Here is a 57671-nt window from a genome sequence, read left to right on the forward strand (position 1 = left end):
TTCGGCGGTGACCTGGTTGTAGGCGCCATAACTGTAGGCGCGGGTGGCGCCCGTAGGAGAAGTCGTCTGGATCAGTCGGCCAATGGCGTCCCAATGCTGACGCGTGACCGCACCGTGTTCATCAGCAGTGGTAGTCCTGCGTCCCAGTGCATCGTAGGAAAAGTGCCGCACACCGCCATCGGGCAGGGTTTCTTCAACCAACTGACCGAGGGTGTTCCAGACAAACACATGCCGACTGGTGTCCGGATAGCGGATCGACAGCAACTGCCCGCGAGCGTCGTAGTGGTAATGCGTGACCTGACCATCGGGATCGACCGCCTCAGTGACATCGCCCTGGGCATTGCGCCGATACGTCCATACCGCATCGCCACGTGAGCGGCTGTGCAGGAAACCGTTGCGGTACTCGTAGGACGTTGGCACATCGTCCGGCGGAAGCAGCGCGATCAGCCGTCCGACATCGTCGTAGCGGTATTCGGTGACGGCGCCTAAGGGATCCTGCTCGGCCACCAAGCGGCCCGAACCGTCGTAGGCCTTGAGGTGTTCGCCGCCATCGGCCTCGACCTTGCGCACCAGTCGTGCGCGGTCATCGTGGACGTAGGTTTCTTCGGTGCCATCGACGTAATGCACGCCGACACTGCCGTCGTCATGCCAGGCATAACGCGTGTCCATCTGCGAGAACGACGCCCAGTGCCTGACGCAACGCGCCGATTTTCCTGAGCGTTCCCACTCCCAGAAGAAACTCGCGCCGCCCGTGAGTTGGCGCTGCAGGATGACGTGCTCATCGTCGTAGTCGTAACGCTCGCTGTCGCCGACCGCGTTACGCGCCTCGACCAGACGCTGATAGGCGTCGTAGCGGTAGCTGACGAGGGTATGCTCAGTCGTCCATTCAGCCTGCTGAAACGACTGATAGTCGACGGCCACCAAATGCTGGCGGTCATAACGCAACAACAGCGCCCGACCCGCGCCGTTGTCCAGACGCTGAACCCGATCCTGCCGATCCCGAACAATGCGCAGACGATTGCCATACGCATCACTAACCGCCGTCAGCCGCCCGGCCCGAAAGTGATAAAACCGTGCCGCATCCCCCGCCAGCGTGAGGATCAGTTCTTCCGGTTCATCCCCGAGAAAAATCGCCGCCCGCGACAGGCTGTTATGAATCGCCGGGCGCTCAACACTCGGCAACGGGAACCGCGTACGCCGGTTTTCATGGTCAACCCAAACAACACAGTCGCCATCGAACTCCAGCCGATGCGCCAGCGAATGGCTCCAGCCAAACCCCAGCCCTACATCGATTTCGGCGGCACTGGTGCGATACAGCCTTGTGAACTCGAATGGCAGCAGCCCATCGAGCACGCCATCGGTCAGGGTCAGCAGTTCCTCGCCGGTAACCATCGACACCGGGCAGCCGTCTCTGCAGGTGAGTGGTACACAATCGGCGCTGTTGCCGTTGGGGTTCTTTGCCTGGTCGGGCGCGTCATCGTGAGGCTCAAGACGCTGCATCCGACTCATGCCATGCGACTTGTCCCGTGCGAGTGGGGCCGGATTCGGCACTGTCAAAATCACGGAATCGGCCTGCCGAATGTTCACCGGAATCGACGGCGTCGGTTTCAGCTCAACATCACGCACATTGAGCACCAGCGGTTTCAAAACGCCGGCATGGCGAGTCAAATCAGGCGAGGAATTCAGTTCAGCCAGGCGCAAAGCAGAAGCTGCCAGCCATTCCCGCGCGCGCGGCGATTTGATTTTCGCCAGCACTTTGCTGCTCAACCGCAGCTGCACGCCCATGCCGCCAGAGACGCGCATCAACAGGAAACTGATCAACAACTCGACACGGATTTCTGCGACCACTTCCGCCAGGTATTGCGGCGGCAGCATCTTCAGCCAACCGGTGAACGCCGCCAGATGAATGAACAAAAGCGGCTCGTCGCTGAGCATCAACAAGCCGTTGGCAATCGCCTCGTGGGAAGCCTGCAGCAAAGCGTCCAGCTCAATGTCGCTCAGGTAATCCAGAAGCTTTTCGCTGTTGGCCTGCAAGTCGGCGAGCAGGGCGAATAGTTGTTTGATGTCATCCCAGACGCCGTGCAAGGCATTTTCGAAGCCGCGCCAATCGGCCTGTTGCAGTTGACCGAAACGCTCGAGAAATCCGGCGCTGGAAAACTCCGTCCAAAGCGGCCGAAATCCTGCCCATTCAACGCGTAACCAGTCTTCCAGGCCACTGATGACACTTTCATAAGAGGCATACAGCGCCCGGACATGCCGGGTGGAAACATCAGGAAAGAAGGTGATGCGATAACGCTGGCCCCGGTCGCAATCACTCACCTCCAGAATGCCGCTCGGGCCGATTTCATAATGTTGCGGTTCGCCGAAGGTCAAAACGCCGCCGACGTCGGCAATCACCGGCTCGAGTGTCAGCGGGGTGTTGCCGATCGGTACAAAACGAGCGGCTTCGAACATGTGCACCAGGGTCAAGGGGCCGCTGGCCGGGCACATGAACACTGAAGAGCTGATGGGTTTACGGCTGTTGACGGGCGCGCTGAGGTTGACGTCGTTGCCGACTTTGAACACCTGCTCGATATCCAGCGCCGAGCCCATCCAGAACTGTTCGGCCCAGGCTTCGTAGTTGTTCAGGCACAGGCGAAACTCCCGGATCAGGGTTTCGAAGTCCGGGTGCTCGGGATTAAGGGCGGCAACCACCAGCAGGCCGATGCTGTTGTTCAGGGGCAGAAGCCGATCGGGTGGAAGCATTCGCAGTCACTCGCGCATGTGAAAAAGGTGCGCGGACTTTGCGGGGGATCAAAAAGGAAAGAAGTCGGGAATGTAGGCAATATCTGTAGGGCGTTTCGCTATTTGCCTGCGATCAGTTCATCGCTTGAGCAGATATTGCCCGTTGCTCAATGTCGGCTGTGCTCGTTATGCTGCTGAACCCATTAATCAGATCCGAGCAGCGGCGCTACCCGCCGCCTGGGATGTCTTTGATAACGGATCCGATGATGAATGCACCGCTGAAGGCGTTCGGCCCGATCAAGGCCGTGATTTTCGATATGGATGGTTTGCTGCTGGACACCGAGGGTATTTACACCGAGGTCACCTCGATGATTGCCGAGCGTTACGGGCGCACCTTCGACTGGAGCGTCAAGCAGAACATCATTGGCCGCGGTGCCAACGATCTGGCGAACTATGTAGTGCAAGCGCTGGATCTGCCGATTACTGCCGAAGAGTTTCTGGTGATTCGCGAGCCTTTGATGCGCGAGCGTTTCCCCACCGCGCAGGCGATGCCGGGCGCCGAAGAGCTGATTCGTCACCTCAAGGCCCACAATATTCCAATTGCCGTGGGCACCAGTTCGTCACGACAGTCGTTCGGTCAGAAGACCACGTTGCACCGCGAGTGGTTTGCGCTGTTCGATTTCATTGTCACGGCGGACGATCCTGAAGTCGGCGCAGCCAAGCCCGCGCCGGATATTTTCCTCACCGCGGCGCGGCGTCTGGGTATCGCGCCTGAAGATTGTCTGGTGTTCGAGGATTCACCGTTTGGAGTGACTGCAGCGAAAGCGGCGGGCATGACGGCCATCGCCATTCCCGACGCGGCCATGGCCGATGAAAAATACGCACACGCCGACGGGATTCTCCGGTCGTTGAAAGGGTTTGTCCCGAGCGCCTGTGGCCTGCCGGCACTGGAATGGACCTGATCGAGCGATCACCCGATAAACAGAAACGCCGCCCCTCCGTTTAAGGAGGGGCGGCGTTTTTCGTACAGTCGATCGAGAGATATCAGGCGCCGAAACCACCGTCGATGGTCAGGCTGGCACCGGTGATGTAGCCGGCTTCCGGGCCCGCCAGGTAGGCGACGAAGCTGGCGATTTCTTCGGCTTTACCGTAGCGACCCACTGCCATCAGGGGGATCAGGCTATCAGCGAAGTCACCGTGCGCCGGGTTCATGTCGGTGTCGACCGGGCCGGGCTGCACGTTGTTGATGGTGATGCCGCGCGGGCCCAGGTCGCGTGCCAGGCCTTTGGTCAGGCCGACCAGTGCCGATTTGCTCATCGCATACACACCGCCACCGGCGAAGGGCATGCGATCGGCGTTGGTGCTGCCGATGTTGATGATGCGTGCGCCTTCGCCCATGTGTTTGGCCGCTTCCTGCGAGGCGATGAATACGCTGCGCACGTTGATGGCCAGAGTCTGGTCGAAATCTTCCAGGGTGAAGTCTTCCAGCGGGGCCACGGCCAGTACGCCGGCGTTGTTGACCAGAATGTCCAGACGTCCAAAGGCTTCGACGGTGCTGCTGACCGCATGGCGGATGGCTTCTGCGTCGGCACTGTCGGCCTTGATCGCGAGGGCTTTGCCACCGTTGGCGGTGATGCTGTTCTGCAGCTCTTCGGCTTTGGCGGTGGAGCTCACGTAAGTGAAGGCTACTGCAGCGCCTTCAGCGGCCAGGCGTTTGACGATGGCGGCACCGATGCCACGGGAACCGCCTTGAATCAGAGCGACTTTGCCGCCGAGGTGTTGAGTGGTCATGTTCGATCTCCAGACTATTCAAGGCGGGACTGCCTTGTTGTTGGAGCCGAGTATCGACCTCTGATCCACAACCGTGTAGCCCATGATTGCTATAATCTGTGTAAACCAGAAGTTTATAGTGGCGATCATGGAAACCTTCAGCAGTATTGAATGCTTTGTGCGCAGCGCCGAAGTCGGCAGCTTCGCCGAAGCGGCAAGGCGCTTGAGCCTGACGCCGGCGGCGGTCGGTAAAAGTGTCGCGAAACTTGAGACGAGGCTGGGCGTGCGGTTGTTCCAGCGCAGCACCCGCAGCTTGGCGCTGACCGAGGCGGGCCAGCTGTTTTTGAATCAGGTCAGTGCCAGTCTGACCACGATTCAGAACGCAGTGGCTAATCTGGCCAGTGTCGAAGGCCTGCCAGCGGGAACGTTGAAAGTCAGTATGGGCACCGTGTTCGGGCGTTTGTACGTCGTGCCGTTGCTGGAAGCGTTTTTACGTCGGTTTCCGGCGATCAACCCTGACTGGCATTTTGATAACCGTCAGGTCGATCTAATCGGGCAGGGGTTCGATGCAGCGATTGGCGGCGGATTTGAACTGCCCCAAGGCGTCGTCGCACGCAAATTGGCACCCGCGCATCGCGTGTTGGTGGCCTCTGCTGACTATCTGCAAAAGCACGAAGCGATCGTCGAACCGGACGACCTGCAATATCACGATGGCATTCTGATTCGGTCGCCGCAAACCGGTCGAGTGCGCTCTTGGCAATTGGTCAGTAGTGGCAGTCAGCTCTGTCGAGCATTGACCCTCAAGACGCGAATGACCATGAGCGATTCGGAGGCTGCCTGCGCCACGGCTGCGCAAGGCCTGGGGATTGCACTGGTGAGCATGCCGTTCGCGGTGGGGTATCTGGAGGCGGGCACATTGCAGCGGGTGTTGCCGGAATGGTTCGTCGATGACGGCAACATTTCCATCTACTATGCCGAGCATAAATTGTTGCCGGGCAAGACTCGGGCGTTTGTCGATTTTGTGATTGAGCAGTTTGTAGAGCAGGGCCTGGCTCGGCGGTTCAGTGCTTTTTGAGCAAGGCCTGGGGCCGGGTTGCCCCCTTCGCGAGCAGGCTCGCTCCCACAGATTTTGCATCGGACCACATATTTGTAACCAACACTGATCCTGTGGAAGCGAGCCTGCTCGCGAATAAGTCGACTCGGTTCTCAGCGTGCAAACCGCCCCGGCCAGCCAATAATCGTCTTCGGCCGCGGCGTTGCATACGTCCGCACCTTGGACGTCGACAACCGCAAACGCACCAGCGATTCCGCAATCATCACCGCCGCCGTCACCCCATCCACCACCGGCACGCCCGTGCGCCGGCGAATCTGCTCATCAAGCCCGGCCATACCGCCGCAACCCAGGCAGATCACCTCGGCCTTGTCCTGCGTCACCGCCAGTTCAGCCTGATGGACGATGGCTTCCAGCGCCCGTTGAGGTTCGTGTTCCAGCTCCAGAACGGCCAAGCCACTGGCCCGCACCGACGCGCAACGATCCCACAGCCCGGACAGTTTCAGCCGATCCTCGATCAACGGCACGGTGCGATCCAGCGTGGTCACCACCGAATAGGCATGGCCGAGAAACATCGCGGTGCTGGCCGCCGCATCGGTGATGTCCACCACGGGCACGTTGAGCAATTCCTGCAAGCCTTCGCGACCGTGTTCGCCGTAACCGGCCTGAATCACCGCGTCGAACGGTTGGTCGTAGGCCATCACCCGGTCCATCACGGCGATGGCCGCCAGATAGCTTTCGAAGTTGCCTTCAATCGAGTCGGCGCCGAAGTAGGGCGTCAGGCCGACGATTTCCGTACCGGGAGACGCGACAGCCTGCGCCGAGCGGGCGATGGCATCGGTGATGGATTCGGTGGTGTTGACGTTAACCACGAGAATGCGCATGGAGAGTCCTTATAGCGGGCAGTTTGCGGCCCGAAGTCCGGGCCGCGAGGGAATTAATGGCAGACGTTGTCGACAGCGATGCATTCGCCGCTGACGTCGGCGTAGTCCGGCTGGCGTTTGGCGATGATCAGATAGAGCATTCCGGCGATCCCGGCGCCAATCAGCCAGGAGAACGGCGAGACACTGTGGAAACCCGGCACCAGCGCCAGGACGATGGCAATCAGCGCGGCAGGAATAAACGCCGCCACTGCACGGAAATTGACGCCGTGGCTGTAGTAATAAGCGCCGTTGGGATCTTCGCTGTAGAGCTGCGGGACATTGATCCGGCCTTTGCGGATCAGCCAGTAGTCAACCATGATCACGCCGTACAACGGCCCGAGCAGGGCGCCGAGACCGGAGAGGAAATACACGATCACCAACGGACTGTTATAGAGATTCCACGGCAGGATCAACACGGCGATGGCCGCGCTGATCAGCCCGGCGCGGCGGAAGGTCAGGTACTTCGGCGCCAGGTTACTGAGCACGAACGCCGGGGCGACGAAGTTGGCCATGATGTTCACCGCCACCGTGACGATCAGGAAGGCCAGGCAACCGAGAACCAGAAAGAAGGTATTGGGAATCGAGGCGATGATTTCGGTCGGGCTTTCGATGATCCGGCCGTTGATCTGAAACTGCGCGCCACACAGCAGGACGGTAATCGCGGCGAATACCAGAATGTTTACCGGCAAACCCCAGAAATTTCCTACCTTGATGGTCTTCCGGCACGGCGAGGAGCGGGCGAAGTCGCAGAAATTGAGGATCAGCGTGCCGTAGATCGCCAGCCACAACGCGCCGCCGGCAAAGATGTTGCGCCACATCTCGCCACCGGTCAGCGGGTCGCGAGTCGACCAGGCAATGGTCGCGTTGGCCTGCGTGTACATCCAGGCGGCGAGGGCCGCGACGGTCACCAGAATCACCGGTCCGGCAAACGCTTCATAGCGGCGGACCATTTCCATGCCGTAGGCGAGAATCGCCAGTTGCACGAGCCAGATCACCACGAAACACACCCAGCCCAACGTCGATAGCCCGAGGATCGAGTTGTGGTCGTACTCGGCGAATCCGGGATGAACCGCCGTGAGCAAAACGCGAAACACCACCGACGCCAGATATGTCTGAATGCCGAACCAGGCTATGGCGATAACAGCCCGGATCAACGCAGGCATTTGCGCCCCGTGGATACCGAAACTGATCCGGCTGATGACCGGAAACGGCACACCGGTTTTCTGCCCCATGTAACCGGACAGGTTCATGAAGAAATACACCAGCGCTGCGCCGATCCCCAGCGACAACAGAATCTGCCAGCCACCCAGGCCCAAGGCATACAGGCCAATGGCGAACGAATAGTTGGCGATGTTGTGCACGTCATTGGTCCACAGGGCGAAGATGCTGTATTTGCCCCAGCGTCGACCCTCGGCCTTGGTCGGTGCCAGGTCGCTGTTGTGCAAGCGGGGGCTCAGTTGCAGCGGTTCGACCAGTGCGTCGTGGGGGGAGGGTTGATCGAGTGCAGAGGCGGGCAGATTCAGCGCGATGTTATTCGAGAGACTTGTACGCATTCCGGCAGGCTCCTGATGTTCAAGGCCGCGATGACTGTGCATAAGCCGTCAGGCTCGACAAATCTTCGTCGCGGCAGTGAAACCATCACAGGTTAGGGGCATCTGCAGCCTGTACGGGATAGGGCGCTTCAGGCTTGCGGATCGAAAGTGTGTTTATGTTTTGCACTTTTGTATACAAAACATGCATGCACCAAAGCCAGATTTGTGCCAGTTACCCATCTATGAAATGCGCGGCTCATTTCGAAAAGTTATCGAAGATCCATAAGTTGTTGAAAACAATTGGTTAAAAATTGACCGATTGAACAGGTATTTATTTTTTGCGAGGAATTTTGGCGGACGCCAGAGAGAAGGGAGTCGTTGAGCGCGTGTAACTTTTCAGGGCGCAGAAACAAAAAAGTGCACACATAAATGGCACCGATGGTGACATTCGTGTGTACACGTTTTGAGTGGGCGACTCGGGCGAGGGTGGGAGCTCGCCTGCGGAATCAAGCTTTGCTGATGATATTTCCCGCATGCAACCCGCATTCCTTCTGGGTTGCTTCTTCCCACCACCAGCGGCCTTCGCGCTCGTGCTGGTTCGGCAGGACAGGGCGGGTGCAAGGTTCGCAACCGATGCTGATAAAACCGCGTTCATGCAGGCTGTTGTACGGCAGCTCAAGCATGCGGATGTAGCCCCAAATCTCTTCGCTGGTCATCTGTGCCAGCGGGTTGAATTTGTACAGGGTACGTTCCGGTGTCGAGAATGCGCTGTCGATTTCCATCACCGCAACGGCACTGCGCGTGCCCGGACTCTGGTCGCGGCGCTGGCCGGTGGCCCAGGCTTTGACGTTGGAGAGTTTGCGTCGCAGCGGCTCGATCTTGCGGATGCCGCAGCATTCGCCATGGCCGTCCTTGTAGAAACTGAACAGGCCTTTTTCCTTCACGAACGGTTCCAGTTTCGTGTAATCCGGCGAGACGATTTCGATGTCGATCTTGTAGTGCTCGCGCACTTGCTCGATGAATCGATAGGTTTCCGGGTGCAGGCGGCCGGTGTCGAGGCTGAACACTTTGACGTTCTTGTTCAGCTTCCAGGCCATGTCCACCAGCACCACATCCTCGGCGCCGCTGAAAGATATCCACAACTCGTCGCCGAACTCGGCGAACGCGAGTTTCAGGATGTCCTGAGCGGATTTGTTGGCATAGGTCGTGGCGAGTTCCACGACATCGAACGTTGGGCTCATCAGGGCGGCTTCCTACAGGTCGGTGGCGCTGGGCGCTCTATATGGCGGCGATGGTAACAAAAAGCTGCGCCGGTTGGCGCGTGCTGTGCGTTGCACGGTCGTGGTGGAGCCGCTAGAGTTCGGCGTCGCTCGACTCAATAATCAATACAAACGGGAGTGTCTTGTGGAAATTGCTTGCCTGGATCTTGAAGGGGTGTTGGTGCCGGAAATCTGGATCGCTTTCGCCGAAAAAACCGGAATCGAATCCCTCAAGGCCACCACCCGGGACATTCCCGATTACGACGTGTTGATGAAGCAGCGTCTGCGCATCCTCGATGAACACGGCCTGAAGCTCTCGGACATTCAGGAAGTGATCGCCACGCTGAAGCCGCTGGACGGCGCGGTGGAATTCGTCAACTGGCTGCGCGAGCGCTTCCAGGTGGTGATTCTGTCGGACACCTTCTACGAGTTCTCCCAGCCTTTGATGCGCCAGTTGGGATTCCCGACGTTGCTTTGCCATCGCCTGATCACGGATGAAACCGGTCGGGTGACCAGCTATCAGTTGCGTCAGAAGGATCCCAAACGTCAGTCGGTGCTGGCCTTCAAGAGCCTGTATTACCGGGTGATTGCGGCGGGTGATTCGTACAACGACACGACGATGCTGGGCGAGGCGGATGCGGGGATTCTGTTCCATGCGCCGGACAATGTAATCCGCGAGTTTCCGCAGTTTCCGGCGGTGCACACGTTTGCTGAACTGAAACAGGAATTCCTCAAGGCCTCGAATCGGGACCTGAGTTTGTAGTCGTCTGGAAGGACGCTTTCGCGAGCAGGCTCGCTCCCACGTGTGCAATGCATTCCATTGTGGGAGCGAGCCTGCTCGCGAAGCCTTTAGAGATTTTGCAGGGTTTGAAGGAGGATTTTCACTTTGGTGATCGACTCCTGATATTCAGCCTGCCAGTTCGAATCGGCAACAATCCCGCCGCCACCCCAGCAGCACACCTGCCCATCCTTGACCAACAGACTGCGAATCGCGATGGAGCTGTCCATCTCGCCGCGCACGTCCAGATACAGCAACGAGCCGCAATACAAGCCGCGTCGCGTCGGCTCCAGTTCGTCGATGATCTGCATCGCGCGAATCTTCGGCGCGCCGGTGATCGAGCCGCCGGGGAAGCTGCCGGCGATAAGGTCTAACGCGTCGCGATCCTGCGCCAGCTCACCGGTCACGCTGCTGACCAGATGGTGGACGTTGGGATAGCTCTCCAGACTGAACAACTCCGGCACCCGCACCGAACCGATGCGACAGGTGCGCCCCAGATCGTTGCGCAGCAGGTCGACGATCATCAGGTTTTCCGCGCGATCCTTGGGGCTAGCCAGCAGTTCAGCAGCATTGGCGGCGTCTTCGGCCGGTGTCAGGCCGCGTGGGCGGGTGCCTTTGATCGGACGGGTTTCCACCTGACCCTGACTGACTTTGACGAAGCGTTCTGGCGACAGGCTTAACACCGCTCCACCGTCCGGCAAGCTCTGGAACCCGGAAAACGGTGTCGGGCAGGCTTCGCGCAGGGCGCAATAGGCCAGCCATGGATCGCCCTGGCAGGTAGCGCGGAAGCGCTGGGCGAAGTTGACCTGATAGCAGTCACCGGCCTGAATGTAATGCTGGATGCGTTCGAAGGCCTGGCGGTAATCGTCAGCCGAGAGGTCGGCGCTCATCGGATTGTTCAGTTTGAACGGGGCCAGTGAGTCAGCAGGCAGTTGAGTGAACAACGCAATCAGGCGCTGCTTTTCGCTGTCGACGATGGATGGGTGGAAAACCAATTGGCTGGTGGCGGTCTGGTGATCACTGATCAGCGCCCAGGCATACAGGCCAAATCGTGCGTCGGGCAATTGCAGATCATCCTGCGCCTGACTTGGCAGGTGTTCCAGATGTCGACCGAAGTCGTAGCTCAGGTAACCGATCAGGCCGCCCGCGAACGGTAACTCGAGGCCCGCTGGCAAATCAGCCTCACCCAAACGGCTCAGGTTATCGCGCAGACGTTGCAGGAAAAGACTGCCGCTTTCGTCCGGCATTACGGCCAGTTGTTCCAGCGGCCAGGCGCTGAGCAAGTCATACCGGCCACGCTCGGCACTCGGCCGACCACTGTCGAGCAGCACAGCGCCGGGGGCGTTGCGGATTGCCGCGAAGTAGTCGGCGGGATTGGCGCGGTAGGGCAGCGGGTGTACGGAACAGGTCAACATGGGCGGGGCAGATCGGCCGTTGAAGCGGGGTGGGGATTGTAGTCCTCTCGGCGGCCAGTTCAAAGTCAAAAGCCTACCCCTCACTCCAACCCTCTCCCCCAAAGGGGCGAGGGGGAAAAGGAGTAGATCTTCAAACTTTTCAAGGCCTGAGTTCGACTCGATAGATCAGGTCGATGTACTTCGAACATTCACCTCGGTCAGTCCCCTCTCCCTCTGGGAGAGGGTTAGGGTGAGGGGCTTTTCAGCTCTTAAGCGATTCAGCCCTCTACCGCAGGAATATGCCCAAACATTTCCTGAGTAAACGCCACCCGCTCTTCCACCGACTCAGTCACGCCACGTGCCTTGAGCTCTTCCAGTCGCGCTTCCACCGCATGGGTACGCAACGTCAGACCGCAATCATTGGCGATCTGGATATTCAGCCCCGGCCGCGCATTCAGCTCAAGAATCAGCGGGCCCTTTTCCTGATCCAGCACCATGTCCACGCCGATGTAACCCAGACCACACAACTCATAACACCCGGCAGCGAGCTTCATGAAACCGTCCCAGTAGGGCAGTTGCACGCCATCCACTGCGTTGGTGGTGTCCGGGTGTTTGGTGATGATGTTGTTCAGCCAGGTGCCGCGCAGGGTCAGGCCTGTCGCCAGATCCACGCCGACGCCAATGGCGCCCTGGTGCAGGTTGGCCTTGCCGCCGGATTGACGGGTCGGCAGGCGCAACATCGCCATTACCGGATACCCCATCAACACAATGATGCGGATGTCCGGCACGCCTTCATAACTGATGCTTTTGAAGATCTGGTCCGGGGTCACGCGGTATTCGATCAGCGCGCGATCACGGTGCCCGCCAAGGGAATACAGGCCGGTGAGGATGCTCGAGATGTGATGCTCAAGCTCTTCGTGGGCAATGATCTTGCCCGAGACCGTGCGGTAACGGCCCTCGAAGCGGTCGGCCACCACGATGATGCCGTCACCGCCAGCGCCTTGGGCCGGTTTGATCACGAAGTCGCTATGCCCGTCGATGATCTCGCCGAGCTTGTCGATTTCCTTCTCGGTGGAAATCACGCCATACAACTCCGGCACGTGAATGCCGGCCTTGATCGCGCGTTCCTTGGTGATGATCTTGTCATCGACGATCGGGTACAGACTGCGCTTGTTGTACTTGAGCACGTAATCGGCGTTACGCCGATTGATGCCCATGATGCCCCGGGCTTCCAGGGCCTTCCAGGTCTTCCAGAAACCGAACATCAGCTATCAGCCTTCTTCAGGAACGCCTTGAAACGCACCAGTTCGGTCAGGCGGTAACCGCGATAACGACCCATCGCCAGCATGAAGCCCACCAGAATCAGCAGGATCGCCGGGAAGGTGAACACGAAGTAGATCAGCTCGGGCACGGTCATGATCAGGTGCGCCAGGGTGGCCGCAAACAGCGTGCCGATGGCGACTTTCATCGCATGGCTGGCACCGCGTTCTTCCCAGGTAATCGACAGGCGTTCGATGGTCATGGTCAGAATCACCATCGGGAACAGCGCCACCGACAGACCCCGCTCCAGACCCAGTTTATGGCTGAACAGGCTGATTGCCGCGATCAACACCACGACAAACGTCAGCACCACCGACAGTCGCGGCAGCATTTGCAGCTTCAGGTGTTCCAGATACGACCTTAACGACAGGCCCAGCGCGGTAATCACGGTAAACAGCAGGATGCCGAAGCCCAATTGCGTTTCACGGAAGGCGAGGGCAATCAGCACCGGGGTAAACGTGCCGAGGGTCTGCAGGCCGATCAGGTTGCGCAGGATCAGGATCACCAGCACGCCGATCGGGATCATTACCATGATCATGAACGTCTGCTGGGTTTGCAGCGGCAGGCCGTAGAGCGAGTATTCGAGGAAGTTGGCGTCGGTGTTTTCGTCGGTCAGCTTGGCCAGACGAATCGCGTTCATCTCGCTGTTGTTCAGGCTGAAGGTCACGTTGGCTTTCTTGCCGCCGTCGATGGTGATCAGGTTTTCATCGCCGGTCCACCACAGCAGGCGGTCGGTCGGCAGGCCCTGTTCGCCGGTTTCCGGATTGAAGTACAGCCAGTCGGTGCCGTTGAAGCTGCGCAGCCACAGCTCAGGCGTTTGCGGCTGATCGGCGACGAGGCGGATGGTGTGGACCTTTTCCACCGGGACGTGGGCGATGGACAACAGCAGTTCGACGATTTTGGCTTTGTTCGGCGTCGATGGATCGCCGGCCAGGAGCAGTTTCACGTTGTCGTCGTTGACGTTGTTGACGCGCTTGATCGCTTCGCCGATGAAGGTTTCAACGTCGGCCGAGTGCTGGCGAATCGGTGCGAGCAGCGATTCGGCGGCGATTTTTTCCGGGCCTTCGATGACCATGCTGTCGCGGAAGGTCGGACCTTTGGTCTTGGTTTTTTCTGCGGTGTAGCGCTTGGTCAGCACCAGACGGTAATAAAGGGTCTGATTGCCCTTGGCGCGTCGCGCCGACCAGGTCACTTTGCGGTTGCCGTCGACGCGGTTCACCGCCACACCGTAGTTATTGGAGATGAAGCTCTCGTTGAGGCTGACGTAATCGCGGCTCAGCGGCGGCACGAACATCTGGATCTTCACCGGGTCTTTGGTGCTGGCGACGAACTCGACCTTGGCGTCGATGTTCCACAAGTCGTCGGTGGCGTCTTCGGTCACCGGGATGCCGAGTACGAAAATCTGATAGGCCGTAACCGAAACGCCCAGGAGCACCAGAATGGTGATCAGGATTTTCAGGTGGAAGGTTAGAGAACGCATGGAAATTACTCGGCGGTATGAGCGGCGATGGTGCAAGCGGGTTTGCCTGCAGCGTATTTAAGACTGGGATCGACCAGTGCGTCGAAGCGTTTCAGCGCTTCGGAACCGATCAAAAGCGGGTATTGGAACGCACTTCGGTCGGTCAGGTTCACTTCTATGCTGCGCATTGCCGAACCCATGCAGATATCCAGCTCGATCACCGGGCGTGCGGTGTACTTTTTGCCTTCTTCCGGATCGTAGTCGCCGGCGCGGCGCTTGATCTTGCTGACTCGGGCCAGCGGGCGCTCGATAGGATGCGAATGCGCGGTGTCGATCGCCAGGTAGAAGCGTACCCAGGATTCACCATTGCGCTTGAAGCGTTTGATATCGCGGGCACTCAGCGAGGCGGTTTTTGCGCCGGTGTCGAGTTTGGCCGCGACTTCCAGATTGATGCCGTCAAGCGAGGCGTATTCGTTGAGGCCGTACACAGTTTTTTCCCCCGCGGCGGCAAGGCCGGGCAGGCAAAACAGGGCGAAGAATGTGGGAAAGGGCTTGAGTCTCATAAATCCTGGTGCGCAGCGTTCCGTTTTCGGTTCAGGTGCCTGGCAAAACTTGCGCAGGTTCCTTCGTGTGCCTTTCAGCTTTTTATGACAAGCCGTACAAATGGCCAGCAAATGCGGGCGGCATTCTAGCACGGTGGTTTTATGGCGCCAGCGCCCGAAGGGGTCTATAACCCTTGGGCCTCTTGAGGGACGTTATTAGACGATTGTCGACAATATGTATTTTTCCTTTGACTGATGCGGCCGGATTGGCTAGTTTTTGCCGCATTGGATTTCAAGGTGTCGACAATCATGCTGGATCAACTCGATCCCCCGGTCATCAGCGGCGACGATTCCGAGACGCTCTCGGAAAACGTCTTTCGACGCATTCAGGCGGCTATCGTCAGAGGCGAGATTGCTCCGGGTAGCAAGATCTCCGAGCCTGAACTGGCACGCACCTATGGCATCAGCCGGGGGCCGCTGCGTGAGGCGATCCACCGACTGGAAGGTCAGCGCCTGCTGGTGCGTGTGCCGCACGTCGGCGCGCGAGTGGTATCGCTGAGCCATGCCGAATTGCTGGAACTCTACGAAATCCGTGAATCCCTCGAAGGCATGGCGTGCCGTCTGGCGGCTGAACGCATGAGCGTCGAAGAAATCGATGAGCTGCGTCGGGTGCTGGAAACCCACGAGCGCGACGCAGCGTTTCAGGCCGGGGTCGGCTATTACCAGCAGGAAGGCGATTTCGACTTCCACTACCGCATCATCCAGGGCAGCGGCAACCGCACGCTGACGCAGATGCTCTGCGGCGAGCTCTATCAACTGGTGCGCATGTACCGCATCCAGTTTTCGACCACGCCGAACCGCCCGCGCCAGGCCTTCGCCGAACACCACAGGATTCTCGATGCCATCGCCGACCGTGACGGCGAACTCGCGGAATTGTTGATGCGCCGTCACATCGGCGCCTCGAAACGCAACATCGCCCGTCATTACCAGGACGGCGCCCACAATAAGACAGCCACTGAACGAGGTGAGTCATGAGTTCCAACCCGAACACTCCAGGCCAGCGTTTCCGCGATGCGGTCGCCAGCGAGCACCCTTTGCAGGTGGTCGGCGCGATCAACGCCAACCACGCGCTGCTGGCCAAACGTGCCGGTTTCAAGGCGATCTACCTGTCCGGTGGCGGGGTGGCCGCAGGTTCCCTCGGCGTGCCGGATCTGGGCATCACCGGTCTGGATGACGTGCTCACCGACGTACGGCGCATCACCGACGTCTGCGATCTGCCGCTGCTGGTGGATGTCGACACCGGTTTCGGTTCTTCGGCCTTCAACGTGGCGCGCACCGTCAAATCGATGATCAAGTTCGGCGCGGCGGCGATTCACATCGAAGACCAGGTCGGCGCCAAGCGCTGCGGCCATCGTCCGAATAAAGAGATCGTCAGCCAGCAGGAAATGGTCGACCGCATCAAGGCTGCCGTCGATGCCCGTACCGACGACAGCTTCGTGATCATGGCGCGTACCGATGCGCTGGCCGTTGAAGGTCTGGAGTCTGCTCTGGATCGCGCTGCGGCGTGCATTGAGGCTGGCGCCGACATGATCTTCCCGGAAGCCATCACAGAACTTGAGATGTACAAGCTGTTCGCCAGTCGCGTGAAAGCGCCGATTCTGGCCAACATCACCGAGTTCGGCGCAACGCCGCTGTACACCACCGAGCAACTGGCCGGCGCCGATGTGTCGCTGGTGCTGTACCCGCTCTCGGCGTTCCGCGCGATGAACAAGGCTGCGGAAAATGTCTACACCGCGATCCGCCGCGACGGCACACAGCAGAATGTCATCGACACCATGCAGACTCGCATGGAACTTTACGATCGCATCGATTACCACACGTTCGAGCAGAAGCTCGATGCGTTGTTTGCGGCGAAAAAATGAAGATCAAAAGATCGCAGCCTCGTTTCACTCGACAGCTCCTACATGGATCTTTGTAGGAGCTGCCGCAGGCTGCGATCTTTTACAAACAACACCGAAATTGCAGATTCCCTAACAAATTCAAAAATTGGAGACAGCAATGGCCGAAGCAAAAGTACTCAGTGGCGCCGGGCTCCGGGGCCAGGTTGCCGGGCAAACCGCACTGTCCACCGTAGGCCAGGCCGGTGCCGGGCTGACCTATCGCGGCTACGACGTGCGCGAACTGGCAGCCGATGCGCAATTTGAAGAAGTGGCGTACCTGCTGCTGTACGGCGAACTGCCGACCCAGGCCGAACTCGACGCTTATCAAGGCAAGCTGAGCAAGCTGCGCGACCTGCCGCAGGCGCTGAAAGAAGTGCTGGAACGCATCCCCGCCGACGCCCACCCGATGGACGTGATGCGCACCGGATGCTCGTTCCTTGGCAACATCGAACCGGAGAAAGACTTCTCCGAACAGCGCGACAAGACTGACCGTCTGCTGGCCGCGTTCCCGGCGATCATGTGCTACTGGTATCGCTTCAGCCACGATGGCAAACGCATCAACTGCGTGACCGATGAACAATCCATCGGTGGCCACTTCCTGCACTTGCTGCACGACAAGAAGCCGAGCGAACTGCACGTCAAAGTGATGAACGTGTCGCTGATTCTCTACGCCGAACACGAATTCAACGCCTCGACCTTCACCGCCCGTGTTTGCGCGTCGACCCTGTCCGATCTGTATTCCTGCGTCACGGCGGCCATCGGTTCGTTGCGCGGCCCGCTGCACGGCGGCGCCAACGAAGCGGCGATGGAAATGATCGAGCGCTTTTCGTCGCCCGAAGACGCGATCAAAGGCACCCTCGGCATGCTCGAGCGCAAAGACAAGATCATGGGGTTCGGCCACGCGATCTATAAGGACAGCGACCCGCGCAACGAGGTGATCAAGGGCTGGGCGAAAAAGCTTTCTGATGAAGTCGGCGACAAGGTGCTGTTCGCGGTTTCCGAAGCCATCGACAAGACCATGTGGGAGCAGAAGAAACTGTTTCCGAACGCCGACTTCTACCACGCCTCGGCGTACCACTTCATGGGCATCCCGACCAAGCTGTTCACACCGATCTTCGTCTGCTCGCGCCTGACCGGCTGGGCGGCGCACGTGTTCGAACAACGCGCCAACAACCGCATCATCCGCCCAAGCGCCGAATACGTCGGCGTAGAACAGCGCAAGTTCGTGCCAATCGAACGTCGCTGAATGGTGAGGGCTGAACACTGATCTCGACGTTCACCTGAATCCCTGTGGGAGCTGGCTTGCCAGCGATGACTGAGTTACATCCAACATTGATGTTGACTGACCCACCGCTATCGCTGGCAAGCCAGCTCCCACAGGGTTCAGCGTGAATTGAAGGTCGAAGTCAGCACCCACCCCTTGAAACTCCCGTGACCCGAGTCCTGACCCGATGAACACAGAATTTCGCAAGAACCTGCCCGGAACACCGCTGGACTATTTCGACGTCCGCGCGGCTGTCGATGCGATCCAGCCCGGCGCTTACGACACCCTGCCGTACACCTCGCGCGTGCTGGCGGAAAACCTTGTGCGTCGCTGCGACCCGGCCACGCTGACCGAATCCCTGAAGCAATTCATCGAGCGCAAGCGCGACCTCGATTTCCCGTGGTTCCCGGCGCGCGTTGTCTGCCATGACATTCTCGGTCAGACCGCACTGGTCGACCTCGCCGGTCTGCGTGACGCGATTGCCTTGCAGGGCGGCGATCCGGCGCAAGTCAATCCGGTGGTGCCGACGCAACTGATTGTCGACCACTCGCTGGCGGTAGAGGCGGGGGGCTTTGATGCGCAGGCGTTCGAGAAGAATCGCGCCATCGAAGATCGTCGCAATGAAGACCGTTTTCACTTCATCAACTGGACCAAAAAAGCCTTCAAGAATGTTGATGTGATCCCGCCGGGCAACGGCATCATGCACCAGATCAACCTGGAGAAAATGTCTCCGGTGATCCAGGTGCGTGACGGCGTGGCGTTCCCCGACACGTGCGTCGGTACCGACAGCCACACCCCGCACGTCGATGCGCTGGGCGTGATCGCCATCGGCGTCGGCGGCCTCGAAGCCGAGAGCGTCATGCTCGGCCGCGCCTCGTGGATGCGTCTGCCGGAAAGCGTCGGCGTCGAACTGACCGGCAAACTGCAACCGGGCATCACCGCCACCGACATGGTGCTGGCGCTGACCGAGTACCTGCGCAAGCAGAAAGTCGTCGGCGCATGGCTGGAGTTCTTCGGTGAAGGCGCTGCCGCGCTGACCCTCGGCGACCGCGCAACCATCTCCAACATGGCGCCGGAATACGGCGCCACCGCGGCGATGTTCTACATCGACCAGCAGACCATCGATTACCTCAAGCTCACCGGTCGTGAAGACCAACAAGTGCAGCTTGTCGAGCATTACGCCAAGACCACCGGTCTGTGGGCCGACAGCCTCAAAGGCGCGCAATACGAGCGCGGTCTGACCTTCGACTTGTCGTCGGTAGTGCGCAACATGGCCGGCCCGAGCAACCCGCACGCGCGCGTTGCGACCTCGGATCTGGCCGCCAAAGGCATCTCCGGTCAGTGGGATGACGTGCCGGGGCAAATGCCCGATGGTGCGGTGATCATCGCGGCCATCACCAGTTGCACCAACACCAGCAATCCGCGCAACGTGATCGCCGCCGGCCTGATTGCGCGCAACGCCAACCGACTCGGATTGACGCGCAAACCGTGGGTCAAATCCTCGCTGGCGCCGGGTTCGAAAACCGTGGCGCTGTACCTTGATGAAGCGGGGCTGACCACTGAACTGGAACAACTCGGTTTCGGCGTCGTGGCGTTCGCCTGCACCACGTGCAACGGCATGTCCGGCGCACTGGATCCGGTGATCCAGCAGGAAATCATCGACCGCGATCTGTATGCGACTGCCGTGCTCTCGGGCAACCGCAACTTCGACGGCCGCATCCACCCTTACGCCAAGCAGGCCTTCCTTGCATCGCCGCCGCTGGTGGTTGCTTACGCGATTGCCGGGACCATCCGTTTCGACATCGAGAAAGATGTCTTGGGCGTGGTCGACGGCAAGGAAATTCGCCTCAAAGACATCTGGCCGAGCGACGAAGAAATCGACGCCGTGGTGAAGTCTTCGGTCAAACCCGAGCAGTTCCGTCAGGTCTACATCCCGATGTTCGCCATCCATGAAGACACCGGCCCGAAAGTCACGCCGCTGTACGACTGGCGCGAGATGAGCACCTACATCCGCCGTCCGCCGTACTGGGAAGGCGCACTGGCCGGCGCGCGTCCGCTCAAGGGCATGCGCCCACTGGCGGTGCTGCCGGACAACATCACCACCGATCACCTGTCGCCGTCGAACGCGATCATGCTCGACAGCGCCGCCGGCGAATACCTGGCGAAAATGGGCCTTCCGGAAGAGGACTTCAACTCCTACGCAACCCACCGTGGCGACCACTTGACCGCCCAGCGCGCGACGTTTGCCAACCCGAAACTGTTCAACGAAATGGTCGTGGAAAACGGCAAGGTCAAGCAGGGTTCGCTGGCCCGTGTCGAGCCGGAAGGCAAAGTCATGCGCATGTGGGAAGCCATCGAAACCTACATGGAGCGCAAGCAGCCGCTGATCATTATTGCCGGCGCCGATTACGGTCAAGGTTCGTCCCGCGACTGGGCGGCCAAAGGCGTGCGGCTGGCCGGTGTCGAAGCGATTGCCGCTGAGGGTTTCGAACGCATCCACCGCACCAACCTGGTGGGCATGGGCGTGTTGCCGCTGGAGTTCAAGGCGGGCACCGACCGTCATACCCTGGCCATCGACGGCAGCGAAACCTACGACGTGATTGGCGAGCGCAAGCCGCGCGCTGACCTGACGCTGGTGATTCATCGCAAGAATGGCGAGCGCGTTGACGTGCCGGTGACGTGCCGCCTCGATACCGCTGAAGAAGTGTCGATCTACGAGGCCGGCGGCGTGTTACAGCGCTTCGCTCAGGACTTCCTCGAAGAGTCGGCAGCTGCCGTTTAAATCATCGGATGTGGGCATGGGACTTCAAGTCCCGTGCCTTCGTTAAGGAGCACCATGGCTCACGTTCCCCAAATCAAAATTCCCGCCACTTACATGCGCGGTGGCACCAGCAAAGGCGTGTTCTTCAGCCTGAAAGATTTGCCTGAAGCGGCGCAGGTTCCAGGTCCCGCACGCGACGCCTTGCTGCTGCGCGTGATCGGCAGCCCCGACCCGTACGACAAGCAAATCGACGGCATGGGCGGCGCCACTTCAAGCACCAGCAAAACCGTGATCCTGTCGAAAAGCAGCCAGGCTGATCACGACGTCGATTACCTGTTCGGCCAGGTCTCCATCGACAAGCCGTTCGTGGACTGGAGCGGCAACTGCGGCAACCTGTCGGCGGCGGTCGGTTCGTTTGCGATCAGCAATGGCCTGGTCGATGCCAGTCGCATTCCGCGCGACGGTGTCGCCGTGGTACGCGTGTGGCAGGCGAATATCGGCAAAACCATCATCGCCCACGTGCCGATCACCAACGGTGAAGTGCAGGAGACCGGGGATTTTGAACTCGACGGCGTGACCTTTCCGGCGGCCGAAGTGCAGGTGGAGTTCATGGATCCAGCGGCAGAAGAAGAGGGCGCTGGTGGCTCGATGTTTCCTACTGGCAACCTGATCGATGAGCTGGAGGTGCCGGGTGTTGGCACGTTCAGGGTGACCATGATCAATGCGGGTATTCCGACGATTTTCGTCAACGCCGAAGACATCGGCTACACCGGCACCGAACTGCAAAGTGCGATCAACAGCGACCCGAAAGCCTTGCAGATGTTCGAGACCATCCGCGCTTATGGCGCTTTGCGCATGGGCTTGATCTCGAATCTCGATGAAGCGGCCAAGCGCCAACACACACCGAAAGTCGCGTTCGTTGCCAAGCCTGCGGATTACGTGGCGTCCAGCGGCAAAGCGATTGCTGCCGGTGACGTTGATTTGCTGGTGCGTGCATTGTCGATGGGCAAACTGCACCACGCGATGATGGGCACGGCTGCGGTCGCCATCGGCACTGCGGCGGCAATTCCCGGGACGCTGGTGAACCTGGCGGCGGGTGGCGTGGAACGCAGCGCCGTGCGTTTCGGTCATCCTTCCGGCACATTGCGGGTCGGTGCCGAGGCGAGCCAGGAAAATGGTGAGTGGGTGGTGAAAAAAGCCATCATGAGCCGCAGTGCGCGCGTCCTGATGGAAGGCAATGTGCGTATTCCCGGTGATTCGTTCTGATTCGAGAGCTTTTACCCTCACCCCAGCCCTCTCCCGGAGGGAGAGGGGGCCGACCGAGGTGTCTGAGGTTTTACACCGACCTGAAAGACCGAGTCGATTATGGATTCGGTAAAGCACTTCCAGGTGATGAACCTCATTAGCATCCCCCAATCGGTTCCCTCTCCCTCGGGAGAGGGCTAGGGTGAGGGGCCTCACCACCTGAAGAAACACAAAAAGAGCAGGCGCCCCCAGACCTGCAATCAACCAAACCAACCAAGCCCTGAGGAAGACCGTACCACTCATCATTCCCGCACAGGAGAAACGCAATGAGCGCCAACGTCGACCTGAACAACCGCCCCCACTACGACCGTGTCCTGCAGGACATCGCCGACTACGTCCTGACCTTCAAAGTTGAATCCACCGAAGCCCTGAACACCGCCCGCCACTGCCTGATGGACACGCTGGGTTGCGGTCTGCTGGCGCTGCGTTTTCCCGAATGCACCAAGCACCTTGGCCCCATCGTCGAAGGCACCGTCGTGCCGTTTGGCGCTCGCGTCCCGGGCACCCCTTATCGCCTGGATCCGGTGAAAGCGGCGTGGGATATCGGCTGCATCGTGCGCTGGCTCGACTACAACGACACCTGGCTCGCCGCCGAATGGGGCCATCCGTCGGACAACCTCGGCGCAATTCTCGCGGTGGCCGATCACCTCTCGCAGAAGCGCTCGGCCAACGCTGAAGCAGCACTGACGATTCGCGATGTGCTGGAAGCGATGATCATGGCTCACGAGATTCAGGGCGTCATCGCCCTGGAAAACTCCTTCAACCGCGTAGGACTTGATCACGTCATTCTGGTGAAAGTCGCCTCGACCGCCGTGACCGCCAAGCTGATGGGCGCCAATCGCGAGCAGATGTTGTCGGCGCTGTCCCATGCATTCGCCGACGGTCAGGCGCTGCGCACCTACCGTCATGCACCGAACGCTGGCTCGCGAAAATCCTGGGCAGCGGGGGATGCGTCCAGCCGTGGCGTGCGTCTGGCCGATATCGCCATGCGTGGCGAAATGGGCATTCCCGGTGTGTTGAGTGCCAAGCAGTGGGGCTTTTACGACGTACTCTTCAGCCACACCAACAGCGACCTGGCGTTGAAGCCGGAAGACAAACGCGCCTTCGCTTTCTCACGACCGTTCGGCAGTTATGTGATGGAAAACGTCCTGTTCAAGATCAGCTTTCCCGCCGAGTTCCACGCGCAAACTGCGTGCGAGGCAGCGGTGACGTTGCATCCGCAAGTGCGCAACCGGCTGCACGAAATCGAGCGAATCGTCATCACCACCCACGAATCGGCGATCCGCATCATTTCCAAGGTCGGGCCGCTGGCCAACGCTGCCGACCGCGATCACTGCATTCAGTACATGACCGCCGTGCCGCTGGCCTTCGGCAACCTGATCGCCGAGCAGTACGAGGACGATTTCCACAAAGCTCATCCGATCATTGATGTGCTGCGCGAGAAAATGCACATCGTCGAAGAGCCGCGCTTCACCCGCGAATACCTCGAGGCCGACAAGCGCTCGATTGCCAACGCCGTGCAGGTGTTTTTCAAGGACGGCACCAGCACCGACAACGTCGTGGTGGAATACCCGATCGGCCATCGCCGCCGCCGGGCGCAGGGCATTCCTTTGCTGGAAGACAAGTTCAAGGCCAACCTGGCAACGCGCTTCACCAGCCAACGCAGCGCCGAGATCCTGGCGCTGTGCAAAGATCAGACGCGGCTGGAAGCGACGCCAGTCCACCGCTTCGTCGACCTGTTCGTGATCTGACGCAAACCCTGTAGGAGCTGCCGCAGGCTGCGATCTTTTGACTTTGATTGTAAAAAACAAGATCAAAAGATCGCAGCCTGCGGCAGCTCCTACACAGAGCGGTTGCGCCATTTTTCGATGGGCAGTTTGGTGATCGCAAAACCGCTCAACAAAATCGCCGAATAGATCATCAGTTCCCGGGACAGGGTTTGCCCTTCGTACCAGGCGCCGATGATCACGGCGAACACCGGGAAAATGATAAACACGAAGGACAGAATGATCGGGCTCAGGCGTTTAAGCAGCAAAAAATAAACGATGAATCCACCCACCGACGCCACCAGCCCGAGATAGAGCAGGGCAGCCCATGAGCGCGCACTCACGTCCTGGAAGCTCGGCGCTTCGAAGCTCAATCCGACAATAAATAACATCAGCCCGGCGATGCCGATCGGCAGCGTGTTGTAGGTGATCACGCTGATGGCGCTGCCGTGTTTTTTCGTCACTACGTAGCAAAGCGCATGCATGACGGCTGCGCAGAGAATCGCCAGCACGCCAAGCCATTCCGCCTGATCAAGGTGCAAGCCCTGGCTGCGAATGATCATGAACAAACTGGCGAAGCCGATGGCGATGCCGAGCATTTGCGATGGATAGATTTTCTCGCGCAGAAACAGTGCGCTGAACATCAGGATAAACACCGGCATGCAGCTGAACAGCAGCGCCGTCAGGCCAGACGACACGTGCATCTCGCCATAGTTGAGCAGGTAATACGGCAGGCTGAAATACGACAGCGTGACGAACACAAAAAACCAGCGACTTTGTCGTGGGAATAGCAGGGGTTCCTTGCGCAACACCGCGAAGCTGAGGAACAGCGGGAAGGCAATCAGAAAGCGCAGGCCGGCAGCGGTCAGTGGCGGCACGCTTTCCACGGCAATCTTGATCCCCAGCCATGTGGTGCCCCAGCTCAGACAGACGATGAGAAACAGGGCGCTGGTGATCAATCCGGCAAGCCAGGGTTTGCTGATGGTTGTTGGTGAGCTGACGACGGTCGACATGTTGGGTGCTCCGAGCGGGGAATTGACCTCATTACTGAAAACGTCTATTCCTGATTGAACCTGTTTTCCATACGCTATTTGGGGCGAGAATGACTGTCAAAGTAAGTATTGCCATGGTGTCAATCCTTCGCGACGGCCTCGTCAATGGCGTCGGAGTCAAGTACAAGCGCCTGGCCGATGCGGTCGAAAAGGCCATCGGCGAGGGCGTTATCGAGGCCGGTTGCAAGCTGCCACCGCACAGACTGTTGGCCGATAGTCTTGGCGTCACCATCGGCACCATCAGTCGTGCTTACGGCGAGCTTGAGCGTGTCGGATTGGTTGTGGCTCGCGTAGGAGACGGCACCTATGTGCGTCAGCGCGGGATGGAACGGCCGCAGGACAAAGGCTTTCGCAATGTCAGCGACGAGCCGCCAGCGTGTTTCGACATGAGCCGCAACCAGCCGATCCCCGGCCAGGAAGCAGCGTTCATGCGCGAGTGTCTTGTTGAGCTGGCCAATGATCCGGGCTTGTTACAGCAATTAACCGGATACACCGCTGAAAGCGGATTGGCCAGGCACCGGGTGGCGGGGGCGGTCTGGTTGCGCCACGGGAATTTCGTGCCGCACGCCGATCAGGTGCTGTGCGTCAACGGTGGTCAGCACGGTTTGTTGTGCGCCTTGATGGCTTTGCTCAAGGCCGGCGACACGGTCGTGACCGAGCATTTGTCCTACCCCGGATTGATCAGCGTCGCACGTCAACTCGGGATAAAACTCATCGGCGCCGCGATGGATGACAAAGGACTGTTGCCGTCGGCGCTGGAGGACATTTGCCGTCAGCATCGGGTAGCGGCGGTGTATTGCACGCCAACGATCCAGAATCCTACAGCCGCTGTGATGTCGATCCCGCGGCGCGAGGCGATTGCCGAGGTGTGCCGCCAGCACAATCTGCTGATTATCGAAGACGAAGCCCACGCTGTGCTCGACCACCAGCGCCCGCTGCCATTGAGTTATTTCGCTCCTGAGCGTGCGGTGCTGATCGGCAGTCTCAGCAAGGCCGTTTCGGCGGGGCTGCGGGTCGGTTATCTGCACGCGCCGCAGGCGCTGATCGGGCGTATCAGCTCAGCCATTCGGGCGACGTGCTGGATGGCCAATCCGCTGTCGATGGAGGTGGCGAGCCTGTGGATCGAAAACGGCATGGCCGAACGTTTAATGGATGAGCAGATCACGGAGATTGGCCGCCGCAAAGCGTTGGTTGCGGGTGTGCTGGACGGCTTGAGCTACAAAACGCACACCTACAGTCCGCACTTTTGGGTAGAGGTGCCCGAGTTGTGGCGAGCGTCGCAGATTGCTGCGGAGTTGAAAGAAAACAACTATCTGGTGGCGACCGCCGAGGCGTTCGCGGTAGGACATGCGGCGGTGCCGCAGTTTATTCGCGTGAGTGTGTGTAACTCAGTCGGGGATGACGGGTTGTTGCTTGGCGGTTTCGAAGCTTTGGCCTTGGCATTAACAGACATCGTGTAATCGTTCATCGCGGGCAAGCCCGCTCCCACAGGTTTCTCTGGTGTTTGCAAAATTCACACTCACAACAAATCCCTGTGGGAGCTGGCTTGCCAGCGATGGCGTCGGATCAGACGCCGCAAAGCTACTTGAACCGCCGCTCCACGCCTTTCTCCACCAGAATCTTCGCCGAGATCTCTTCCACCGAAAAATGTGTGGAGTTGATGTTCGGAATGTTTTCGCGGCGGAACAGGTTTTCCACTTCGCGCACTTCGAATTCGCACTGGGCATAGCTCGAATAGCGGCTGTTGGGTTTGCGCTCGTTGCGGATCGCGGTGAGGCGGTCCGGGTCGATGGTCAGGCCGAACAGCTTGTGCTGATGAGCGCGCAGGGCGGGCGGCAGTTGCAGGCGCTCCATGTCGTCTTCGGTCAGCGGGTAGTTGGCCGCGCGGATACCAAATTGCATGGCCATGTACAGACACGTCGGCGTCTTACCACATCGCGACACGCCCACTAGAATCAGATCGGCCTTGTCGTAATAGTGCGTGCGGGCGCCGTCATCGTTGTCGAGGGCGAAGTTCACCGCCTCGATCCGCTCCATGTAATTGGAGTTGTGCCCGATCGAATGCGACTTGCCGACGGTGTAGGAAGAATGCTCGGTCAGTTCCTGCTCAAGCGGGGCGAGGAAGGTCGAGAAAATGTCGATCATGAAACCATTGGACGTTGCGAGAATCTCACGAATGTCCTGATTGACGATGGTGTCGAAGATGATCGGGCGAAAGCCGTCGGTTTCGGCGGCTTTATTGATTTGTTGTACCATGGCCCGCGCTTTATCCACGCTGTCGATGTACGGTCGCGTGAATTTGCTGAAGGTAATGTTTTCGAACTGCGCCAGGAGGCTTTGACCCAGGGTTTCGGCGGTAATGCCGGTGCCATCGGAGATAAAGAAAGCAGATCGTTTCATTTGCACCTTGGGCCTTAAGCTAATAACGAATCTTGGATATGATAGGCGCGATTTGCCGGCCGCCAGTGGCCAGCATTCTCACTTATTTTCCAGGTCCAGGCCATACAACCGGTCAACGCTCCCCCGAGCAGCCGGTTTCTGAGCTTTTCCAACACAGTTAGTGGAGAGATCACCTTGGTAGAGTACGTAGTTTCCCTCGATAAGCTCGGCAAACACGATGTTGAGCATGTGGGGGGCAAGAACGCATCCCTGGGCGAGATGATCAGCAACCTGGCGGGTGCCGGTGTGTCGGTCCCCGGCGGCTTTGCCACCACCGCTCAGGCCTATCGCGACTTCCTCGAACTGAGTGGCCTCAACGACCAGATCCACCAGGCCCTCGATGCACTCGACGTTGATGACGTCAACGCACTGGCCAAGACCGGCGCGCAGATCCGTCAATGGATCATGGACGCCGAATTCCCGGAAAAACTCAATACCGAGATCCGCACCGCGTTCGCCACGCTGTCGGCCGGAAACCCTGACATGGCCGTGGCTGTGCGTTCTTCAGCCACAGCCGAAGACTTGCCGGACGCGTCCTTCGCCGGTCAGCAGGAAACCTTCCTGAACATCCGTGGCGTGGAAAACGTTATCCGCGCTGCCAAAGAGGTGTTCGCCTCTTTGTTCAACGACCGTGCGATTTCTTACCGCGTGCATCAGGGCTTCGACCACAAACTGGTCGCCCTGTCTGCCGGCGTACAGCGCATGGTGCGTTCGGAAACCGGCACCGCCGGCGTGATGTTCACCCTCGACACCGAGTCCGGTTTCCGTGACGTGGTGTTTATCACCGGCGCTTACGGTCTGGGCGAAACCGTCGTTCAAGGCGCGGTGAACCCGGACGAATTCTATGTCCACAAGGGCACGCTGGAGGCCGGTCGTCCGGCCATCCTGCGTCGCAACCTGGGCAGCAAAGCCATCAAGATGATCTACGGCGAAGTCGCCACGGCCGGCAAGTCGGTCAAGACCATCGACGTCGACAAGGCTGATCGCGCGCGCTTCTGCCTGTCCGACGCCGAAGTCAGCGAGCTGGCCAAGCAGGCGATGATCATCGAGAAGCACTATCAGTGCCCGATGGACATCGAGTGGGCCAAGGACGGTGACGACGGCAAGCTGTACATCGTGCAGGCGCGTCCGGAAACCGTGAAGAGCCGTACCCAGGCCAACGTCATGGAACGTTACCTGTTGAAAGAAACCGGCACCGTGCTGGTCGAAGGTCGTGCCATCGGCCAGCGTATTGGTGCCGGTAAAGTGCGGATCATCAAGGACGTGTCCGAGATGGACAAAGTCCAGCCGGGCGACGTACTGGTTTCCGACATGACCGACCCGGACTGGGAACCGGTAATGAAGCGCGCCAGCGCCATCGTGACCAACCGGGGCGGGCGTACCTGCCACGCGGCGATCATCGCCCGTGAGCTGGGCATTCCAGCCGTTGTCGGTTGCGGCAACGCCACCCAGTTGCTGAAGGATGGCCAGGGCGTGACCGTGTCCTGTGCTGAAGGCGACACCGGTTACATCTTCGAAGGTGAACTGGGCTTCGACATCAAGAAGAACTCCGTGGATGCCATGCCTGATCTGCCGTTCAAGATCATGATGAACGTCGGCAACCCGGACCGCGCCTTCGACTTCGCGCAACTGCCGAACGCCGGTGTGGGCCTGGCCCGTCTGGAATTCATCATCAACCGCATGATCGGCGTGCACCCTAAAGCGCTGCTGAACTACGATGGCCTGCCACAGGAAATCAAGGACAGCGTCGACAAGCGTATTGCCGGCTACGACGATCCGGTTGGCTTCTATGTCGACAAACTGGTCGAAGGCATCAGCACCCTGGCAGCAGCGTTCACCCCGAAGAAGGTCATCGTGCGTCTGTCGGACTTCAAGTCCAACGAATACGCCAACCTGATCGGCGGCAAGCTATATGAGCCTGAAGAAGAAAACCCGATGCTGGGCTTCCGTGGCGCTTCGCGTTACATCAGCGAATCGTTCCGCGATTGCTTCGAACTCGAATGCCGCGCGCTGAAACGCGTGCGCAACGAGATGGGCCTGACCAACGTCGAAATCATGGTGCCGTTCGTGCGCACCCTCGGCGAAGCCAGTCAGGTTGTTGATCTGCTCGCAGAGAACGGCCTGAAGCGCGGCGAAAACGGTCTGCGCGTGATCATGATGTGCGAATTGCCATCCAACGCGATTCTGGCTGAAGAGTTCCTCGAGTTCTTCGACGGTTTCTCGATCGGTTCCAACGACCTGACTCAGTTGACGCTAGGTCTGGATCGGGATTCCGGGATCATCGCGCACCTGTTCGACGAGCGTAATCCAGCCGTCAAGAAGCTGCTGTCGAACGCCATTCAGGCGTGCAACAAGGCTGGCAAATACATCGGTATCTGCGGTCAGGGCCCTTCCGATCACCCGGATCTGGCTCGCTGGCTGATGGAGCAGGGCATCGAAAGCGTGTCGCTGAACCCGGACACCGTGCTGGAAACCTGGTTCTTCCTCGCGGAAGGCCAAGCGCAGGCTTAACCAATATGTGAACGGTCCGCGTCCCCTGTGGGAGCGAGCCTGCTCGCGAAATCGGATTAACATTCGATATGAATGTTGGCAGATACACCGCTTTCGCGAGCAGGCTCGCTCCCACACGATTCGGTTCTTCAGGTGATTCAAGCAGGGCGAGCGCCTCCGGATGCCGCCCTTTTTTGTGCAAGAGCATTATGCAAAGCAGCAGCAACCTATTTCCTGTCGCCCTGATCAGCGCCGAGCGGCGCGGCGATCTGAGCGAAGACGTTTATCGTCTCAAACCCGGCAACAGCCCGGACTGGTCCGTAGAAATCGCCGTCACCCGTCTGGGTATGGCCGATGAACCGGCGGTGCGCGGTGTGCCGGTCATCCTGTTGCACGGCAGTTTTTCCAACCGACGCTTCTGGTTCTCGCCCAAAGGTCTGGGGCTCGGCGCTTATCTGGCGCGGCTGGGCTTCGACGTGTGGATTCCGGAGATGCGCGGTCACGGTTTATCGCAGCGCAACGAGGATTACCGCAGGAACCGTGTCGCCGACTACGCCAGGTACGATTTGCCGGCAATCGCCGCATTCGTGCGTGAGCAGAGCGGGCAGGTACCGCACTGGATCGGCCATTCGCTGGGCGGCATTACCTTGGCGGCGGCTCTTGGTGGCGAGTATCTGGGCGAACCCGCTGTGGCGTCGGCAGCGTTTTTTGGCACTCAGGTCAGCCGTACTTACTGGCCGCTGAAGATTCCGCCGGTTGAATGGAGCGGTCGCTTCATTCTCAAGCATTTCGCGCAGTTGTCGGGCTCACGTCTCAAACGCGGACCGGAAGACGAGCCCATCGGCCTGGCCATCGAGAGCATGCGCTGGTACGGCCTGTTCGGCCGGTTTGGTGACAAGGACAAAGATTGGTGGGCCGGTCTGGCTGATGTTCAGGTGCCAGTGCTGGCGGTGAGTGCGGCCGGGGATCATCAGGATCCTGAGTGGGCTTGTCGCAAACTGTTCGAGCAGATTGGCTCTGAGCACAAGCAGTTCATCAATCTGGGGCGCGAGCAGGGCTTCAACGAGAATTTCGGCCATGTCGAAATGTTGGTAAGCAAGGCTGCACAGGCACAAGTATGGCCACTGGTGGCGCGCTGGTTGAACGATCAGCAGACCCCGTTGCTGGGCGAGAAGCCGGATCTGGCGGCTGCAGTCTGAGTCGCGAGGCGCAGAAGAGGCCATTTCGTTCGGGGCGGCTTGCGGCTAAGATATGACGCATTGTGCGGTTCTGGTCATATTTAGTGGCTGATTTGCTATTAAGTATTCAGCGTTTGTTCAGGTTCGCTCAGCGAGCATTGTATGAACTAAGGTAAACAGCGACTGCCGGAACTCGTCTCACAAGAGTGCGTCATCCTTGATCGTCTTCCTTTTTACAGGAGTTTTTCGATGAACCATTACCTCACGCCTGACCTGTGCGATGCCTATCCGGAGCTGGTCCAGGTGCTGGAACCGATGTTCAGCAATTTCGGCGGACGTGATTCGTTCGGCGGCGAAATCGTGACCATCAAATGTTTCGAAGACAACTCGCTGGTCAAGGAGCAGGTCGAGCTCAAAGGGAATGGCAAGGTACTGGTGGTCGACGGTGGTGGTTCGCTGCGTCATGCCCTGCTGGGGGACATGCTGGCCGAGAAAGCCGCGAAAAACGGTTGGGAAGGGCTGGTGATCTACGGTTGCATCCGCGACGTCGATATCATCGCGCAGACCGATCTGGGCGTGCAGGCCCTTGCTAGTCACCCGAGGAAGTCCAACAGGCGCGGGCTCGGCGACCTTGACGTTCCAGTAACTTTTGCCGGTGTGACGTTCCACCCGGGCCACTACATTTATGCGGACAACAACGGCGTAATCATCTCGCCGAGTCCGCTGAAGATGCCTGAATAAGCTTTTGACAAAGGGATGAGGATGTTCGAGGAAGAAAACGCGCAATGGGGGCTGGTGCATGCCCTGGTGCTGGACGGTAGAGGCGGTGCGCGTTCGATAGCCCGGACTGAGCTCGACGATTTGCAGCTACAGGCTCATGAAAGTCTGTGGCTGCACTGGGATCGCAGTCATCCGCAAACGCAGACCTGGCTGCGCAAATCCAGTGGCCTGAACGAATTCACCTGCGACTTGCTGCTGGAAGAGAACACTCGACCGCGCCTGTTGCCGTTGCCGGATTCCGAGTTGTTGCTGTTTTTGCGCGGCGTCAACCTTAATCCGGGTGCCGAGCCGGAAGACATGGTCTCGGTGCGGATTTTCGCGTCTGCCCAGCGCGTTATTTCCCTGCGTTTGCGCCCTTTGCGCGCCACGGATGAACTGCTGACGATTCTGGCGGAGGGCAAAGGCCCGAAAACGTCCTCAGAGCTGATCCTTTATCTGGCGCAATTCCTCACTAATAAAGTGCAGGATCTGGTCACTTGCCTCTCGGAAATCGCCGATGAGGAAGAAGAAAAGATGGATGCCGACGAACGGTATACCCCAGAGCACGGATCGATTTTGCACATCCGTCGCAGGGCGGCCGGACTGAAGCGGTTCCTCGCTCCACAACGGGATATTTTCGGCCAGATGACGCGGATAAAGCTGCCGTGGTTTGTCGATGATGATGCCGATTACTGGAACGAGTTGAACAACAGCCTGACCCGCTATCTGGAAGAACTCGAATTGACCCGAGAGCGCGTGGGGCTTGTCCTGGAGGCAGAAGACCGGCGTTTGAGCGTGCGCATGAATCGCACGATGTACCGCTTCGGGATCATCACCTGCATCTTTTTGCCAATGAGTTTTATCACGGGGCTGTTGGGTATAAATGTTGGCGGAATTCCGTTCGCGAGCAGCCCTTATGGTTTCCTGATCGCCTGCTTGACGGTGCTCGCCATGGCCTTCGGCCAATGGTGGTTATTCCGTCGTTTGCGCTGGGTTTGAACATGGCGCATGTGACCCGACCAAATTTGCCCGCGTCTTTCACAGACATCACGAGAGGTGCGTATGCACGATCCGTTTGAACAGTCTTTGCGCGACATGCTCAACGCCTCGCCGTCCAGCCGTGACGACGATGCGTGTCTGGGCCGCGTACTCAAAACCGCCAACCGCCAGGTCGGCGCCGGCGATCTGTTCAGCCTGCTGGGCCGCTGGCTGCCCGCGCTGATGATCGCCCTGAATAACGGATCGGCCCATGTCTCGCCGGTTTCCCGTCTTCGTAAACCTACCGCTCGCACTGCTGATAAGGCTGATTGAATATGGAACTTGATCTCTGGACTCAGAGCCTCGTCACTGCAATGACTGCGTTGTGGACCAAAGTCGCCAACTTCATCCCGAACCTGTTCGGCGCACTGGTGGTGCTGCTGTTGGGTTTCGTCGTGGCCAAGCTGCTCGATACCTTGCTGTCCAAACTGCTCGCCAAATTGGGCCTCGATCGCCTGATGGGCGGCACCGGACTGACCAAGTTGCTGTCGCGCGCCGGGCTTCAGGTGCCGATCTCGACACTGATCGGCAAGATCTTTTACTGGTTCGTTCTGCTTATTTTTCTCGTTTCTGCAGCAGAATCCCTTGGCCTTGAGAGAGTTTCAGCTACGCTCGATATGCTGGCGCTGTATTTGCCGAAAGTATTTGGCGCAGCCTTGGTGTTGCTGGTGGGTGTTTTGCTCGCGCAACTGGCCAATGGGCTGGTGCGCGGGGCGGCAGAAGGCGTAGGCCTGGACTACGCTTCGGGGCTGGGGCGAATCGCTCAGGGTCTGGTGATCATCATCAGCATCTCGGTCGCGATCAGCCAGCTTGAGGTCAAGACCGACCTGCTGAACCATGTGATTGTCATCGTATTGATTACCGTTGGTCTGGCGGTTGCGCTGGCCATGGGGTTGGGAAGCCGGGAAATTGCCGGTCAGATTCTTGCGGGAATCTATGTGCGTGAGTTGTATCAGGTTGGGCAACAAGTGCGTGTTGGCGAGGTCGAAGGCCAGATCGAAGAGATCGGCACGGTTAAAACCACATTGCTGACCGATGAGGGTGAGCTAGTCTCTCTTTCCAATCGGATCCTGCTGGAACAGCATGTGAGTAGCCGCTAATCCGGCAAACCCTGCTAATGTATGCCGCCGCGAAATGCCAGCTTAGGCTGGTTGCGGCGGACATTGACCTGACTGTCGGCACGACTTGTTTTGAATAAAGCCCAAACGCTATCTACGCGCTACGACCCCCGCGAGCTCTCTGATGAGGAGTTGGTCGCGCGCTCGCATACCGAGCTGTTTCACGTGACGCGCGCCTATGAAGAACTGATGCGGCGTTACCAGCGAACATTATTTAACGTCTGCGCGAGATATCTTGGGAACGATCGCGATGCAGACGATGTCTGTCAGGAAGTGATGTTGAAGGTGTTGTATGGCTTGAAGAATTTCGAGGGGAAATCGAAGTTCAAAACCTGGCTGTACAGCATCACTTACAACGAATGCATCACGCAGTATCGGAAAGAACGGCGAAAGCGTCGCTTGATGGACGCATTGAGTCTTGACCCCCTTGAGGAAGCGTCCGAAGAAAAGGCGCCAAAACCCGAGGACAAGGGCGGGCTTGATCGCTGGCTGGTGTATGTGAACCCGATTGACCGCGAAATTCTGGTGCTACGATTTGTCGCAGAGCTGGAGTTTCAGGAGATCGCAGACATCATGCACATGGGTTTGAGTGCTACAAAAATGCGGTACAAACGCGCTCTAGATAAATTGCGTGAGAAATTTGCAGGCATTGCTGAAACTTAGTTCAGCGCAAATACCTCTTACGTGTAGGCAAGTTCTGATAGACTTGCCGCCGAGTTGTCCCCCGGTTTGCGGGACTGCTTCACAATCACCAGATGGGGATTTAACGGATGAAACTGAAAAACACCTTGGGCTTGGCCATTGGTTCTCTTATTGCTGCCACTTCGTTCGGCGCTCTGGCACAAGGCCAAGGCGCAGTTGAAATCGAAGGCTTCGCTAAGAAAGAACAATTCGACAGCGCTCGTAACTTCAAGAACAACGGCAACCTGTTCGGCGGCTCGATCGGTTACTTCCTGACCGACGACGTTGAACTGCGTCTGGGCTACGACGAAGTGCACAACGTACGTGCCGACGACGGCAAGAACGTAAAAGGCGCTAACACCGCTCTGGACGCTCTGTACCACTTCAACAACCCGGGCGACATGCTGCGTCCGTACGTTTCGGCCGGTTTCTCTGACCAGAGCATCGACCAGAACGGTTCGAACGGTCGTAACCGTTCCACCTTCGCCAACGTTGGCGGCGGTGCCAAGCTGTACTTCACTGACAACTTCTACGCCCGTGCTGGCGTTGAAGCTCAGTACAACATCGACCAAGGCGACACCGAGTGGGCTCCAAGCGTCGGTATCGGTGTGAACTTCGGTGGCGGCTCCAAGCCTGCTGCTGCTCCAGTTCCAGCACCAGCTGAAGTCTGCTCCGACAGCGACAACGATGGCGTTTGCGACAACGTTGACAAGTGCCCAGACACCCCAGCCAACGTAACTGTTGACGCTGACGGCTGCCCGGCAGTTGCTGAAGTTGTTCGTGTTGAGCTGGACGTTAAATTTGACTTCGACAAATCTGTTGTTAAAACCAACAGCTACGGCGATATCAAAAACCTGGCTGACTTCATGAAGCAGTACCCATCCACCACCACTACTGTTGAAGGTCACACTGACTCCGTCGGTCCTGACGCTTACAACCAGAAACTGTCCGAGCGTCGTGCAAACGCCGTTAAGCAAGTTCTGACCAACCAGTACGGTGTTGAATCGTCCCGCGTTCAGTCTGTTGGCTACGGCGAATCCCGCCCAGTTGCTGACAACAAAACTGAAGCTGGCCGCGCTGTAAACCGTCGCGTAGAAGCGCAGGTTGAAGCTCAAGCTAAGTAATTAGCTGCCGCTCTGAGAAAAGCCCGGCTTAGGCCGGGCTTTTCTTTGTCTGCGATTTGGTAAAGCGCCAGCGCTTACAAGGCGCAAGCACTCCCAATGTAGGCGCTGCCGAAGGCTGCGATCTGTTGATCTTGCGCAACAGCAGCAACAGCACCAATGACCAATATCGCCGGGCTCTTCAATTCAAAGACGCTGGCGTCCGCTTCCATCGCCATCAAATCACTGCGGCACTCGCGCTGATGCGGCAGCGAGGCGTTTTCGATCATCGCTACCGGCATATCCTTCGCCATCCCGCCCGCCAACAATTGCTCACGAATCTCGCCAAGCTTGGCCACACCCATGTAGATCACCAGCGTTGTCCCGCCTTGCGCCAGTGCCTGCCAATTTAATTGGCTGTCATCCTGCGTATGCGCAGTCACCAGCGTCACGCCGCGCGCGACACCGCGCAGGGTCAGGGGGATATCGCACTGCGTCGCACCGGCCAGCCCGGCAGTGATGCCGTTGACCAACTCGACCTCGACGCCACGCTCGCGTAACCACTGAGCCTCTTCACCGCCACGACCGAAGATGCACGGATCACCGCCCTTGAGCCGCACCACGCATTTGCCGTGACGGGCGTAGCGCAGCATCAGACGATGGATGAAGGCCTGCGGCGTCGAGCGGCAGCCACCGCGCTTGCCCACCGCAATGATTCGCGCGGCGGGGCAGTGTTCCAGCACTGCGTCGTTGACCAGGTCATCGATCATCACCACATCGGCTTCACGCAAGGCGCGCACGGCTTTAAGGGTCAACAGTTCCGGATCACCAGGGCCAGCGCCCACCAACCAGACTTTCGCATTCATGGTGTCTTCCCTCATCAAATGACGGCAACCGGCTGCACGTTGGCAGCCAGCAGGCGCTTTATTTCCGGGATGCACGAGCCGCATTGCGTGCCGCATCCCAGTTGATTTTTCAAACCCTGCAGGTCAAGTCCTTGGCCAATACCGGCGCAGACTGCGTTGAGGCTGACGTTGTTGCAGTTGCACAAGGTTTTATCGCGACTGACCTGCGCCCCGGCGTTGCCCGGCGGCGCGCTCATTGGCGCCAGCAGCCAGCGTCGCAGTTGTTCATCCGCGCGACCTTCCAGCCACAAACCTTGCAGCCAGTGTTGCGCGAGGGTTTCGCCAGCCAGGCGAATGGCGGTAATCCGGCCGTTTTCGATGCGTACACGCTTGCCGATGGCCCGGCGCGGGTCGTCATAGGCCAGTACGGGGCCATTGATCAGCGACAGACATTCGTCGATCTCACCCAGCAACTGCGGGTCCGGTGCCGCGCCGCTGGCAGCGCGTATCAGCAATGCCGGGCGTTCACGTCCGACGAGGCTCAGACTCACGTAGGAAAACGCCTCGCACAGTGGTCGTAGCGTCTCGAAGTGCCGTTGAACATCACCTTCGATCAGTGCGAAGAGTTGCCACGGCAGATCGACCGACTCCAAACGCACACCGCTGTGCTTGAGTTCAGGCTGCTTGGACAAAGGGTCGAAGGCCGGCAGCGTCACGCTATTCACGCCACCCTTGAGAAAACGATCGCCCCAGTGCATCGGCAAAAAAGCCTGGCCCGGACGCACGCTGTCATCGCTGCCAACCGCAACGATCACGGCGCCTCGACGACTTTTAAGATTGACCAGATCGCCCGGCTGCAAACGGTGTCGGCGCAGTTCGTCCGGGTGCAGGCTCAATACCGCTTCGCTGACATGGCCGAACAGTTGCGCCGCCGTGCCAGTGCGGCTCATGCCATGCCATTGATCGCGCAGGCGGCCGGTGATCAGGGTCAGCGGGAAGCGCGCATCACGCTGCTCCTTGGCGGCGCGGTAAGGCTCGGCAATGAACTGCGCGCGGCCGTTAGCGGTAGGAAAAATACCGTCGCTGTACAACCGCGCTGTTCCGTGCCGGGCGCCAGCGGGGAAGGGCCATTGCTGCGGCCCGATCTGGTCGAGCAGTGCATGACTGATACCGCACAGATCCAGATCACGCCCGCGGGTAAGCAACTTGAATTCATCGAATAGCTGCGAAGGTTGATCGAAGGCAAACAGGCTCGGGTGCTGCGGGCGCAGACGTTTCTCCAGACGCTGTGCGAAATCCACCGTAATTGCCCAGTCTGGTCGCGCCTCACTCGGTGCGAGAATGGCTTTGCGTACGTGGGAAATGCGTCGCTCGGAATTGGTGACCGTGCCTTCCTTCTCGCCCCAACTGGCGGCGGGCAATAACAGGTCGGCGAATGCAGCTGTTTCGGTGGTGCGGAAGGCTTCCTGCAATACCACGAACGGACACGCCTGCAGTGCCGCGCGCACCGAGTGTTGATCCGGCATCGATTGCGCGGGGTTGGTGCAGGCTATCCACAACGCCTTTATCTTGCCGCTACGCACCTGTTCGAACAGTTCGATAGCACTGAGCCCGGTGTTTTCCGGCAACCGATCAACGCCCCAGTAAGCCGCGACTTCAGTACGGTGCTCGGGGTTGGCCGCATCACGATGGCCGGGGAGCAGATTGGACAGACTTCCGGTTTCCCGCCCGCCCATGGCATTTGGCTGACCGGTGAGAGAGAAAGGTCCTGCACCCGGGCGACCGATTTGCCCGGTAACCAGGTGCAGGTTAATCAGAGCGCTGTTTTTTGCGCTGCCGGCGGTGGACTGGTTCAAGCCCATGCACCACAGCGACAGAAAACTCGGCGCAGTGCCCACCCATTCAGCGCATTGCTGCAGTTGCTCGACACTGATTCCGCACAGCTGCGACACCATCTGTGGCGTGTAATCACGTGCCAGGCTTTTCAGTTCGGCCAGACCTTCGGTGTGGGCGTTGATGAAGTCGCGGTCGATCCATTCTTCCCACAACAGCAGGTGCAAAATCCCATGGAAAAGAGCGACATCGGTGCCAGGCAGAATCGCCAGATGTAGATCGGCCAGATCGCAGGTGTCGGTGCGCCGTGGGTCGATGACGATGACTTTCATCTGCGGACGGCGCGATTTAGCCTCTTCGAGCCGACGAAAAAGTACCGGATGGGCGTAGGCCATGTTACTGCCGACGATCATCACGCAATCACTGAGCTCCAGATCTTCATAGCTGCACGGCGGTGCATCGGCGCCGAGACTACGTTTGTAGCCGACCACGGCCGAAGACATGCACAGGCGTGAATTGCTGTCGATGTTGTTGGTGCCGACCAGCGCCCGCGCCAGTTTGTTGAAGGCGTAATAGTCCTCGGTCAGCAGTTGTCCGGAAATGTAGAACGCGACGCTGTCGGGGCCGTGTTCGGCGATGGTCTCGGCGAACACATTGGCAGCATGGTCCAGCGCCGTGTCCCAATCAGCGCGGCTGCGCGCCAGACCTTTGCCCAGACGCAGTTCTGGGTATAACGCTCGGGCTGCGAGGTCGCCAGTCAGGTGCAGGGTCGAGCCTTTGCTACAGAGTTTGCCGAAGTTGGCCGGATGCGTCGGATCGCCACTGACGCCGAGGATGCGCTCGCCGTCATGCTCGATCAGTACGCCGCAGCCGACCCCGCAATAACAGCAGGTCGAGGCGGTCGTCTGGCGGTTCATCAGATAGCGTCCCGCAGGGCCAATTGCACCCGGCCATTTTCAACCCGCGCCGCGTGATGGTGGGCGCATCCGATATCAGGCGCCTGGGCTTCACCGGATTGCAGGTCGATCTGCCAGTTGTGCAGCGGGCAGGCCACACGTTTGCCGTAAATCAAACCTTGTGACAGGGGACCACCCTTGTGCGGGCAACGGTCGTCGAGGGCGAACACTTCGTCGTCGCTTGTACGAAAAATCGCAATGTCACCTTTGGGACCGGCAATGATCCGCGAACCGAGGGTATTGATCTCTTCCAGGGCACAGATATCGAGCCAGTTCATGCCGGCACCTCCAGGTTTTTCACAGGGATTACGTCAAATTCTTTCTTCAGTTGCGGCTGCGCCAGTCGCTCTTTCCACGGATCCTGCTCAAACGACAGGGAGAATTGCAGGCGCTCGTTCAACGCTTTGCGACGCTCGGGGTCTTCAAGCACGGCTTTCTTGATGTGCTCCATGCCGACCCGTTGCAGGTAGTGCACGGTGCGCTCGAGGTAAAAGGCTTCTTCGCGATAAAGCTGCAGGAATGCGCCGTTGTACTCGCGGACTTCTTCGGCGGTTTTCAGCTTGACGAAGAATTCGGCGACTTCGGTTTTGATCCCGCCGTTGCCACCGATGTACATCTCCCATCCGGAATCGACGCCGATGATTCCTACGTCTTTGATCCCCGCTTCCGAGCAGTTGCGTGGGCATCCGGAGACAGCCAGTTTCACTTTGTGCGGCGACCACATATTGAACAGGTCATGTTCAAGCTCGATGCCCAATTGCGTCGAATTCTGCGTGCCGAAGCGGCAGAACTCGCTGCCGACACAGGTTTTCACCGTGCGAATCGATTTGCCGTAGGCGTGGCCGGAGGGCATGTCGAGATCCTTCCAGACGCCGGGCAAATCCTGTTTCTTGATGCCCAGCAGGTCGATGCGCTGACCGCCGGTGACCTTGACCATCGGCACGTTGTACTTGTCGGCGACGTCGGCAATTCGGCGCAATTCCGAAGGGTTGGTCACTCCGCCCCACATCCGTGGTACCACCGAGTAAGTGCCATCCTTCTGGATATTGGCGTGGGCGCGTTCGTTGATCAGGCGCGATTGCGGATCGTCCCTGGCCTCGCCCGGCCAGGTGGAAATCAGGTAGTAGTTGAGCGCCGGGCGGCATGTCGCGCAGCCGTTTGGCGTGCGCCAGTTGAGGTAGCTCATGGTGCCGGCGATGGTCAGTAGATGTTGCTCGCGGATCGCCTGGCGGATCTGGCCGTGATTGAGGTCGCTGCAACCGCAGATGGCTTTTTCGCTTTTCGGTTTGACGTCTGCCGCGCCGCCGACGGTGTTGATCAGGATCTGCTCGACCAGCCCCGCGCAGGAGCCGCAGGAACTGGCCGCTTTGGTGTGTTTCTTCACGTCATCGACGCTGAACAGACCGTGTTCCTGAATGGCTTTGACGATGGTGCCTTTGCACACGCCGTTGCAGCCGCAGACTTCGGCGGTGTCGGCCATGACCATGGCTTTGTCCTGGCCTTGATGTCCTACGTCGCCGAGGGCGTTTTCGCCAAACATCAGGTGATCGCGGATCTCGCCGATGGCGTGATTCTCACGAATTTGTCGGAAATACCAACCGCCATCTGCCGTATCGCCGTACAGACACGCGCCAACCAAAACGTCATCCTTGATCACCAGTTTTTTGTACACCCCGCCGATCGGGTCGGAGAGGGTGATGGTTTCGGTGCCTTCGCCGCCCATGAAGTCGCCGGCGGAAAACAGGTCGATGCCGGTGACTTTCAACTTGGTTGACGTGACCGAGCCCTGATAGCGGGCGAAACCCAATTGCGCGAGGTGGTTGGCGCAGACCTTGGCCTGTTCGAACAACGGTGCGACCAGGCCATAAGCGATGCCGCGATGGCTGGCGCATTCGCCGATGGCATAGATGCGCGGGTCGTAGGTTTGCAGGGTGTCGTTGACCAGAATGCCGCGATTGCACGGGATGCCGGCCTTTTCCGCGAGTTCGGTGTTGGGGCGGATGCCGGCGGCCATGACCACCAGATCAGCAGGGATGATGTCGCCGTTCTTGAATTGCACCGAGCCGACCCGACCGTTACCGGCGTCGTGCAGGGCCTGGGTCTGTTCGCACAGTCGGAAATGCAGGCCGCGGGATTCGAGAGCGCTTTGCAGGAGTTGGCCGCTGGTCTTGTCCAGTTGCCGCTCCAGCAACCACTCACCGAGATGCACGACGGTGACGTGCATGCCGCGCAGCATCAGGCCGTTGGCCGCTTCGAGGCCGAGCAGGCCACCGCCGATGACGACGGCGTGCTTGTGGGTTTTGGCGGTGTCGATCATTGCCTGGGTGTCGGCAATGTCGCGGTAGCCGATCACGCCGTGCAAGGTGTTGCCGGGAATTGGCAGGATGAACGGCGTCGAGCCGGTGGCGATCAGCAGTCTGTCGTACTCGGCTTCAGTGCCGTCCTCGGCAATCACCCGGCGCTTGACCCGGTCGATTTCCACCACTTTGCGGTTGAGCAGCAGCTTGATGTTGTTTTCCAGGTACCAGTCGAGGTCGTTGAGCACGATCTCTTCGAAGGTTTGCTCACCGGCCAGCACCGGCGACAACAGGATGCGGTTGTAATTGGTATGCGGCTCGGCGCCGAAGACCGTGATGTCGTAAAGCTCGTTGCTCAGCTTGAGCAGTTCTTCGAGGGTGCGGACTCCGGCCATGCCGTTGCCGATCATCACCAGTTTGAGTTTTTTCATCAGGTTCTCCGGGGAGCTGCGGCTGGCCTCTTGTGGGCTTCAGGCCTTGCTCGAGAAATTTTGCGCAAACAAAAAAAGGCGTCCCGCTAGTTGCCTAGCGAGGACGCCTTTGTCCTGGTCCCGTTCTCTCGGGGAGCACAGCCTTCGTCGTTGAAGGTTGGGCTTTATGTGTGTGTTGAAAGGGCTAATGCAGTGGTTGTGCCAAGTACTCCCAATCCCGTGATTACGGGACTTTTCTGGCAGGAATGGAATTTTTCTGCACTGTCTGGAGGCGTGTTGCGCGATTTTGAGGCGCAACGTCAAAAGATCGCAGCCTTCGGCATCTCCTACAGGGGAATCGTACACATCCGGTAGGCGCTGCCGAAGGCTGCGATCATTTCAAGGCTGATGAAACAACAAAACCAGCAGCATCAGATTCCCCAGCAATGCCACCAGCGCCATCGTCCGCCAGACCTTCACCGGCTCGCGCTCCAGTAGTGGTCTGGGGCGTACGCTCAAGCTGCGCCGCTCACCCTGTTCCAAAACCAGCAACCATTCTTCTGCCGTTTCAAAACGCTGTTGCGGATCGGCAGCAACGCCGCGCTCCAGGCTCTGCGTCAGCCACTCCGGCAGATCGGGGCGGTAGCGACTGGCACTGACCGGCAAGCCAAATCGCGGCCGTTGAAAGGCTTCGATCTCGCCATAGGGAAAATGCCCCGTGAGCAGGAAATACAGGGTCACGCCCAGCGCATACAGATCCTGTTGAGCGCCGGGCGGGTCACCGCGAAAGGCTTCCGGGGCGATATAGCTTGGGGTTCCCGGCAATGTCGAAACAGCGTCTTTGGACAGGCCGGGACAGTAGGCCAGACCAAAATCCAGCAGGCGCAATTCACCATCGTCACCCAGCAGCAGGTTCTCCGGTTTGATATCCCGGTGCAGAATCTGCCGCCGATGCAGCAAGCCCACCGCACGCAGCAGTCGCTCAGCCAGTTCATGCCACTTGGCCAATGGTAACGGCCCGCTTCGCTGGAAAAGCTGCGCCAGGGTCGTCCCCGAATATTCCCGCATCACGTAGTACAAATGCTGACGCTGAAGGCACGCATGGACTTCAGGAAAATGCCGACCAGCCACGCGTTTCAGAAACCATTCCTCCGAAAGAAGCGCTTGCCCAGTCTGTGGATCATCTGCCAGTCGTGCGGGCAGGGTTTTCAGCAACCATGGCTGACCTTGGTCGTCGTGAACGCGATAGAGCAGTGATTGCTGACTCTGGCTGACAACCTCTTGCACCTGCCAGCCTTCGAAAGACTGACCGGATTTCAGCGGCGGGGGCAGCGGCCACTGCTGAAGATGCATCAGCGCATCGCCGATGTTCGCTTCACCGACGGCATCTACCCGCACCAGCAAGGCGCTGGCGTTGTCCTGACTGCCGGCCAGATGCGCGGCGTTCACCAGAGTGTTTGCCGCGCTTTGCAGATCCGGCTGGTCGCGCAGGATCGTTGCAATGGCGGTATCGCCCAAGGTCGACCACACGCCGTCGCTGAGCAGCACGAAACACTCGCCCGCGCGCAATTCGCCGTCGAGAAAATCCAGCACCAGATGCTGATCAAGCCCTAATGCACGCTTGAGCACATGCTGCATGCCCGGCTGCTCCCAGACATGATCGTTGGATATCCGCTGCAAGCCGTCGGCATGCCAGCGATAGACCCGGCAGTCGCCTACGTGGGCCAGGGTAAAGCGCCTACCGCGCATGACCAAAGCGCTGACAGTGGTGAGCAACGGTTGCCCACCGCCATTGGCCTGCAACCAGCGATTTTGCGCCAGCAGCAGGCGATCCAGTGCCTGGGCCACGCTCCAGGTTTCCGGGGTGGCGTAGTAGTCGAGGGCCAGCGCCTGCAAGGTCGAGCGCGCAGCCAGTCCGCCATCGGCGCACTGGCTGACACCGTCAGCGATAGCGAACAGGTAACCCTTGCTCGCCGCCAGCGCCGGGGCGGGCGTGACCAGACGCAGGGCGTCCTGATTCTCCGCGCGCGGGCCGGTGGCGCTGGCTTCGGCGAAACTCAATTGCAGGGCCATTCAGGTCTCAGACTCGAGCCGCAGTCACGGCCGCCGAACCCCAGGTGGTTCTCCAGCGCCGCTTGACGCCGTGCAGGCCGAACCACGCCAGCACGCCAAGGCTGGCGAACAACCACAGGGCCAGTTGATAGCTGCCGGTGCTCTGTTTGATCGCGCCCATGCCTGCCGCCAGCGCGAAACCACCGATGCCGCCGGCCATGCCGATCAGCCCGGTCATCACGCCGATCTCAAGACGAAAGCGCTGCGGCACCAGTTGGAAAACTGCTCCGTTGCCCGCCCCCAAACCGAGCATGGTGCAGACGAAAAGTGCCAGCGCCGCGTAGGAACTCGGCAGATTGAAACCGACCGCTGCGATGCAGATTGCCGCCACGGTGTACATCGCCAGCAAGGTGCGAATGCCGCCGAAGCGATCCGCCAATGCGCCCCCCAATGGCCGCATCAGGCTGCCACCGAATACGCAGGCAGCGGTGTAGTAACCGGCGGTGACCGGGCTCAAGCCGTATTGATCGTTGAAGTAGCCGGGCAGGGCGCTGGCCAGGCCGATGAAGCCGCCAAAGGTGACGCTGTAGAAAAACATGAACCACCAACTGTCGCGGTCACCGAGGGCCTTGAAGTAGTCGGCCATGGACTTGGCTTTCGGACGTTGCGGGGCGTTTTTTGCCATCCAGGCGAACAGCACCAGCGTGAGAATCAATGGAATCACTGCGAAGCCGAAGACGTTGCTCCAGCCGAAGGATGCGGCCAGTACCGGCGCGAGCAGTGCAGCGAACACGGTGCCGGAGTTGCCCGCGCCGGCAATGCCCATGGCTTTGCCCTGGTGCTCAGGCGGGTACCATTGCGACGCCAGCGGCAGCGCCACGGCGAACGAAGCGCCGGCCATGCCGAGGAACAGACCGAGGATCAGCGCCTGTTCGTAACTGTGAATACCGAGTTTCCAGGCGCCGAACAGCGCGCAGATGACGATGACCTGGCCGATCAGCCCGGCGGTTTTCGGTGATAGCCGATCCGCCAGCATGCCCATCGCGAAGCGCAGCACGGCGCCGGCAAGGATTGGCGTGGCGACCACAAGTCCGCGCTGCTGCGTGGTCAGGTGCAGGTCGGCCGCGATCTGCACTGCCAGCGGGCCGAGCAGGTACCAGACCATGAAACTCAGGTCGAAGTAGAGGAAGGCCGCGAACAGGGTCGGGGTATGGCCGGATTTCCAGAAGCTTTTATTCATCGCGCACCTCAGCTGTAAAGAGTCTCGAGAAGGAGTCATGAGTCAGCAAAGTGGGGCGCCGCCACGGCCGCACCACCGGCCCCGGGCTGTGGGGCCAAAAACGCAAAAACGCCGCTACCTGATTCGCCGGGTGGGGCGAGCGGGTCAGCGACGTCTTTGTCGTAGGTGGGGCAACCGCCGTTGGTTACCTGTGTGGAATGCTTAGCGAGATTTGTGCCAACAGCCGAAAAAATCAAAAGCCCCTCACCCTAACCCTCTCCCAGAGGGAGAGGGGACTGATTGGGGGATGCCCGCGAAGTACACCGAGCTGTGATTTTCCGCTGTGAATCCATAATCGACTCGGTCTTTCAGGTCGATGTTTAGCGTCAGGCATCTCGGTCAGTCCCCTCTCCCTCTGGGAGAGGGTTAGGGTGAGGGGCCGAGCAATTCACTCATCGCAATAATCTGCTCCGCCACCTGAATCAGCTTCTGCTGGCGGCTCATGGCCTGGCGCCGCATCAGGGTGTAGGCCTCTTCCTCATTGCAGTCCTTCATTTTCATCAACAGCCCCTTGGCCAGTTCGATGCGTTTGCGCTCAGCCAGCTGCTGATCGCGGGCGTGCAACTGCGCACGCAACGCCTGATCACTCTCGAAGCGCGCCATGGCCACATCGAGAATCGGCTGCAAACGTTGTGCGTGAATGCCTTCAACGATGTAGGCACTGACCCCGGACTTTATCGCCTGACGCATCACGCCGGGGTCATGCTCGTCGGTAAACATCACGATGGGGCGTGGCTGGTCGCGGCTGACCAGCACCACTTGCTCCATGACATCGCGGCTCGGTGACTCGGTATCGATCAGGATGACGTCCGGGCGCACCGTTTCGACGCGTGCGGGCAGGTCGATGGTCAGGCCAGACTCGTCAATCACCTCAAAACCGGCCTCGGTCAGCGCCGCTTTCAGGCGTCCGACTTTTTTCGCCGTGTCGTTGATCAGCAGAATGCGCAGCATGTTGGCGGTCTCCTGTCAGCGGCGGGCGAGAAGGGGAGCATCGTCGCTTAGGGCGTGCAGCTTGAAACTGCGCGCATAACCGGCCGGATCACTGCCATCCCAGATTTTGCCGTCGAGCAACTGACTGCTGCGCATGTCCGTGCCCCGCGTGGCAACGCCAACAGCAGTCGCCGCGTCGCGATAGAGGCCCAGTTGCTGAACCTGACGCGCCACGGCGAGGTAATCCGGGTCTTCGCGCAGCAAGCCCCAGCGGCGGAACTGGGTCATGAACCACATGCCGTCGCAGAGATACGGCAGATTGACTTCGCCGTTGCCGTGAAAGCGCAAGGCGTGGGGATCCTGCCAGCGATGACCGAGGCCGTCGGCGTACTCACCGAGAAAGCGCGGTTCGATGCACGAAACCGGCGTATCGAGATAATCCGGGGCGCTCAGCAGTTGTGCGGTGCTGCGGCGATTCTCCTGGCTTTCTTCGATAAATCGGCTGGCTTCGAGGATCGCCATCACCAGCGCGCGCGCGGTGTTCGGGTATTGCTCGACGAAGGCGCGGGTGCAGCCGAGGACTTTTTCCGGGTGATCGGGCCAGATCGTCTGGCTGGTGGCCAGCGTAAAGCCGAGATTCTGCTGTACCGCGCTGGCGGCCCACGGTTCGCCGACGCAAAAGCCGTCGATTCGTCCCGCTTGCAGGTGCGCAACCATTTGCGGCGGCGGCACGACCACGCTGTCGACATCCTGTAACGGATGAATGCCTTGGCTCGCCAGCCAGTAATAAAGCCACATCGCGTGCGTGCCGGTCGGGAAGGTCTGGGCAAAGGTCAATTTTGCGCGGGATTGGTGCACGTGGCGATCCAGCGCTTCAGGACTGTTCACGCCGAGGGCTTGCAGGCCGTGGGAGAGGTTGAGGCTCTGACCGTTTTGGTTGAGGCCCATCAACACGGCCATATCGGTGGATGCGATGCCGCCGATGCCCAAATGCACGGCGTAGATCAAACCGTACAGGCTGTGGGCGGCATCGAGTTCGCCGCTGACCAGCTTGTCGCGCAAGTTGGCCCATGAAGTCTGACGCTTGAGGTTCAGGGTCAGGCCATAAGGCTGAGCGAAACCCTGAGTGGCGGCCACCACCACCGAGGCGCAATCGCTCAGGGCCATGAAACCAAGGTTGATCGCAGTCTTTTCCGGAGCATCGCTGCCGTTGACCCAGGCCAGCGGCCCGACGGAGGGTTCATTCATCGCATGCACCTGCAAAAGCCGCCTTCAAAAAAAACGCCGCCACCGATTTTGCGCAGGCAAAACCCCATGACGACGCCATTGTCCTTGCCCGTGCGCCGCCATTGGCGTGCGGGCTGATGGCAAGCAGGGTGCAAGGCATATGCCAGTCGCGTCGATTTGCGCGTGCGCCTCGCGCGGTGGGTCGATGCCCGGCTATAATCGGCGCCTCTTTTCGCCGCCCGAGTCATCGCCGCCCATGTACACCCTGGCCCGTCAGCTGTTGTTCAAACTTTCCCCGGAAACCTCCCACGATCTGTCGCTGGATCTGATCGGCGCGGGTGGACGTTTGGGCCTCAACGGTCTGCTGTGCAAGGCGCCAGCGAAGTTGCCGGTGACGGTCATGGGCCTGGAGTTCCCCAACCCGGTGGGTCTGGCGGCGGGTCTGGACAAGAACGGCGCGGCCATCGACGGTTTCGCGCAGTTGGGTTTCGGTTTTGTCGAAATCGGCACCGTGACCCCGCGTCCGCAGCCGGGCAACCCGAAACCACGGATTTTCCGCCTGCCGGAAGCCGAGGCGATCATCAATCGCATGGGTTTCAACAATCTGGGTGTAGATAACCTGCTGACGCGGGTAGCAGCAGCCAAACACAAGGGCGTGCTGGGCATCAACATCGGCAAGAATTTCGATACCCCGGTTGAACGCGCGGTTGACGATTACCTGATCTGCCTGGAGAAGGTCTACGCCCACGCCAGTTACATCACCGTCAACGTCAGCTCGCCGAACACCCCGGGCCTGCGCAGCTTGCAGTTTGGCGATTCGCTCAAGCAGTTGCTGGCGGACCTGGCCACGCGCCGCGCCGAACTGGCGCTGCGTCATGGCAAGCATGTGCCGCTGGCGATCAAGATTGCCCCGGACATGACCGACGAAGAAACCGCGCAGGTCGCGCAAGCGCTGATCGAAACCGGAATGGACGCGGTCATTGCCGCCAACACCACGCTGAGCCGGGTTGGCGTTGAAGGCATGGTGCATGGTGACGAGGCGGGCGGCCTGTCCGGTGCGCCGGTGCGAGACAAGAGCACCCACACCGTGAAGGTGCTGGCGGCTGAGCTGGGTGGGCGTTTGCCGATCATCGCAGCGGGCGGCATCACTGAAGGCAAGCATGCTGCTGAGAAGATCACTGCGGGTGCCAGTCTGGTGCAGATTTACTCGGGCTTCATCTATAAAGGCCCGGCGCTGATTCGTGAATCGGTGGATGCGATCGCGGCATTGCGCAAATAACCCAGGCTGTCCCGGTCAATGTAGGAGCTGCCGAAGGCTGCGATCTTTTGATCTTGATGTTGATTTTAAAAAAACAGGATCAAAAGATCGCAGCCTGCGGCAGCTCCTACAGGGTGGTCGGCAGACATTCGAAAGGCGGGCGTCAGTCAAATCGACCGGGCATAAAAAAGGGCTCCTCGAAGGAGCCCTTGGGCCGTAGCCCGCCGTCCGGGAGGGACGTGCGTGGTTAATGCGTTGCAAATTCAGATTGTCGTGTCGGAATAAATGCCCTGTGTCAGCCGACGGCGTGAAGTTCGTTGAGTCTATGGATTCCCGCAGTGCCGGTCATACCGTCCCAGTTGTCGCCGCGTCCTTCTCGCCAGCCGTTGATCCAGGCTTGACGTACTGACGGTAGAGTAAATGGGCAAAGCTCACGGGATTTGCCACCAACGCCATATTGATATCCGCGCAAAAATGCTCTTTCCAACGGATCACGCTTAAGTCTTCTCATAGGGTGTTTCCCTCACTTGTTGACTGTATGTGTCGCGTTGACCTCAACCGAGGTCTGGCAGAAAAACTCTGCCGGGGGCGGCTCGCTGCCGGCGTGGCGAGCCAAGGTGTTGACGCCGTTGCGACGTCAACCTGTGCTCAGTTCTAACCAATGAGTCACACCGATGGAATGACCGATTTGTCATAAGAACGTAACGAATAGGATGCTATGGCAATAAGTAACTGCGTATTTGTTCAATGTTTATTGAGCAAACCCCGGTATGATCGGCACCGCGCTGCATGATGGGCTTAATCCTTTAGTGAGAATGACCCACGGTTGCACTGGGGTACTATTCGACGAAGGGTTGCTTTGAGTCATTTTGTTGCTTCAACTTTTTTCTCTGTCCTTGCATCTAAGCTCTTTTAACCCGAGCAGCAGGGATGGGACGGCACACCTTCGTGCCACGCGGGCGTTCTTTTAGAAAAGCGCCTGATTGAAAACCGGATCGGCAATGCGTTGCCGGTTCACATAGCCAAAGGCTCTGGAAATACCATGTCCGACCAATTCGAACTCTTCCTCACTTGCCCCAAAGGTCTTGAAGGCCTGCTTATCGAGGAAGCCGTCGGGCTTGGCCTTGAAGAAGCCCGCGAGCACACCTCCGCCGTGCGTGGCATGGCAACCATGGAAACCGCCTATCGTCTGTGCCTGTGGTCGCGCCTGGCCAACCGCGTGCTGCTGGTGCTCAAGCGCTTCCCGATGAAGGACGCCGAAGACCTGTATCACGGCGTGCTCGACGTCGAGTGGCAAGACCACATGCTCAGCGATGGCACCCTGGCCGTTGAATTCAGCGGCCACGGCTCGGGCATCGACAACACTCACTTCGGCGCCTTGAAGGTCAAGGACGCCATCGTCGACAAACTGCGCACCCCGCAGGGCGACCGTCCGTCGATCGACAAGCTCAACCCGGATCTGCGCATTCACCTGCGTCTGGATCGCGGCGAAGCGATTCTCTCCCTCGACCTGTCCGGCCACAGCCTGCACCAGCGCGGCTATCGCTTGCAGCAAGGTGCAGCGCCGCTGAAGGAAAACCTCGCGGCAGCCATCCTGATCCGTTCCGGCTGGCCGCGCATTGCTGCCGATGGCGGCGCGCTGGCTGACCCGATGTGCGGTGTCGGTACGTTCCTGGTCGAAGCGGGAATGATCGCCGCCGACATGGCGCCGAACCTGCGTCGTGAGCAGTGGGGCTTCACCGCATGGCTTGGCCACGTGCCGGCGCTGTGGAAGAAACTCCACGAAGAGGCGACCGAACGTGCGGCTGCCGGTCTGGCCAAGCCGCCGCTGTGGATTCGTGGTTACGAAGCTGACCCGCGCTTGATCCAGCCGGGCCGCAACAACGTTGAACGTGCCGGCCTGAGTGAGTGGATCAAGATCTACCAGGGCGAAGTGGCGACGTTCGAGCCGCGCCCGGATCAGAACCAGAAAGGTCTGGTGATCTGCAACCCGCCGTACGGCGAGCGGCTGGGTGACGAAGCCAGCCTGCTTTATCTTTACCAGAACCTCGGCGAGCGTCTGCGTCAGGCCTGCCTGAACTGGGAAGCGGCGGTGTTCACCGGTGCGCCGGATCTGGGCAAGCGCATGGGCATCCGCAGCCACAAACAGTATTCGTTCTGGAACGGCGCACTGCCGTGCAAGCTGCTGCTGATCAAAGTCACTCCGGATCAATTCGTTACGGGCGAGCGTCGCACCCCGGAACAGCGTCAGGTCGAGCGTGAGCAAGCAGCTTATGACCAGACGCCGGACGAGCCACAAGAACGCAAGTTCAACAAGAACGGCAACCCGATCAAACCTGAGCCAGCCCCGGCTCCGGTGGTCGAACAGGCTCGCTTGAGCGAAGGCGGGCAGATGTTTGCCAACCGTCTGCAGAAAAACCTCAAGGCACTGGGCAAGTGGGTCAAGCGCGAAGGCATCGATTGCTACCGCGTTTACGATGCGGACATGCCGGAATACGCAATGGCCATCGACCTGTACCACGACTGGGTGCACGTTCAGGAATACGCCGCGCCGAAATCGATCGACCCGCAAAAGGCTTCGATCCGCATGTTCGATGCGTTGGCAGCGATTCCGCAGGCGCTGAACATCGACAAGAGCCGCGTGGTGGTCAAACGCCGCGAGCGCCAGAGTGGCACCAAGCAGTACGAGCGTCAGGCTGCGCAGGGCAAGTTCAATGAAGTGACCGAGGGCGGCGTCAAGTTGCTGGTCAACCTCACCGACTACCTCGACACCGGGCTGTTCCTGGATCACCGGGCGATGCGCCTGCGCATTCAGAAAGAAGCCGCCGGCAAGCGCTTCCTCAATCTGTATTGCTACACCGCGACCGCCAGCGTGCACGCGGCCAAGGGCGGTGCGCGCAGCACCACCAGCGTCGACCTGTCGAAAACCTACCTCGACTGGGCGCGCCGCAACCTGTCGCTGAACGGCTTCTCGGACAAGAACCGTCTGGAGCAGGGCGACGTGATGGCGTGGCTGGAAAGTTGCCGCGAAGAGTACGACCTGATCTTCATCGATCCGCCGACCTTCTCCAACTCCAAGCGCATGGAAGGCATTTTCGACGTGCAGCGTGATCAGGTGCAGTTGATCGACCTGGCCATGGCCCGCCTGGCGCCGGGCGGCGTGTTGTATTTCTCCAACAACTTCCGCAAGTTCCAGTTGGAAGAGAACCTGGCCGAGCGTTACGCGATTGAGGAAATCAGCGCGCAGACCATTGATCCGGATTTCGCGCGTAACACCAAGATTCACCGCGCCTGGAAAATCACGGCTCGTTGACGCTGCAAAGGATTGGATCCACAGAGCCTTGATTTTAAAGGCTCTTGGATCTGATCAACGCTAGCCAAATTGATGGCTAATAGCTATAAACTCACTCATGGCCAATGGGGGTTCCCCCGCAATGCTGGCGTAGTGAGTTGCCCTTATGTCGTTGCACCCCGTGCGCCCGAAGATTCTGGGTTTCATCAGCGAAGACGTCTCGGCCTGGCTGGTCGCGATGCTGGTATTGCTCGCCGGCGGGATACTCACGGGGCTGCTCGCCTGGGCCACTTTCAGCCAGTTTGAACAACAACTGCGTCAGCGCTTTCAGTTGCTGGCCAATGAGCGTTACAGCCGCATCGAAGAGCGATTTCAGGACCAGGAGCAACGCCTCGACGGCCTGCGCCGCTTCTTCACCTATTCCCAATCGGTGTCTCGCGCCGAGTTCGATGGTTATACCCGACCCTTATTACTGCGCACCCAGGCCTATTCGTTTGCCCTCAGGGTCAATGCTGCCGAGCGTGCCGAATTTGAGCAGCGCGTGCGTGCGGAAGGCCTGAGCACGTTTACGATTCGCGAACTTAATGAACAGGGCGGTTTGCAACTGGCGGGCGCCCGAGATGAATACGTGCCGGTTTTTTATAGCCAGACCCAAAGCCGTCTGGGCTCGCCGCTGGGCTACGATTTGCTCGCGCAACCGCTGCGCCGCGACATCCTGCAGCGCGCCGATGAGCTGCGTAACCTGGTCGTTTCGCAACCGATGCATCTGGTCAGTGTCGAGCCAGCCTATGCCCGCGGGGTCTTGCTGGCGGCGCCAGTCATTCGAGAGGGACAGCAAAAGCCTTTCGGCTATGTGATGGCCGTGATCAGCATGCGCCAGTTGCTGGCGGATGGTTTGCCGGACGCGCTCCATGACTACCTTTCGGTGCGCATTCTCGATCTGTCGATCCCTGATCAGCACGAGGTGCTCTACGAATCGGCCAACGATCCGGCACCCAGTGCTCTGGCCACCACGCGGCTGGTGCGCATGGCCGATCACGACTATCAGGTGGATATCCTGCCGAGCGACGCTTTCATGCAGGCCAACCACTCGTCAGTGGGGAGTGTGCTGATTCTCGGTGGATTACTCAGTTTGCTGCTGAGCGCGTTGTTATATGTGCTGGTCAGCCAGCGCCAGCGAGCCTTGCATCTGGTCGAGCAGCGCACGCAAGAGTTGCACGACAGCGAACAGGAACTGCGCGGTACTCACGGCCAGTTGCGCGGCGTACTGAATGCCGCAACGCAGGTGGCAATCATCGCCACCGATCTGCGCGGGGTGATCAGCACCTTCAACCCCGGCGCCGAACAGATGCTTGGCTACCGCAGCGACGAAGTGGTCGGCCGCATGACCCTGGAGAACCTGCATTTTCCGCGCGAGCTGATGGCACGCGCGGCGGAATTGAGTGCGCGTTACGGCAAGACGATCCCGACCTGTCAGGCGATGCTGGTCGAGGGCGGCGAAGTCGGCGGGCACGAGGCGCGCGAGTGGACGCTGATCTGCCAGGACGGCAGTCACCTGCCGGTGAACATGCTCGCCACCCCCGTGCTTGATGAGCAGGGCCTGTGGGTCGGGCATCTGGCGATCTGCATCGACATCACTGAGCGCAAGCGTGTGCACGAGGCGCTGGCGGCGCGTGATGTGCTGCTGAAAAAGCTCAGCGCTCACGTGCCCGGTGGCATTTACCAGTTCAAGATGGAATTCGACGGCCGCTTCAGTGTGATCTACGCGAGTGACGGCATCCGCGAGATCTACGAGCTCGAACCGGATGTGCTGCTGCTCGATGCCGAGGCCATTTTCTCCCGTATCTATGCGCAGGACGTGAGCCGCGTGCGCGCCTCGATTCGGGCATCAGCGCACAGCCTCAGCCCGTGGCGCGAGGAATATCGCGTGCAGTTGCCCGTACGCGGTCTGCGCTGGGTGCGCGGCGAGGCGACGCCGGAGGAGCTGCCCGGCGGTGGCGTGCTGTGGCATGGCTATATCTCGGACATTTCAGATTTGAAGCGCGTGGAGGAGGAACTTCGGGCGCTGTCGATCACTGATTCGTTGACCGGTATCCACAACCGTCGCTATTTCCAGGAGCGCCTGACCACCGAAATGGCCCGGGTCGAGCGCGGTGGCGGTGAACTGTCGGTGATCATGCTCGACATCGACCATTTCAAACGGATCAACGACCAGCACGGTCATGCCGTGGGCGACCGGGTGCTGCAAGCCGTGTGCGAGCGCATCGGCCATCGCTTGCGCCGCACGGATGTGTTCTGTCGCTTGGGTGGCGAGGAATTCATGGTGCTCTGCCCGGACATCGACGGTGAACACGCGTACATGCTCGCTGTGGAGTTGTGGCAGGGGTTGCGCAGTGCGCCGGTTGATGTGGTCGGCGTCGTGACCGCCAGTTTCGGTATCGCCAGTTGGCGACCGGGGGAGGGCGCTGATTCGCTGTTGCTGCGCGCGGATTCAGGGGTGTACATGGCCAAACAGCGCGGGCGCGATCGGGTCGAGCAGATGAGTTAGGCCCTGCCACCAAACCAATGTGGGAGCGAGCCTGCTCGCGAAGGCGGTGTATCAGTCAGCACATTTATTGACTGACCTGACGCCTTCGCGAGCAGGCTCGCTCCCACAGGTTTTTGTGGTGTTGCTTGAACTTGGGTTACAAGACGGAAGCCGTCTGCGGCAGCTTCGGCTGGCGATACAGATCCAGCAGCACCTGATCCAGCACCGACGATGCACCAAACGGCGCTTTGTCGTTGAGGATCGCCACCACCGCCCAAGTGTTGCCGTTGACGTCGCGGCTGAAACCGGCAATCGCTCGCACGGTGTTCAGGGTGCCGGTCTTGACGTGGGCTTCGCCGCGCATGGCGGTGGTCTTCAGGCGTTTGCGCATGGTGCCGTCGGTGCCGGCAATCGGCAACGAGCTGATGTACTCGGCGGCATACGGGCTGTGCCAGGCGGCTTGCAGCATGTTCGCCATCTCACGGGCGCTGACCCGTTCGGCACGGGACAGGCCGGAACCGTTCTCCATCACCAGGTGCGGGGCGGTAATGCCTTTTTTCGCCAGCCACTGACGGACTACCCGCTGCGCTGCCCTGGCGTCGTCACCGTCAGCGTCGTTGCGGAACCTCTGACCCAGGCTCAGAAACAGCTGCTGAGCCATGGTGTTGTTACTGTATTTGTTGATGTCGCGGATGATTTCCGCCAGATCCGGCGAGAATGCGCGAGCCAGCAATTTGGCGTTGCTCGGGGTTGGCGCGAGACGATCCCTGCCCTGAATGCTGCCCCCCAACTCCTTCCAGATCGCGCGAACGGCGCCCGCGGTGTAGGTCGCGTGGTCGAGCAGCGACAGGTAGGTCTGCGAGCTGCAACCTTCACCCAACTGGCCGCCCACCGTCACGGTCACGCTGCCATCGGGCTGTGGCACCGGGTTGTAGCGCACACCGCCGGTGCATTGCTTGGAGGGGAGCGCTTTAACGGTGTTTTCGATGCGGACGCTGGCGATCGGCGGTTCCACCGAGATCAACACTCGGCCACCGTCATTGCGGGCGACGAAGCGCAGGGCCTTGAGGTTGACCAGCAGCGAGTCGGGTTTGACCAGAAACGGCTTGTTCTGGTCATTGCCGTCATCGTTGAATTCCGGCAGCTGTGGCTGCACGAAGAAATTGCGGTCCAGCACCAGATCACCGGTGATCTGCGTGACGCCGTTGGCGCGCAGATCGCGCATCAACAGCCAGAGTTTTTCCATGTTCAGCTTCGGATCGCCGCCACCCTTGAGGTAGAGGTTACCGTTGAGGATACCGCCGCTCAGGGTGCCATCGGTGTAGAACTCGGTTTTCCACTGGTGGTTGGGGCCGAGCATTTCCAGCGCTGCGTAGGTGGTAACCAGTTTCATGGTCGAGGCCGGGTTGACCGACACATCGGCGTTGAACACGGTGGCTGTGCCTGGGCCATCGAGCGGCACCATCACCAGCGACAGGGCGCTAGGCTGCAGCTTGCTGGCCTTGAGGGCTTTTTCGACATTGGGGGTGAGGGCAGTATTGATTGGGGCAGCAGAGGCAGGCAGGGCCAGAGGAAGAAAAAGGCCGGCGAAAAAAAGTGGACGCAACGATTTGATCATGTGAAATAAAACCCTGCAAAAGAGGGGGAGAAAAACGAGGACATGGATGAAAAAGCCCTCAGTGGTCACGAAAGTGTCGGCATTATGCGCCAAGGTGGAACCGCTTGTGCCGTCCCCGGGGTGGCTAATCAGTGATTTTTTTACAGGCGGTCGGCCGCAGTGTCCAGAGAGTCGGGCAAATGACGTCTTAAACTGGTAAAGTGCCGGCCGTTATTACTTAAGAGGATTGTTCCAATGGCGACTAACCGTTCCCAGCGTCTGCGCAAAAAACTGTGCGTTGATGAATTTCAAGAGCTGGGTTTCGAGCTGAACCTGGACTTCAAAGAAGACTTGTCCGAAGAAGCCATTGACGCTTTCCTCGAAGCCTTCATCAAAGAAGCCATGGAAGCCAATGGTCTGGGTTATGTTGGCGGCGACGACTTCGGTCTGGTATGCCTGCAGAAGCGTGGCTCGGTCAACGAAGAGCAGCGCGCTGCTGTTGAAGCCTGGCTGAAAACCCGTAGCGAACTGACCGGTGCAACCGTCAGCCCGCTGCTGGACGTTTGGTATCCGGAAAAGCCGATCAACGCGGCTAAGTGATACTGAAAAAAACGGCGACCTGAGGGTCGCCGTTTTTTTTGCCTGGCTTTTGCTTGTTCGGCTTTGGATTTGCGGTGGAGCTGCCCCTCATCGGAACGCCGCCCGCCCAGCCCTCTCCCGAGGGAGAGGGGGCCGATTGGTGGATAGTTCAAAACCTGCATTCAGCTCGGTATCCCTAGTCGGCGCACCTCGCCAAACAACCCGATCAGTTCCCTCTCCCTCCGGGAGAGGGCTAGGGTGAGGGGCTTTTGATCTTACGCTTTACGCCAATTCAAAATCAGCAGCGTCACAACCCCCGCAACAATCCCCCAAAACGCTGATCCGATGGAAAACAGCGTCAACCCCGACGCCGTCACCATAAACGTGATCAGCGCCGCTTCGCGTTCCTTCACTTCAGTCATTGCGATGCTCAAGCCATTGATGATCGAGCCAAACAGCGCAAGCGCCGCAATTGACAGCACCAGTTCCTTCGGCAGCGCGGCAAACAGCGCCGCCAGAGTTGCGCCGAACACTCCGGCGATCCCGTAGAAAATCCCGCACCACACTGCGGCGGTGTAGCGTTTGTTGCGATCTTCGTGGGCATGCGGCCCTGTGCAGATTGCCGCGCTGATGGCGGCGAGGTTGATGCCGTGTGAACCGAACGGCGCCAGTAACAAAGAAGCGATGCCGGTAGTGGTGATCAGCGGCGAGGCCGGGACGGTGTAGCCGTCGGCGCGCAACACGGCGATGCCGGGCATGTTCTGCGAAGTCATGGCCACGACGAACAGTGGAATGCCGATGCTGATGGTTGCCGCCAGCGAAAAGTGCGGTGTGGTCCACACCGGCGTGGCCACTTCCAGATGAAAACCGCTGAAGTCCAGCAGCCCCATGAAGCCCGACAGCGCGGTGCCGATCAGCAGTGCGGCGAGCACGGCATAGCGGGGCG

The 57671-nt window shown here is 59.5% G+C and carries 44 protein-coding genes (1 of these 44 running past the window's edge); 22 read left to right on the top strand and 22 right to left on the bottom strand.

The features are described from left to right. Positions 1 to 2745: DUF6531 domain-containing protein (locus tag IEQ42_RS13385; protein ID WP_210703829.1), on the bottom strand; the 2745-nt coding region annotated here is incomplete at its 3' end. A 245-nt stretch (positions 2746 to 2990) separates the two neighbouring features. On the opposite strand from IEQ42_RS13385, the gene IEQ42_RS13390 reads away from it, so the two are divergent. Further along, positions 2991 to 3686 (top strand): HAD-IA family hydrolase, encoded by a 696-nt coding sequence (locus IEQ42_RS13390; protein WP_210703830.1) that lies wholly within the window; start codon positions 2991 to 2993, stop codon positions 3684 to 3686. Between the two features lie 82 nt (positions 3687 to 3768). On the opposite strand, the gene IEQ42_RS13395 is transcribed toward IEQ42_RS13390, so the two are convergent. Further along, positions 3769 to 4515, bottom strand: a complete 747-nt coding sequence (locus tag IEQ42_RS13395; RefSeq protein WP_210703831.1) for a 3-oxoacyl-ACP reductase family protein — start codon at positions 4513 to 4515, stop codon at positions 3769 to 3771. 127 nt (positions 4516 to 4642) lie between these two features. On the opposite strand from IEQ42_RS13395, the gene IEQ42_RS13400 reads away from it, so the two are divergent. Next, complete coding sequence (locus tag IEQ42_RS13400) at positions 4643 to 5569, top strand: LysR family transcriptional regulator (RefSeq protein WP_210703832.1); 927 nt, start codon at positions 4643 to 4645, stop codon at positions 5567 to 5569. A gap of 131 nt (positions 5570 to 5700) precedes the next feature. Here IEQ42_RS13400 and IEQ42_RS13405 read toward each other — a convergent pair whose 3' ends face one another. The 3 genes from IEQ42_RS13405 to IEQ42_RS13415 all read right to left on the bottom strand — a co-directional run bounded on the left by IEQ42_RS13405 (position 5701) and on the right by IEQ42_RS13415 (position 9241). Beyond that, the gene (locus tag IEQ42_RS13405; protein ID WP_150594584.1) at positions 5701 to 6429 is read right to left on the bottom strand and encodes an aspartate/glutamate racemase family protein; all 729 of its coding nucleotides are present in this window, start codon (positions 6427 to 6429) and stop codon (positions 5701 to 5703) included. 53 nt (positions 6430 to 6482) lie between these two features. Beyond that, a complete protein-coding gene (locus IEQ42_RS13410; RefSeq protein ID WP_210703833.1) occupies positions 6483 to 8021 on the bottom strand; it encodes an NCS1 family nucleobase:cation symporter-1 in 1539 nt (512 codons plus the stop codon). Positions 8022 to 8506: 485 nt separating this feature from the next. Next, positions 8507 to 9241 (bottom strand): phosphoadenylyl-sulfate reductase, encoded by a 735-nt coding sequence (locus tag IEQ42_RS13415; protein WP_042558481.1) that lies wholly within the window; start codon positions 9239 to 9241, stop codon positions 8507 to 8509. Between the two features lie 163 nt (positions 9242 to 9404). Here IEQ42_RS13415 and thrH point away from each other — a divergent pair, with 163 nt between their 5' ends. Next, positions 9405 to 10022 carry a bifunctional phosphoserine phosphatase/homoserine phosphotransferase ThrH gene (thrH, locus tag IEQ42_RS13420; protein WP_042558482.1) on the top strand — a complete coding sequence of 206 codons (618 nt, stop codon included), beginning with the start codon at positions 9405 to 9407 and terminating at the stop codon, positions 10020 to 10022. Positions 10023 to 10108: 86 nt separating this feature from the next. Here the strand turns inward: thrH and pabB are convergent, their stop codons facing one another. The 4 genes from pabB to rloA all read right to left on the bottom strand — a co-directional run bounded on the left by pabB (position 10109) and on the right by rloA (position 14773). Next, positions 10109 to 11452, bottom strand: coding sequence for an aminodeoxychorismate synthase component I (pabB, locus tag IEQ42_RS13425; RefSeq protein ID WP_210703834.1), 1344 nt, complete (start codon positions 11450 to 11452; stop codon positions 10109 to 10111). A gap of 257 nt (positions 11453 to 11709) precedes the next feature. Beyond that, positions 11710 to 12696, bottom strand: coding sequence for an alpha-L-glutamate ligase-like protein (locus IEQ42_RS13430; RefSeq protein WP_210622346.1), 987 nt, complete (start codon positions 12694 to 12696; stop codon positions 11710 to 11712). Beyond that, positions 12696 to 14231, bottom strand: coding sequence for an osmotic stress tolerance membrane protein RloB (gene rloB, locus IEQ42_RS13435; protein ID WP_210703835.1), 1536 nt, complete (start codon positions 14229 to 14231; stop codon positions 12696 to 12698). Before rloB ends, IEQ42_RS13430 begins: the two co-directional genes overlap by 1 nt. A 5-nt stretch (positions 14232 to 14236) precedes the next feature. After that, a complete protein-coding gene (rloA, locus tag IEQ42_RS13440; protein WP_115148453.1) occupies positions 14237 to 14773 on the bottom strand; it encodes a retropepsin-like aspartic peptidase RloA in 537 nt (178 codons plus the stop codon). 291 nt (positions 14774 to 15064) lie between these two features. Here rloA and IEQ42_RS13445 point away from each other — a divergent pair, with 291 nt between their 5' ends. The 6 genes from IEQ42_RS13445 (at position 15065) to prpD (ending at position 23773) form a co-directional block, all read left to right on the top strand. Continuing rightward, complete coding sequence (locus IEQ42_RS13445) at positions 15065 to 15787, top strand: GntR family transcriptional regulator (protein ID WP_181818557.1); 723 nt, start codon at positions 15065 to 15067, stop codon at positions 15785 to 15787. Continuing rightward, a complete protein-coding gene (prpB, locus tag IEQ42_RS13450) occupies positions 15784 to 16674 on the top strand; it encodes a methylisocitrate lyase (protein ID WP_042558488.1) in 891 nt (296 codons plus the stop codon). Before IEQ42_RS13445 ends, prpB begins: the two co-directional genes overlap by 4 nt. Before the next feature lie 136 nt (positions 16675 to 16810). Beyond that, positions 16811 to 17938, top strand: a complete 1128-nt coding sequence (gene prpC / locus IEQ42_RS13455) for a bifunctional 2-methylcitrate synthase/citrate synthase (protein WP_210622347.1) — start codon at positions 16811 to 16813, stop codon at positions 17936 to 17938. A gap of 205 nt (positions 17939 to 18143) precedes the next feature. Continuing rightward, positions 18144 to 20738 carry a Fe/S-dependent 2-methylisocitrate dehydratase AcnD gene (gene acnD, locus IEQ42_RS13460; RefSeq protein ID WP_210703836.1) on the top strand — a complete coding sequence of 865 codons (2595 nt, stop codon included), beginning with the start codon at positions 18144 to 18146 and terminating at the stop codon, positions 20736 to 20738. A 54-nt stretch (positions 20739 to 20792) separates the two neighbouring features. After that, positions 20793 to 21983: a 2-methylaconitate cis-trans isomerase PrpF gene (gene prpF / locus IEQ42_RS13465; RefSeq protein ID WP_210703837.1), complete on the top strand. Its 1191-nt coding sequence runs from the start codon at positions 20793 to 20795 to the stop codon at positions 21981 to 21983. A 305-nt stretch (positions 21984 to 22288) separates the two neighbouring features. Further along, positions 22289 to 23773: a 2-methylcitrate dehydratase gene (prpD, locus tag IEQ42_RS13470; protein WP_210703838.1), complete on the top strand. Its 1485-nt coding sequence runs from the start codon at positions 22289 to 22291 to the stop codon at positions 23771 to 23773. An 89-nt stretch (positions 23774 to 23862) separates the two neighbouring features. On the opposite strand, the gene IEQ42_RS13475 is transcribed toward prpD, so the two are convergent. After that, positions 23863 to 24801, bottom strand: coding sequence for a DMT family transporter (locus IEQ42_RS13475; RefSeq protein ID WP_210703839.1), 939 nt, complete (start codon positions 24799 to 24801; stop codon positions 23863 to 23865). Positions 24802 to 24890: 89 nt separating this feature from the next. Between IEQ42_RS13475 and IEQ42_RS13480 the strand changes: the two genes are divergently transcribed. Beyond that, positions 24891 to 26300 (top strand): aminotransferase-like domain-containing protein, encoded by a 1410-nt coding sequence (locus IEQ42_RS13480; protein WP_210703840.1) that lies wholly within the window; start codon positions 24891 to 24893, stop codon positions 26298 to 26300. 121 nt (positions 26301 to 26421) lie between these two features. Here the strand turns inward: IEQ42_RS13480 and ppsR are convergent, their stop codons facing one another. Next, a complete protein-coding gene (gene ppsR, locus IEQ42_RS13485; protein WP_042558495.1) occupies positions 26422 to 27240 on the bottom strand; it encodes a posphoenolpyruvate synthetase regulatory kinase/phosphorylase PpsR in 819 nt (272 codons plus the stop codon). Between the two features lie 174 nt (positions 27241 to 27414). On the opposite strand from ppsR, the gene ppsA reads away from it, so the two are divergent. The 8 genes from ppsA to IEQ42_RS13525 all read left to right on the top strand — a co-directional run bounded on the left by ppsA (position 27415) and on the right by IEQ42_RS13525 (position 35667). After that, positions 27415 to 29790 (top strand): phosphoenolpyruvate synthase, encoded by a 2376-nt coding sequence (ppsA, locus tag IEQ42_RS13490; RefSeq protein ID WP_210703841.1) that lies wholly within the window; start codon positions 27415 to 27417, stop codon positions 29788 to 29790. 188 nt (positions 29791 to 29978) lie between these two features. Continuing rightward, positions 29979 to 30968 carry an alpha/beta fold hydrolase gene (locus IEQ42_RS13495; protein ID WP_210703842.1) on the top strand — a complete coding sequence of 330 codons (990 nt, stop codon included), beginning with the start codon at positions 29979 to 29981 and terminating at the stop codon, positions 30966 to 30968. A 228-nt stretch (positions 30969 to 31196) separates the two neighbouring features. After that, on the top strand, positions 31197 to 31688 hold the full coding sequence (rraA, locus tag IEQ42_RS13500; RefSeq protein WP_210703843.1) for a ribonuclease E activity regulator RraA: 492 nt from the start codon (positions 31197 to 31199) through the stop codon (positions 31686 to 31688). A 21-nt stretch (positions 31689 to 31709) separates the two neighbouring features. After that, complete coding sequence (locus IEQ42_RS13505; protein ID WP_042558498.1) at positions 31710 to 32705, top strand: zinc transporter ZntB; 996 nt, start codon at positions 31710 to 31712, stop codon at positions 32703 to 32705. Positions 32706 to 32768: 63 nt separating this feature from the next. Then, entirely contained in the window at positions 32769 to 33017 is a 249-nt protein-coding gene (locus tag IEQ42_RS13510; protein WP_008076827.1) for a hypothetical protein, read from the top strand. Between the two features lie 2 nt (positions 33018 to 33019). After that, positions 33020 to 33844, top strand: a complete 825-nt coding sequence (locus IEQ42_RS13515) for a mechanosensitive ion channel family protein (RefSeq protein ID WP_210703844.1) — start codon at positions 33020 to 33022, stop codon at positions 33842 to 33844. Between the two features lie 90 nt (positions 33845 to 33934). Next, positions 33935 to 34525, top strand: a complete 591-nt coding sequence (gene sigX / locus IEQ42_RS13520) for an RNA polymerase sigma factor SigX (RefSeq protein ID WP_042558499.1) — start codon at positions 33935 to 33937, stop codon at positions 34523 to 34525. Positions 34526 to 34632: 107 nt separating this feature from the next. Then, positions 34633 to 35667 (top strand): OmpA family protein, encoded by a 1035-nt coding sequence (locus tag IEQ42_RS13525; protein ID WP_042558500.1) that lies wholly within the window; start codon positions 34633 to 34635, stop codon positions 35665 to 35667. Between the two features lie 74 nt (positions 35668 to 35741). Here the strand turns inward: IEQ42_RS13525 and cobA are convergent, their stop codons facing one another. From cobA to IEQ42_RS13565, 8 genes are all read right to left on the bottom strand, one after another. Then, positions 35742 to 36509: a uroporphyrinogen-III C-methyltransferase gene (gene cobA, locus IEQ42_RS13530; RefSeq protein WP_210703845.1), complete on the bottom strand. Its 768-nt coding sequence runs from the start codon at positions 36507 to 36509 to the stop codon at positions 35742 to 35744. Positions 36510 to 36523: 14 nt separating this feature from the next. Then, the gene (locus IEQ42_RS13535) at positions 36524 to 39238 is read right to left on the bottom strand and encodes a nitrate reductase (RefSeq protein WP_210703846.1); all 2715 of its coding nucleotides are present in this window, start codon (positions 39236 to 39238) and stop codon (positions 36524 to 36526) included. Further along, positions 39238 to 39555, bottom strand: a complete 318-nt coding sequence (nirD, locus tag IEQ42_RS13540) for a nitrite reductase small subunit NirD (RefSeq protein ID WP_042558503.1) — start codon at positions 39553 to 39555, stop codon at positions 39238 to 39240. The genes IEQ42_RS13535 and nirD overlap by 1 nt, the downstream gene beginning before the upstream one ends. Further along, the gene (gene nirB, locus IEQ42_RS13545; protein ID WP_047300398.1) at positions 39552 to 42005 is read right to left on the bottom strand and encodes a nitrite reductase large subunit NirB; all 2454 of its coding nucleotides are present in this window, start codon (positions 42003 to 42005) and stop codon (positions 39552 to 39554) included. The genes nirD and nirB overlap by 4 nt, the downstream gene beginning before the upstream one ends. A 378-nt stretch (positions 42006 to 42383) precedes the next feature. After that, positions 42384 to 44057, bottom strand: coding sequence for a bifunctional protein-serine/threonine kinase/phosphatase (locus IEQ42_RS13550; protein WP_210703847.1), 1674 nt, complete (start codon positions 44055 to 44057; stop codon positions 42384 to 42386). 7 nt (positions 44058 to 44064) lie between these two features. Continuing rightward, a complete protein-coding gene (locus tag IEQ42_RS13555; RefSeq protein WP_042558506.1) occupies positions 44065 to 45276 on the bottom strand; it encodes a nitrate/nitrite transporter in 1212 nt (403 codons plus the stop codon). Positions 45277 to 45681: 405 nt separating this feature from the next. Further along, the gene (locus IEQ42_RS13560; protein ID WP_210703848.1) at positions 45682 to 46266 is read right to left on the bottom strand and encodes an ANTAR domain-containing response regulator; all 585 of its coding nucleotides are present in this window, start codon (positions 46264 to 46266) and stop codon (positions 45682 to 45684) included. Between the two features lie 15 nt (positions 46267 to 46281). Further along, the gene (locus IEQ42_RS13565) at positions 46282 to 47493 is read right to left on the bottom strand and encodes a CmpA/NrtA family ABC transporter substrate-binding protein (RefSeq protein WP_210703849.1); all 1212 of its coding nucleotides are present in this window, start codon (positions 47491 to 47493) and stop codon (positions 46282 to 46284) included. Positions 47494 to 47728: 235 nt separating this feature from the next. On the opposite strand from IEQ42_RS13565, the gene IEQ42_RS13570 reads away from it, so the two are divergent. Beyond that, a complete protein-coding gene (locus IEQ42_RS13570) occupies positions 47729 to 48751 on the top strand; it encodes a quinone-dependent dihydroorotate dehydrogenase (RefSeq protein ID WP_210703850.1) in 1023 nt (340 codons plus the stop codon). A gap of 274 nt (positions 48752 to 49025) precedes the next feature. Here the strand turns inward: IEQ42_RS13570 and rmf are convergent, their stop codons facing one another. Continuing rightward, on the bottom strand, positions 49026 to 49241 hold the full coding sequence (gene rmf / locus IEQ42_RS13575; RefSeq protein ID WP_003223300.1) for a ribosome modulation factor: 216 nt from the start codon (positions 49239 to 49241) through the stop codon (positions 49026 to 49028). 531 nt (positions 49242 to 49772) lie between these two features. Here rmf and rlmKL point away from each other — a divergent pair. Beyond that, entirely contained in the window at positions 49773 to 52043 is a 2271-nt protein-coding gene (gene rlmKL / locus IEQ42_RS13580) for a bifunctional 23S rRNA (guanine(2069)-N(7))-methyltransferase RlmK/23S rRNA (guanine(2445)-N(2))-methyltransferase RlmL (RefSeq protein WP_115147627.1), read from the top strand. 145 nt (positions 52044 to 52188) lie between these two features. Continuing rightward, positions 52189 to 54570, top strand: coding sequence for a sensor domain-containing diguanylate cyclase (locus IEQ42_RS13585; RefSeq protein ID WP_210703851.1), 2382 nt, complete (start codon positions 52189 to 52191; stop codon positions 54568 to 54570). 136 nt (positions 54571 to 54706) lie between these two features. On the opposite strand, the gene dacB is transcribed toward IEQ42_RS13585, so the two are convergent. Continuing rightward, positions 54707 to 56167, bottom strand: a complete 1461-nt coding sequence (gene dacB / locus IEQ42_RS13590; protein ID WP_210703852.1) for a D-alanyl-D-alanine carboxypeptidase/D-alanyl-D-alanine endopeptidase — start codon at positions 56165 to 56167, stop codon at positions 54707 to 54709. A gap of 234 nt (positions 56168 to 56401) precedes the next feature. On the opposite strand from dacB, the gene IEQ42_RS13595 reads away from it, so the two are divergent. Next, positions 56402 to 56746, top strand: coding sequence for a YggL family protein (locus IEQ42_RS13595; protein ID WP_042558513.1), 345 nt, complete (start codon positions 56402 to 56404; stop codon positions 56744 to 56746). Between the two features lie 254 nt (positions 56747 to 57000). Here the strand turns inward: IEQ42_RS13595 and IEQ42_RS13600 are convergent, their stop codons facing one another. Beyond that, positions 57001 to 57671, bottom strand: partial view of a benzoate/H(+) symporter BenE family transporter gene (locus IEQ42_RS13600; protein WP_210703853.1) — the 3' portion only. 520 nt of this gene lie beyond the right edge of the window; the window shows 671 of its 1191 coding nt (coding positions 521-1191); the start codon falls outside the window, past its right edge; the stop codon is at positions 57001 to 57003.

It is taken from the genome of Pseudomonas iridis (genome assembly GCF_017980685.1).
GTDB classification, from domain to species: domain Bacteria; phylum Pseudomonadota; class Gammaproteobacteria; order Pseudomonadales; family Pseudomonadaceae; genus Aquipseudomonas; species Aquipseudomonas iridis.

Bases quoted from the DNA above. Each gene is read 5' to 3' on its own strand.
- IEQ42_RS13390 (WP_210703830.1), top strand. From the start codon at position 2,991: ATGAATGCACCGCTGAAGGCGTTCGGCCCGATCAAGGCCGTGATTTTC.
- IEQ42_RS13395 (WP_210703831.1), bottom strand. From the start codon at position 4,515: ATGACCACTCAACACCTCGGCGGCAAAGTCGCTCTGATTCAAGGCGGT.
- IEQ42_RS13400 (WP_210703832.1), top strand. From the start codon at position 4,643: ATGGAAACCTTCAGCAGTATTGAATGCTTTGTGCGCAGCGCCGAAGTC.
- IEQ42_RS13405 (WP_150594584.1), bottom strand. From the start codon at position 6,429: ATGCGCATTCTCGTGGTTAACGTCAACACCACCGAATCCATCACCGAT.
- IEQ42_RS13410 (WP_210703833.1), bottom strand. From the start codon at position 8,021: ATGCGTACAAGTCTCTCGAATAACATCGCGCTGAATCTGCCCGCCTCT.
- IEQ42_RS13415 (WP_042558481.1), bottom strand. From the start codon at position 9,241: ATGAGCCCAACGTTCGATGTCGTGGAACTCGCCACGACCTATGCCAAC.
- pabB (WP_210703834.1), bottom strand. From the start codon at position 11,452: ATGTTGACCTGTTCCGTACACCCGCTGCCCTACCGCGCCAATCCCGCC.
- IEQ42_RS13430 (WP_210622346.1), bottom strand. From the start codon at position 12,696: ATGTTCGGTTTCTGGAAGACCTGGAAGGCCCTGGAAGCCCGGGGCATC.
- rloB (WP_210703835.1), bottom strand. From the start codon at position 14,231: ATGCGTTCTCTAACCTTCCACCTGAAAATCCTGATCACCATTCTGGTG.
- rloA (WP_115148453.1), bottom strand. From the start codon at position 14,773: ATGAGACTCAAGCCCTTTCCCACATTCTTCGCCCTGTTTTGCCTGCCC.
- prpB (WP_042558488.1), top strand. From the start codon at position 15,784: ATGAGTTCCAACCCGAACACTCCAGGCCAGCGTTTCCGCGATGCGGTC.
- prpC (WP_210622347.1), top strand. From the start codon at position 16,811: ATGGCCGAAGCAAAAGTACTCAGTGGCGCCGGGCTCCGGGGCCAGGTT.
- acnD (WP_210703836.1), top strand. From the start codon at position 18,144: ATGAACACAGAATTTCGCAAGAACCTGCCCGGAACACCGCTGGACTAT.
- prpF (WP_210703837.1), top strand. From the start codon at position 20,793: ATGGCTCACGTTCCCCAAATCAAAATTCCCGCCACTTACATGCGCGGT.
- prpD (WP_210703838.1), top strand. From the start codon at position 22,289: ATGAGCGCCAACGTCGACCTGAACAACCGCCCCCACTACGACCGTGTC.
- IEQ42_RS13475 (WP_210703839.1), bottom strand. From the start codon at position 24,801: ATGTCGACCGTCGTCAGCTCACCAACAACCATCAGCAAACCCTGGCTT.
- IEQ42_RS13480 (WP_210703840.1), top strand. From the start codon at position 24,891: ATGACTGTCAAAGTAAGTATTGCCATGGTGTCAATCCTTCGCGACGGC.
- ppsR (WP_042558495.1), bottom strand. From the start codon at position 27,240: ATGAAACGATCTGCTTTCTTTATCTCCGATGGCACCGGCATTACCGCC.
- IEQ42_RS13495 (WP_210703842.1), top strand. From the start codon at position 29,979: ATGCAAAGCAGCAGCAACCTATTTCCTGTCGCCCTGATCAGCGCCGAG.
- rraA (WP_210703843.1), top strand. From the start codon at position 31,197: ATGAACCATTACCTCACGCCTGACCTGTGCGATGCCTATCCGGAGCTG.
- IEQ42_RS13505 (WP_042558498.1), top strand. From the start codon at position 31,710: ATGTTCGAGGAAGAAAACGCGCAATGGGGGCTGGTGCATGCCCTGGTG.
- IEQ42_RS13510 (WP_008076827.1), top strand. From the start codon at position 32,769: ATGCACGATCCGTTTGAACAGTCTTTGCGCGACATGCTCAACGCCTCG.
- IEQ42_RS13515 (WP_210703844.1), top strand. From the start codon at position 33,020: ATGGAACTTGATCTCTGGACTCAGAGCCTCGTCACTGCAATGACTGCG.
- IEQ42_RS13525 (WP_042558500.1), top strand. From the start codon at position 34,633: ATGAAACTGAAAAACACCTTGGGCTTGGCCATTGGTTCTCTTATTGCT.
- cobA (WP_210703845.1), bottom strand. From the start codon at position 36,509: ATGAATGCGAAAGTCTGGTTGGTGGGCGCTGGCCCTGGTGATCCGGAA.
- IEQ42_RS13535 (WP_210703846.1), bottom strand. From the start codon at position 39,238: ATGAACCGCCAGACGACCGCCTCGACCTGCTGTTATTGCGGGGTCGGC.
- nirD (WP_042558503.1), bottom strand. From the start codon at position 39,555: ATGAACTGGCTCGATATCTGTGCCCTGGAAGAGATCAATACCCTCGGT.
- nirB (WP_047300398.1), bottom strand. From the start codon at position 42,005: ATGAAAAAACTCAAACTGGTGATGATCGGCAACGGCATGGCCGGAGTC.
- IEQ42_RS13550 (WP_210703847.1), bottom strand. From the start codon at position 44,057: ATGGCCCTGCAATTGAGTTTCGCCGAAGCCAGCGCCACCGGCCCGCGC.
- IEQ42_RS13555 (WP_042558506.1), bottom strand. From the start codon at position 45,276: ATGAATAAAAGCTTCTGGAAATCCGGCCATACCCCGACCCTGTTCGCG.
- IEQ42_RS13560 (WP_210703848.1), bottom strand. From the start codon at position 46,266: ATGCTGCGCATTCTGCTGATCAACGACACGGCGAAAAAAGTCGGACGC.
- IEQ42_RS13565 (WP_210703849.1), bottom strand. From the start codon at position 47,493: ATGAATGAACCCTCCGTCGGGCCGCTGGCCTGGGTCAACGGCAGCGAT.
- IEQ42_RS13570 (WP_210703850.1), top strand. From the start codon at position 47,729: ATGTACACCCTGGCCCGTCAGCTGTTGTTCAAACTTTCCCCGGAAACC.
- rmf (WP_003223300.1), bottom strand. From the start codon at position 49,241: ATGAGAAGACTTAAGCGTGATCCGTTGGAAAGAGCATTTTTGCGCGGA.
- rlmKL (WP_115147627.1), top strand. From the start codon at position 49,773: ATGTCCGACCAATTCGAACTCTTCCTCACTTGCCCCAAAGGTCTTGAA.
- IEQ42_RS13585 (WP_210703851.1), top strand. From the start codon at position 52,189: ATGTCGTTGCACCCCGTGCGCCCGAAGATTCTGGGTTTCATCAGCGAA.
- dacB (WP_210703852.1), bottom strand. From the start codon at position 56,167: ATGATCAAATCGTTGCGTCCACTTTTTTTCGCCGGCCTTTTTCTTCCT.
- IEQ42_RS13595 (WP_042558513.1), top strand. From the start codon at position 56,402: ATGGCGACTAACCGTTCCCAGCGTCTGCGCAAAAAACTGTGCGTTGAT.